This window comes from Rhodococcus sp. UNC23MFCrub1.1, from assembly GCF_000686025.1.
Classification (GTDB): Bacteria; Actinomycetota; Actinomycetes; order Mycobacteriales; family Mycobacteriaceae; genus Rhodococcoides.
In genome coordinates, this window is the sequence record NZ_JMLQ01000012.1 from 1 (window position 1) to 57076 (window position 57076).

Consider the following 57076-nt stretch of genomic DNA (forward strand, 5'->3'; position numbering starts at 1 on the left):
TTGCGTCAGGGCGACGAGCATCGGGTGCGCCTGGAGAAGGGTGTGGATCTGCTGATCGGGTTGGAGGCGATCTCGGAGCCGGACGAGGCGGGGATGCGGACGGTGATGTGCATCCTCAACGGACAGTTGCGGCCGGTGTCGGTGCGGGACAGGTCGATCTCGGCGGATGCGCCGACGACGGAGAAGGCGGATCGGGACGATCCGTCGCATCTGGCGGCGCCGTTCGCGGGTGTGGTGACGTTGACCGCGGAGGTGGGGCAGTCGGTGTCGGCGGGGGAGACCGTCGCGACGATCGAGGCGATGAAGATGGAAGCAGCCGTCACCGCGCCGCGGGCGGGCACCGTCACCCGTCTGGCTCTGTCCGGTGTCGCGCAGGTCGAGGGCGGGGACCTGATCTGCGTCATCGCCGTCGGCGACACCACCGACCGCTCCTGACCCGCATCGATCCTGTACCGGTCGGTGTTTTCGGTCTGCACGGTGCGCTAACAGCGCATCGTGTGCTCAGGCCATCGAGCGCATCGAGCGCATCGTGACGTCGCTGATCGAGGCGAGATCGCGAATGGGCGTTCCGTCCGGGCTCTGGACCAGGGCGATCAGCGCAACGGGTGTCTCGGCTGTGAAGCCGATGTCTTCGCCCGCGCCCGAAGGTGGCGACACGGACGGATTCCGACGCTCCCCGCCGCATCACCGGCGGCCCGAGACTCTCGCAGACCCATCCGAGGTCGACAAGAACCGCAAACGGGTGGTGGATGAGAAACTTCTGGCTCATCAGCATGGGCTCGAGCGCCGACTCCGCCGGCAACCGCGCCACCGTCACACCCATTGTCCGGCACTACCGTTGAAGACGTCAGCACACGAATACGAAAGGCGCTGAGCAGCAAAGATAGGTGGGCGCTACGCCGTTCGTTCGAGAACCGGTCGATCGGCGCCGCGATGGAGGATGTGCCGCCATCGCGATCGTGCTTCCTCGACCGCGGTGTGTTCGGTCCCGTTCGGCGTGGCGCTCTGGGCCAACAGGGTGAGGGCCCGTGAGGTGGAGATCAGCCCCACCTTGTGTCGGTGCGAGAACGCGGTGAGTTCCGTGAATGCCTGCTCGGGTGTGTACCCGCAGAGCCCGACGAGGATCCCGACGCCGATATCGATCTGGGTGCGGTCTGGAGTCGCGTGGTCGGACATCGCCGGCGCCCTTTCTCTGGTGCTGGGTGGTGCTCGCGTGCGGTGATCGTCCCTCGATGCGAGCACCGTTGCCCACCATTGGAATCGGTGCGATTCGTGGTTCGTCGGTGCGATTGGTGATTCGTCGGTGCGCTGTACCGGGCCGTCACGCGGACGCGGCGCGCTCGGGCCCTCGCAGTCGGCGGTCGGCTCCCTTGGGGGACCGTGGGACCGTCTGCTTACCGGCGAGCGTTGCGAGGTAGCGACGTACGACTCGATCGGCGAGTTCGCTGCCCTCGGCGTCCGGCGTCACCGTGTCCTCGGTCTCGGTTCGCCATTGCGCCAGTCGAGTGGCCAGGTCTTCTTCGATGTCCGCGAACTCCGGCAGCCCGGCCAGATTGGTGGTCTCGTCGGGGTCGGTGGTCAGGTCGTACAACTCCCGTGCCGGTCGAGGAGCCAGATGATCGGAGCCCAGTGCGCGCCCGGACGGGCTGTCGGCGATGTCGAGGGGAAGCTCGAGCTTGTGCCGCGACGCGAGATTCTCCAGGTAGCTCCAGTTCTCGGTGCGCACCGCCCGAATCGGGTCGTAGGAGTCGTGGTAGTTCTTCTGCGTGAACACCTCGTCGCGGACCGCATCCTTGGACTCGCCCGCGAGGATCTCGGCGTGTGAGACACCTTCGACGTCGCCGGGGATCGGCAGACCGAGAACGTCGAGCAGAGTGGGAACCAGATCGACGCCACTGAAGAGACCGTCGTGCACGGCGGGCGCGACCGCGCGACGCCGCGGCGGACGCACTATGAACGCAATTCCGGTTCCGCGGGCGTACAGCGTGGATTTGGCTCCGGGGAAGGCTTCGCCGTGATCGGTGAAGAACACCACCCAGGTGTCGTCGGCGAAGCCGGTGGTGTCGAGTGCGTCCAGCAGGCGGCCCACCGCGGCGTCGGCCACCGTGATCGAACCGTGGAACGCGGCCAGATCCTCACGCACTGCGGCGGTATCGGGAAGGTAGGACGGAACGACGATCGTGTGGGGATCGGCACGCGGATACCGTTCGACGGGATATGGCCGGTGCACCTCGAAGAAGCCGGCGTTCAACAGGAACGGGCCGTCCTGCCCGCGAGCGGACTCGAGGTACGCGGTGGCCTGATCGACCACGTGGTCGCAATCCGAGTCGTCGACGTCGAAGGTGCTGTAGCCCAGCCGTTCCGGGGTGGACGACTCGTGCTGCATGCCGAACAGGGCGCTGCGGTAACCGTGCTCGCCGAGTAGCTGGGGGAGGGTGCGAACCGAGTCCTTGTACTCCCAACCGTGGTGCGCGAGACCGACGATGCCGTTGCTGTGCGGATACCGCCCGGTGAGCAGGCTGCCCCTCGACGGCGAACACAGCGGGGCAGTGGCGTGCGCGCGGGTGAACAGCACGCCTTCGGAGGCCAGACGATCGAGCGCGGGAGACGTGGCACCGGTGGCGCCGTACAACTCGAGGTGCCGACCGAGATCGTGCCAGTGGACCAGCAGGACGTTCTCGTCGGTGCCGACCGGCTGCGCCCTCATGCGGTCTCCATCTTCTCGGTGCGACTCCTGTTCGAGTGGTGCTCGGTCAGCCGACGGTAGTGGCCGCCGGGTTGGGCGTCAGCGGTTCGGCTCAGCGTGAGCGGAAGTGCCCACGCCCGACCGGGTCATCCGGCGCTCCGCATGCTTCGCTGGTGGTGACCACCCGAAACCCGGTGTGTCCACTCGAGGTGTCGGATGTGGACCCCGACCGAGCCGAAACGCGGTACCGACGGCAGTAGCTCGCGTGGCACAGGTACGACCCGCCGCGGGTCACCGCTCTGGTGTCCCCGCGGGCATCGTCGAACCCGCCGGTCGTCCATTCCCAGACGTTTCCGGTCATCTCGTGCACGCCGAAGGCGTTGGGTGCGTAGGACCGGACAGGGGCGGTTCCGGCATGCCCGTCGGCCGCGGTGTTGGACTGAGGGAAATCACCCTGCCACACATTCATTCGGTGAGTGCCTCCCGGTTCGAGGTCGGGCCCCCAGGGAAACGGCTGTTGTTCGAGGCCGCCGCGCGCGGCGTACTCCCACTGGGCCTCGGTGGGTAGTGCAGTGTCGGACCACGCGCAGAACGCCTCGGCGTCCCGGCGCGAGACATGGGTGACGGGATGGGCCGCTCGATCCCGTGTCGCGTCGACATCGACGTCGGGTCCCGACGGATACCTCCACGTCGCCCCCTCGACCACGTGCCACCACGGGGTCGCGGCCACCGTCGGCCATCGGTGCGCCGTGGGTCCGAGGTCTCCGACGAACACCAGCGAGTCCCCGAACACCTCGGCATCCGTCCGGAACCCTGTCGCGCCGACGAAATCAGCGAACTGGGCGACCGTCACCGGCGTCACCGTGATGTCGAACGCGGCGACCGTGACCGGGCGGACCGGACCCTCGAGGTCGGCGGCGTAGGCCCACGCGTCGTCGGCCCCCATGAGGAAGATCCCGCCGGGCAGCGACACCCACTCGAGGTTCGGACCCACCCCGCTCGACGTACCTGCCGATGCGCGGTTGCTCGTCGGTTCGACCGGGCGTCGATCCGGGGTGCAGCACGACGACGAGGACACCTGGTTCAGTTTACGTGGCCGCGGCTGGGATGATGTCCCGCTGCACGAGCACGCGCAGAACCTGCTCCACGAGATCGTCCAGGTCGGCCCCGGTGGTGTCGACCACCAGGTCCGGGTTCTCCGGAGCTTCGTACGGGGCGTCGATTCCGGTCAATCCCAGCAGTTCGCCGGCGCGTGCCCGCGCGTACAGGCGTTTGGGGTCGCGTCGCTCGCACTCCGCGAGCGGAGTGGCGACGTGGATCTCGACGAAGGGTAGGTCGGCCGCCGCGTTGAGCACCCGCGCGATCTCACGATCGGAGGCGAGCGGGGACACCAACGACGCGATCGCGATGGTCCCCGAATCGGCGAACAATCGTGTCAGGTGCCCGACGCGACGCACGTTCTCCGCGCGGTCGCCGGCGGAGAAACCGAGGTCGTCGGACAGCCCGTGACGCACGTTGTCCCCGTCCAGCAGGTACGCGACGCGACCGGATTCCACCAACGCCCGTTCCACTGCGACGGCGAGCGTCGACTTGCCCGACGCGGGAAGCCCGGTGAGCCAGACGGTGGCGCCGCGCTGTCCGACGGCCGACCACCGATGTCCCCGTTCGAGTGCCGACGGGTGCCACTTGACGTCGTTGCGCACGCGGCCGGCCGGTTTGGCTGCTCGCGCGAGGGTGACGGTTCCGGCGCCCACTGTGTCGTTGGTGTTCTCGTCGATGAGAACGAAGGCGCCGCCGTCGCGGATGTCGGCATACGGGTCGGCGAGAACGGGGGAGCTGGTCCGCAGGGTGACCGAGCCGATGTCGTTGATGGCCAGGGCGACCGGGTTGCGATCCTCGTCGAGGGTCTCGGGGTCGAGTCGGCCGTGTAGTTCGGAAACAGTCGCGCGCACAGTACGGGTGGTGTGTTTGAGAGCGAGGCGATCTCCGGCGCGCAGCGGGGTGTCGGCGAACCAGCACACCGTCGCGTCGAGCTCGCGCGCCACGACCGGCGACTGTCCGTCCTCCCGGCCGGAGACCACGACGTCGCCGCGGGCCACGTCGATGTCGTCCGCGAGTTCGATGGCCACGGACAGCGGCGCCACGGCGACCGTGCGCGCTGCATCCAGGGTGTCCAGCGCGGTGACGGTGCTGCGCGAGCCCGACGGCAGGACCAGGATCGGGTCGCCCACCTGCAGGGTGCCGGCGGCGAGACGGCCCGTGTACCGGCGTCGCTCGGTCGGGTCGGTCGGACGAGACACCCACTGCACCGGCATGCGGAGCTTGTCCGGGGTGGGTGCCGGTGCCTCGAGTTCGACGGTCTCGAGGAACTTGAGCAGGGTGGGGCCGTCGTACCAGGGTGTGTCGGCCGAGCGGGTGACGACGTTGTCTCCGCTCAGTGCTGCGATGGGGACCACCGTCGGTTCGGCGACGCCCAACCGGTCGGTCAGCAGGCGTATCTCGCCGACCACCTCGGCGAAACGGCTTTCGCTGAAGTCCACCAGATCGATTTTGTTCACCACGGCGACCAGATGCTCCACGCCGAGCAAGGAGGCGATGCGGGCGTGGCGGCGCGTCTGGCGGAGTACGCCCGCCCTGGCGTCGACCAGCAACAGTGCCACGTGGGCGTTGGAGGCGCCGGTGAACATGTTGCGGGTGTACCGCTCGTGGCCGGGGGTGTCGGCCAGGATGTAGTTGCGGTCGGCGGTCGAGAAGAACCGGTACGCCACGTCGATCGTGATGCCTTGCTCGCGCTCGGCCCGGAGCCCGTCCGAGAGCGCGGCCAGGTCGGGGACCCCGTCGTCGCCCATTACGGCTTGGAGGTGATCGAGTGGCAGGCTGTCGGTGTCGTGGAGCAAGCGGCCGATGAGCGTGGACTTGCCGTCGTCGACGGAGCCGGCGGTCGCGATGCGGAGCAGTTGACGGGGACGGGTGGAGCCGGTGGCGTCGTCGACGCGGCCGGGCGCGGCGGTGGTCATCAGAAGTAGCCTTCTCGCTTGCGGTCTTCCATGGCCGCGACCGAGGTACGGTCGTCAGCTCTCGTCTCGCCGCGCTCGGAGACGGTGGCCGCCGAGATCTCGGCGATGACGCCGTCGATGTCGGTCGCGGAGGATCGCACCGCGCCGGTGATCGTGAGATCGCCGACGGTGCGGTAGCGAACCTGCTCCACCGTGGCGCTCTCGTGTGGGCCGGGACGGACGAACGCGCTGGTCGACAGCAGGATTCCGTCCCGCTCGAACACCTCGCGTCGGTGCGCGAAGTAGATCGGTGGAAGTTCGAGACCTTCGAGGGCGATGTAGCGCCAGATGTCGAGTTCGGTCCAGTTGCTCAAGGGGAAGACGCGGACCTGTTCGCCGCGCTTGATGCGGCCGTTGTAGAGCGTCCACGGTTCCGCTCGTTGAGCGCGTGGGTCCCACTGGCCGAACTCGTCGCGGAAGCTCAGGACGCGTTCCTTGGCTCTGGCTCGTTCCTCATCGCGTCGGGCACCTCCGAAGGCCGCGTCGAAACCACCGGCCTCGAGCGCGTCGAGCAGTGTGCGGGTCTGCAGTCGGTTGCGGGACGCGTCCGGGCCGCCGACCTCGGTGACCCGGCCGGAATCGATGGTCTCCTGCACCGACGCGACGATCAGCCGGTGTCCGCCCTCGGCCAGGCGTCTGTCCCGAAAATCGATCACTTCCGGAAAATTGTGACCGGTGTCGACGTGCAGGACCGGGAACGGGATGCGCGAGGCCACGTCGGGCGGCTGCGACGTCGGCCGGAACGCTTTCTCAGCCAACCGGAGCAGGACGATGGAGTCCTTTCCGGCGGAGAACAGGAGAACGGGCCGCTCCAGTTCGGCGGTCACCTCGCGGATGATGTGGACCGCTTCGGCTTCCAATGCGCGAAGTTCGTCGACGTGGGTCACATCGAGACCGGTCACGGTCATGAGGGGAGTCCCAACTGGACCGCGTCGGCCCGATAGCGCGTGATCCAGTCGTCGGACCGAGCGTCCGACTGCTTCCGCAGCGCGGGCGCCGGTGCGAGCGACGGGTCGAGCCCGAGGTGATCGAGCACGGACGCCGTCACCGCAGCGGTATCCGTGGTCAGCTCGTCGAAATCGACCTCGAACGGGGTAATGCCGGTGGCATCGAACCACGAACGCCATCCCTTCTCCTGACCCTCGAGGATGCTCAGAAGATGGGCGATGCCGGCCGGGTGGTACTGCGCCGCCGCATCGACGGCAGGGTCGGCGCGACCGCGCCACACCCTGGTCTGCACCGCACGCCAGAACGACACGGCTTGGGGAACCAGGTCGCGTCGGGTCACCTTGATGAAGGCGACGTCTCCAAGCACGACGTCGACGGCCGCGCGCAGCGCATCGCCCGCAGGTGGTGTTCGGCCGGTGAGGGACTCAGCTCGGCGGATCAACAACGGTGTCTGGTTCCACATGAGCTTGCCCGCCCACACCCCGTTCGGGGTGCGTCCCTCACGCAGGATGCGAAAGCGCCACTCCTCGGCGTTCTCAGACCAGGGCGTGCCGGGCTCGAGCGGGGCGAGCAGCGACGTCACCGTGGTGTCGGAGACCGAGTCGAACCACTCGCGCGGTTGTGGGGGGAGCGAGGTGTTCGGCAGGTACTGGAAGAACTCCTGCGGTTCGCCGGCCTGGCGAGTGGCACGGAGGGTTTCCACGAGCAGGGTGCTGCCACTGCGTTGCGAGGCCAGCACCAGATACGAACGGGGCGAGGTCACTGGGGCCTTTCGACGGTAGTTCTCATGGGCGCGGCGGGGAGCTTGGGTCAGGACGCGACGGGCTGCTTCTCCGTGGCCACGCGAGCATGTGCGGCGATGGCATCCGCCGATTCGGCCTGTCGGTCTTTCGACCACTCCCGTAGCGACCAGCCGAAAGCGTCGGCCCAGACAGCGATCACCACCACATACCCCACCGCAGCCGCGGCCCCGGAAATCTCCAACCAGTCACTGCGAAAAAGGGTGCGCACGTTGGTGAAGACGATGAGGCCGCCCACCGCAGAACCCAACAGCCGCGGCGGTATGTGCCGCACGAGCCATGCGGCGATGGGTGCAGCGATCAGTCCCCCGAGCAGAATGGCGACGACCCACCCGAACTCGATGCCCGCGGTCCCGAGTCCCACGAGAAATCCCAGGCTGGCAGCGACGGCGATGACGAATTCACTGGTGTCGATGGACCCGATCACCTTGCGGGGTTCGAGGCGACCACTGGCGAGGATGGCGGGCGTGCCCACCGGACCCCATCCGCCGCCTCCGGTCGCATCGACGAAGCCGCCCACGAAGCCCAGCGGCCCGAGAAACCGGCGCCGCAACGGCTGGCCGAGTCGATCACGAGGGACGCCGCGAACGGTGAATCGGATCAACACGTACAAACCCAGGATCAGCAGGACGGTGGACATCACCGGCGCGGCGACCTCGGTCGACAACGAGGAGAGCACAGTAGCCCCGAGGAAGGCGCCGACCGCTCCGGGCAACGCGATACGACGCACCACCTGCCACTCGACGTTGCCGAACTTCCAATGCGACACCCCGGACATCAGGGTGGTGCCGATCTCGGCCAGGTGAACCGTCGCCGAGGCGGCGGCGGGATTGGTTCCGACCGCAAGCAACAACGTCGTGGTGGTCACGCCATAGGCCATGCCCAGGCTGCCATCGACGAGCTGGGCTGCGAACCCCACCAAGCCGAGCAAAACCAACGTTCTCATACGGCTCCCCGATCGACGGACACGACAATGGTTCCATCACAACGCGTGACGAAGAATCGGTCACTGGTTCGAATCGACGAGATCACAATCGACCCGCATCGGCTCGGCGATGCGAAGTGATGACGGTCCCGCCGAACGTCATCCGAGTGACGGTCGACCTCACCCGCATCGCATGCGGGCGTGAATCGAGGAGCGGTTTCGCGGTCTGCTCGATCTGACAGCTGAGGGAAACCGCTGGCTTCACCGGTTGCCTGCACCCGTGGACGTTGTCCGGTCAGTTCTCGCGGGCTGCGCTTTTGACGGCGTGGCCGATCTCCGCTCGCAGCGCCGCGTACTCGGAGGTCCCACGTAGTTCGTCGGGGTCGATGCCGGTCCTGGGCAGGTCCGAGGAGATGTCGAGGGCGACGCGGCCGGGGCGGGCGGACAGCACGACGATGCGGGAGCCGAGGAAGGCTGCTTCGTCGGCGCTGTGGGTGACGAAGATGGCTGTGCGCCCGCTCTCGTGACTGACCCGCCGGACGTCTTCCTGCAGCCGTTCGCGGGTGAGTGCGTCGAGTGCAGCGAACGGCTCGTCGAGCAGGAGCAACGAGTTCTCCGCAGCGAGTGCCCGGGCGATGGCGACCCGTTGTTGTTGTCCGCCGGAGATCTCCCAGATCTTGCGGTCCTCGGTGCCGGTGAGCCCGACCCGTTCGAGCAACGCCTCACGGGCGATGCGGCGTTCGGACTTCTTTGTGCCGGCGTAGGTGAGGGCCAGGTCGATGTTCCCGCCCACCGTCTTCCACGGAAACAGCCGTGGCTGCTGGAAGACCACACCGGCGCCGACGCCGGGTGTGGGCGGCCGCCCGGAGACGTGCACGGTGCCGTCGGTGGGTTCGTCGAATCCCGCGACCAGCCGCAGCAGAGTGCTCTTGCCGCACCCCGACGCGCCGACCAGCACCAGGAATTCCCCCGCTGCGATGTCGAGGCTGACGGGGCCGAGGGCGACGACGGAGTCGCGTCCGGACCCGTAGACGTGGGTGACGGCGTCGATGGTCACCGACCCGTCGACGCGGGTGTCGCCGGTGACGTCAGTCGTCGAGGACATCGGGCAGTCCCTTCGTGTAGATCGCGGACTCGAACACCGACAGGTCGGGGGCGGCGGGGATCTGCTGCTGTTCGGCGAGGAATTGCGCTGCGCTGTGCAGGTTCTGGGCCAGGTTGCCAGGTTGCCCGTCGGTGCCCAGCCACTCGCTCGACGTCAGTTCGGCGGGGGTCAGGAACACTCCTTGGGAGAGCTGGTTCGCCGCGTCCTGTTCGGTGATGCCGATCTCCGACGCTACGGCCTTCGCGGCGGCGGCGGGGTCGTCGGCGATGACTCCGAGAGCGCGCGCCTCGGCTTTGCGCCAGGCGTCGACGACCTCGGGCTTCGACTGGGCCACCTCGCTCGACACGACACCCAGGTCGAGGGTGGGCTTGCCTGCGGTCGCGAGCTCGCGGCTCGCGATCAACGTCTTCCCGCTGGCGCGTAGTTGGTCTAGTGTCGGCAGCCAGGTGTAGACGGCGTCGACGTCGCCGCGCTCCCACGCGGCCAGCGAGGCCTGGGGTTGCAGGTCGATCAACTGCACGTCCGACGCGCCGAGCCCGGCCTGGTTCAGCGCGGCGAGCAGGCTGTAGTGCGCGGTGGAGGCGAACGCCGTGGCCACCCGCTTGCCGCGAAGGTCCGCGACCGACTCGATGCCGGTGCCGTTCCGCGCGACCAGCGCCTCGTTGTCTCCGGCGACGTCGAGGACGAACGCCACCTGGTACGGGATGTTCAGTGGTGCGGACAGACCGCGGGCCACCGGGCTAGACCCGATCGCCCCGAAGTCGATCTCGCCGGCGACGAATGCGGTGTTGATGTCGGCGCCGGAGTCGAACTTGGTCCACTCGACGTTGTAGTCCGGCAGTGCCTCTTCGAGCCACCCGTTGTTCTTGACCACGAGGTCACCGCTGGGGAAGGACTGGTAGGCGAAACGCAGCGTGGGTTTGCTGTCGTCGGGGGCGTTCTCCCCGCCGACGGCGCACCCGGTCGCGACGAGCGCTGCTGCGGCCGCGACGGCCGCCGATCGAATGAGACGGTGTGAGATGGTCATATCTTTCCCCTCCACGGAACCGCGCGACGCTCCGCCGCGCGTAGTAGTGCATCGATGAGCAGACCCGAGATCCCGATGGCGAAGATGCCGACGAGAACGACGGGGGTGTTGTTGTAGTTGCTGGCGTCCTTGACCATTCCGCCGATACCGGGCAGGCCGTTGAACAGTTCGGCGGCGACCACGGACGAGTAGGCCATCCCCACGGCCAGACGGATACCGGTGAACGTCTCCGGCAGCGCCGACGGAACCACCACATCGGTGATGACCTGGCGGCGGCTCGCGCCGAGCGCGCGGGCGGCCTCGACGAGACCCGACGGAGCGGCCAGCACCGCTGCGGTGGTGGCGACCGCGGTCGGGGGCAGCGCGGCCAGCGCCAGCAGGGTCACCTTGGGTGCTTCGTCGATGCCGAGCCAGATGACCAGCAGGAAGAAGTACGCCAGCGGCGGCAGCGCGCGCAGGAACGTCAGCCATGGCTCGAGTACTCGGCGGACCCACTGCACGGTGCCCATCGCCAGGCCCAGGACGAGTCCCAACGCGACGCCGACCACCACACCGGCGAGGACTCGCCGCAGCGTCATGTACAGGTGCTCCCACAGCAGAAAGCCCTGATAGCCGCGGGTGCCGTCGTGCGTGGTGGAGACGGTGACGACGGCGTCCCACACGGTGGACGGGTAGGGAACGAACGTCTCGTTCCAGATGCCGGACGACGCGGCGATCTGCCACACGGCCAGGAAGAACACCAGCGACAGTGCAGGCAGCGCCACCGCCGACACCGGGAACCGGGAGGTCCTGCGCGGGGCGCGTTCGGGTGCGGACAGGGGGAGATCGACAGAAGAGGTCACGGGAGACTTTCGGATGCTGGGGACATGCGGCACGACGAGGTGATGGCGCTTCAACGACGACAGCGGGTGCGCATGCCGGAAGTATCACCTCGGAGCGGGGATGGCGCAAATCGGGTGCGCTGCAACCGATCACAAGAAAGCGTGTCCAGATTTTCGCTCACCGTGATCCGAAGGTTCGGCGATGAGCGGCGTGCGCCGACACCGCCACGGCAGCCCCGACTACGGGTGTGGTCGCGACGTGCGCCGGCCGGCGTCGGCGCTGAGCGAGGTTCTCGTGAATCAGCGAGCGGGAGCGGTGATCCCGCGCCGATCGAGGATGGGCCGCACACCCTCGGCGAAGTGGTACGCCTCCTCGAGGTGCGGATACCCGGACAGGATGAACTCGTCGAACCCGGCGTCGTGGTACTCGCCGATGAGGTTCGCGACCTCCTCGTGCGACCCGACCAGTGCGGTGCCGGCGCCGCCGCGGATCAATCCGACACCCGCCCACAGGTTCGGGTAGATCTCCAGCGAGTCCTTGCTCCCGCCGTGCAGCGCGGCCATTCGTCGCTGACCCTCGGACTGCGACGACGCGTGGAGGCGGTGCGCGTTCTCCACCGCGTCGTCAGGCAGCTCGTCGAGCAGGCGCTGCGCCACGGCCCAGGCCTCTTCGGAGGTGTCCCTGCTGATGGTGTGCAGACGGATACCGTAGGTGAGCTTGCGGCCCTGTGCATCGGCGAGAGACCGGACCCGGTCGATTTTCGCGCGGGCATCGGCGGGCGGCTCACCCCACGTCAGGTACGTCTGTACGCGCGTGGCGGCAACCGCCAGCGCCGGATCGGAGGATCCGCCGAACCAGAACTCCGGCACCGGGTCCGGCGCCTCGGACACGCGGGCGTCCTCGACTCGGTAGAACTCGCCGTCGTGATCGACGGACTCCTCGGTCCAGATGCGGTGCACCACGTCCAGGAACTCGTCGGTGCGGGCGTACCGACGGTCGTGGTCCACCCAGTCGCCGAACCGGCGCTGCTCGGCGTCGTCGCCACCGGTGACGATGTTGAACAGCACGCGGCCTTCCGAGAAGCGTTGCAGGGTCGCCGCTTGCTGCGCCGCCAACGTCGGCGGGGTCAGACCCGGGCGGAACGCGACCAGAAACTTCAGCCGCCGAGTCGCCTGCAGCAGTGCTGCCGTGGTCAGCCAGGCGTCCTCGCACCACGTTCCCGTCGGGGTGAGCACCCCCTCGTAATCGAGACGATCGGCGGCCTGCGCGACCTCGGTGAGATATCGCAAGGACGGGCGACGGAAGCCGGCGGGCTCGACGCGGTGCGCCGAGGCGTGCGATGCCCCGACGATGGATCGGCCGTCACCTGCGGTGGGTAGGAACCAGAAGATGCGTGCGGTCACGAGTGGGGTGCTCCTGCGATCAGTTGGTGGCGACGGTCGCGTCGGCGATCGCGTCGTTGTAGCGGGTGTCGACGAAGTCCGCGACCGGGTTGCCCGCGGGGATGGCGCCACTATCGGCGAACACGTCGAACAACGTCTGCTCGGACTCGATCACGCTGTTGTCCAACGCGATCGCCGGACGCTGACTGCGGCCCTGCGCCAGCTCACCGGCTTTCGGATCGATGCCGACGGCGGCGGAGTACGCGCCCGCCCACTCGGCGGGGTTGGCGTCGGCCCACGCGGATGCCTTCGCCAGGCGCACCACGAAGTCCTGCAACGCGGTGTTGGTCGCCGGGTCGTCCAAGGCCTGCTGCGAGGCGATACCGAACCCGTAGCCGTTGGCGGTTCCTTCGGCGGTGATCAGGGTCTTCGAGCCGTTCTGCACCTGCGCGATGGCGGTGTACGGATCCCAGATGGCCCACGCGTCGACGTTCCCCGACGCGAATGCCGTCGAGGCGTCGGCCGGCTGGAGGAAGACGAGCTCGACGTCGTCCTCGGTGAGTCCGGCCTTCTGCAGTTGCAGCAGGACGTGTCCGTGCGCGGAAGAGCCCTTGCCGACGGCGATCTTCTTCCCGCGCAGGTCCGCGAACGTCGTCGCGGTTGAGGCGGGCGGGACCAGGATCTGGTCGCCGCTGGCGTCGTTGGCGTAGGCCGAGACGATCTTGATGCGAGCGTTCGCTGCCACACCGAACAGCGGTGGGGTGTTGCCGGTGACCGCGAAATCGATCTGGCCGGCGGTCGCCGCTTCCACCTGGGGTGGTCCGGAGGTGAAGGTGGAGAACGCGACGTCGTAGGGAGTGCCGTCGAGCTCACCGGACGCGCGCAGGAGCGCCTCGGTGCCGCCCTTCTGGTCGCCGACGTCGAGGGTGACGGCGGCGAGGTCGTCGGTGGAGACCAGCGCGGGTGCCTCCGACGACGAGGAGGCGCTCTCCCGTGACACACAGGCAGTGAGTCCGGCAGCCCCGACAGTGAGGACGGCGAGGGCGGCGAGGACTCGCGCGAGATGGGAGCGGTGGGACGAGGACATGGAGGAAGCTACTTTCCGATGCGAGGGGATCAGTGGACGCCGAGGGCGCCCAGGAGATGGGTGCGGAGACGGGAGAATTCCGAGGTGCCCCGGTCTCGTGGGCGGGGGAGTGGGACGGTGACCGAATCGATCACGGCGCCGTCCTCGAGGACGAGTACCCGGTCGGCGAGCGCGACGGCTTCGTCGACGTCGTGGGTGACCAGCAGGATGCCGAAGCCGTGGCGGGACCAGAGGTCGAGCAGCAGTGATTGCATGGACAGTCGCGTCAGCGCGTCGAGGGCGCCGAAGGGCTCGTCGAGCAGCAGTAGTTCGGGTTCGCCGACCAGGGCGCGCGCGAGTGCTGCTCGCTGCGCCTGCCCGCCGGACAGTGTCAGTGGCCACGCATCGCGTTTGTCCTCCAGGCCCACCTCGGCAAGCGTCGCGTCGGCCGCGGCCAGTGCGGGCTCGCCTGTGACGCCGGCCGTGTTCAGGCCGTAGGAGACGTTCTGACGCAGCGTCTTCCATGGGAACAGGCGGGGTTCCTGGAAGGCGACCGCCGGGTGGCCCGCCACCTCGCGTCGGCCGGTGTGGTCGGTCGACAGGCCCGCGAGTACGCGCAGGATCGTGGACTTGCCGGAGCCGGACCGTCCTACCAGGGCGACGATCTCGCCGCGGTCGACGGTCAGGTCCACCGACCGCAGGACGTGGGCGTCGCCGTACCACTTGTCGACGTCGGACAGCGCCGCGACGGCCGTGGTGGTCCCGGTCATGCTCACGCCTCCGACCGGTATCGGAGCGAGCGCTTTTCGAGGACCCGGACGACACCGTCGGTGGTGATGCCCATCAGCGCGTAGACGACCAGGCCGAAGATGATGGTGTCCACCCGCAGGAAGTCGCGGGCGTTGTTGATGATGTAGCCGAGACCGGACTCGGCGTTGATCTGCTCCGCGACGATCAGCGACAACCACGCGATCGCGAGGGACTGCCGCAACCCCACGAGCAACTGCGGGGCGATGCTCGGTGCGATGATGACGCTGAACCGTTGCCGCCACGAAAAGCCCAGGACCACAGCGGTGTCGAGGAACTTGCGGTCGATCTGCCGGATCGCCGAGAACGTGTTGAGATACAGCGGGAACGCCACTCCCAATGCCACCAGCAGGATCTTCGGGGTCTCACCGATGCCGAACCACAGGATGAACAGCGGGATCAAACCGAGGTGCGGCAACGCGCGGAGCATCTGCAGGGGCGGATCCACCGTCGCTTCGGCCAGGCGGGACAGCCCGACGAGTGAGCCGAGCAGGACGCCGATCACCCCGCCCAGCACCAATCCCTGGATCACGCGGGTCCCGGACACCAGGAGGGCGTCCGCGAGTTCTCCGTTGCGCGCCAACTCGATTCCGGCGTCGAGGATCAGTGACGGTGCGGGCAGGACCCGCTCGGACAGGACACCCGCTGCGCTCGCGATCTGCCACAGAATCAGAATGGCCACGGGAGAGAGCGCGCGGACCACTGTCCACCGGTGACGCTGCCACCACGACGGTGCACGCACCGGCGTCACCGACTGCGCGGCCACCGATACGTTTCCCGCGGGAACCGCATAGGACTGGACAACCATGGAACGCGCCTTCCGATCGACCGAGTGCAGCTACAGCCCATCACTGTTGGCCCTTGTGCGGCGCTGCGCCACAGTTGAACTCACTGCGAATCAATTGCCCCACCGCAGAGGGGAGCTCCGCTGCCGGTAGCGGGCGGTGACCCGCCTTCCGGCGGACATCGCGACGGGTGACGGAGGACGACCCGACCATTGTTCCTGCTCCGCAACGGATCGAACGGGAACCTGTCACCGCCTGCGTTCGGCCGGTTCAGTCCACCGGCACCTCTTTCGCATGCCTCAACGAGTGCTGAGCCTCGACCCGGGCTGCGGACACCGCCGCGTTTCGTCAGCTCGGTCGACCGCACCGTAAGAGCCGACGACAACGACCCAGAGCTGCTGACCGGGACATATGGCCGGCCGAGTAGCTCGGCTGACCAGCGAGACCTCCCGGGACATCTCGAGCCGATGCGTCATCAGCAGCTATCGGCCCATCGTCACCGTCGTCTCGGCTGCGATGACGATCGCCAGGACTACGAAGACACTGCCGGCGATGTAGTGCAGGGCGGTGGCGCCGCGGGGAGCGTGGCTGAACCGCGATTGAAGACCCCCCGCCATCACCCCGATGCCGCCGTACAGGACGATCTCGCTCGAGATGTTCACCGCACTCAGCATGGTGAACTGCGCGAGAGTGTTCCGTGCTTCACCGACGAACCCGGGGAGTACCGCGAGGAAGAACAGCATGATCTTCGGGTTGGTCACTGTGACCAGTACACCGCGCGTGTACCACCGGCCGGCAGTGACGGCGCTGGGCTCTGGGGCGTCCCTCGCGCGGCGCACCGTGGTCACGCCCAACCACAACAGATATCCCGCACCGAGCAGCGTGACGGCGTCGAGCAGATGTGGGTGGTCGCGGGCGAGCGTTCCGACCCCCAGGACGACGGCAGTTGCGTACAGCGCCATTCCGGTTCCGATTCCCAGGATCGCGCGGACAGCCGCCCGACGACCACCTTCGAGACCCACCGCGATCATGTACGCCATGTCCGGGCCCGGTGGCAGGAGAAACAGCACGATCACTGCCACGTACCCGGGGAGGACCGCGACGTCGACCGTCATACCGCTTCGGCCCCCGTGCCGATGTACACGAGCGCGGGCCGACGACCACGCCTGAATTCGGCACCGCAGCAACTGCTGCCGGCGGGCGCCCCATCGGCATCAAGACTGGCGCGGCGCGGAGCACTGCCGGTCTCGGTCGACGTCATGGATCGATCGTGCGCCGTCGCGGACCGCGCTGACAGTGGCGATAATGACTACATGCGCTCGGAAACTGCCAGCCCGGATGTTCGATCGAGGCACGTCGCCGTCCTGGCGTACGACGGACTGTCGATGTTCGAGTTCGCGGTAGCAGTTGAGATCTTCGGGCCCCATGAAGTGCCGCAACTCGGAGGAGACTGGTACGCGATGTCGGTGTGCGGCGACACCGCCCACGTGAGAATGGACAACGGTCTCTCGATGCAGGTTCCGTGCCGACTCGATGCCGTCTCCCGAGCCGGTACCGTCATCGTCCCACCGTGCGCCGACGCATCGACGGTGCCGGAAGCCGTGCTGTCCGCCCTTCGGCATGCACACCAGCGCGGTGCCCGGATCGTCTCGCTGTGCACCGGAGCCTTCGTGCTCGCCCGCGCCGGACTGCTCGACGGTCGCCGAGCCGTCACCCACTGGGCAGACTGCGACGCTTTCGCCGAGGCGTATCCGCAGGTCACCGTCGATCCGTCCGTGTTGTACGTCGACGAGGGCGACATCCTGACCTCGGCGGGCAGCGCCGCGAGCATCGACCTGTGCCTGCACATCGTGCGACTCGATCACGGAGCGGACATGGCCGGTCGACTCGCACGGTCACTGGTGGTGCAACCGCACCGCCGCGGTGGACAAGCCCAGTTCATCGAGACACCGATGCCCGTGACCGGCCATGTCGACCCGCTGACGACCACGATGACATGGATGCTCGAACACCTCGATGAGCCGATGACCGTCGCGAGCCTCGCCCGCCGAGCCCACACGAGCCCACGCAGCTTCATGCGGCACTTCGCCGCCACCACCGGATCCACACCACATCAATGGCTGCAACGCCAACGCATCCACCTGGCCCAACAACTTCTCGAGACAAGTGATTTCAGCGTCGATGTCGTGGCCGAACGATCCGGGCTGGGGAGCGCCACGAATCTGCGCAAACTCTTCCGGCGTCATGTCGACACCAGTCCGAGCCTTTACCGCGAAACGTTCTCGCACAACAAGAATGTGCTGTAGATGCCATCTGTGACGTTGTTCTCGACCCACGTCGAGCCGGACGACAGGCTGCATCGGCGGGGCGGGGCGACGGCGTCGAAGATCCACAGTGCCGACAGTGCGGTGTTGTCGAGCTAGTTGCGCGCAGTGGTCGGAAGGAGACTTGCCTTGTCGACCTTGCGGTGGAACCGCATTCCTGCGAGGCCGCCGAGGAGCGCGCCGACGAGGCTCGCCAGTGCTGCTGCGCCCAGGGCGATGGCGCCGGCCGTTCCGATGTTGCCGTCCACCGGGATGCGCGGGAATGCATCCAAATTGCCGAGATGTCGTACTGGCTGCCGGCGACGGACGGCGGCGACGACGGCGATGACGATCGTCCAGATCCACACCGCGAGGCCCTGGCGGATGCCGTTGAACCGAGCCATCCGGCCTGCGACGTAACCACCGCAGTAGTACGCGATCAGCAGGACTACGAGCACGGCTATTCCGCCGACCAGGCCCACTGTCTGCGTCGTGTTCGCATCTTGTGTGGCGATGTCGGCTGCCTCGTCGAGAGATGTCTGCGTCCCACCCTGACAGCAGTTCCTGCGGCGGTCAGCGCCGCGACGAGCAACACCGTCAACCCTGTCGCGGTGAGCCACCCGAAGAACGCTGAACCGAACTTCATCCCTCCGAACTGCTCCTTCTGCCGCGCCACCACCTCGCGGTGATCGACGATCTGCTGGGACGTCAGTGGATCCGCCACCGACCTGTCGTCCGTTCCCCGAGGAGCCCCGCTGCCGTCGTCACGGAAATGCGGTCGGTCCGGTTGTGTGCTCATCTCGGTGGTCCTTCATCGTCGAAGAAGTTGCGTTGTCGACCGTCCCGTGCCTGCTGGGGGCTCGGTCAACCCCCGCGTCGGACGCAGGGTGCTCGCGGCGTCGTTCGCGGTCTGCGTACTCGGCACCATCGCCCAGGACGAACACACCACCGCCGGTGACGACATGCAGAACGATGACGCCGCGATGAGTGGGGGTGACGCGGGGCCGACGTCCACCTGCCATCACGCCGCCCACAGGACGAGGTGGTCGGGCGAAGGTCACCGAGCGGACACCACCGGCCCCGTGTCGTCCACGACAGACCATCTCGTTTCGGGCGGCGGACTTCCCTGCGGCGGTGTCGTCGACTGCTGCCGCGGGTACAGGGCAGAATCGAGCACGCGACGCCGCAGAGGAGGGGACGATGGACGACGACACCGACGATGCCCGCGGCGGGCAGCGGCCACCGCACCCGTTGGCCGGCCTGGGGGACCTGTTCCAGTGGGTGGAGGTGTGCACCGACCTGATGGCAGCAGACGGTGCCGCGGTGGTGTTCGGTGCTCCCCGCGAGCCGGACACCCACCACTTGCTGTGCGCCACCGACACCACCGCGGAGAAGATCGCGGATCTGTTCTACGTCCACGGGTCCGGACCCCACCGGGACGCGATGGTCACCGACGCTGCGCACACCGTGACGGTCACCGACCCCCGCCACCAACGGAGATGGCCACTGCTGGTGACCGAGCTGGACGCGTTGGGGGTCGGGTGGGTGCAGGCGCACCCGGTGGGACCGTCGGGGTCCGTGGTGGGCACGGTGCAGCTCTACCGTCGACATGTGCCCAGCGCGGTCCGGGGGACGGATGCGGGCACGCAGTTCGTGACCGCGCTGGCCCGCGCCCTGGGGACCGGAGAGGCCGCTGGCGATGCCCTGACGGTGCCGCCGGATTCGGTCGGGGACGGCGCCACCGTGAACATCGCGATCGGCATCCTCGCCGCCCGCCACGCACTGACCGTGGGGGCAGCGTCGGCGATGCTCGTGACCGGGGCCGACGACCTCGACACGCTGGACGGTCTCGTCCATCGAGTGCTCGCTGCCGCTCGTGAACCTGTCGTCATCGACGACGTCACCGCATTCGTCTCCGCCTCGATCGGAGTCGCCGTGCAGCCGGTCGACGGGACCACCGTCGACGACCTGCTCCACAACGCCGACGTCGCGATGTACTCGGCGAAACAGAACGGTCGAGATCGGGCGGTCTACTTCACGGCCGAGATGGACCACGACGCCGATGTCAGAGCGACCATCCGCCACCAGCTCGCATCCGCGGTCAGAGCGCACGAATTCGAACTGCACTATCAACCCATCCGGTCCATCTCCACGGGTGCGACAGTGATGGTCGAGGCCCTCATGCGGTGGCGGCGAGACGGTGAACTGGTCACCGCGAGCGAGTTCATCACCCTTGCGACCGAGACCGGTCAACTGCGCGCCCTCGGGCACCTCGCGCTCGACTGTCTCATCGACGACGTCGCGGCCCTGTACCGGCAATTCGGTGTCGACCACCCGCGAGTCGCGTTCAATCTCTCCGTCACCGAGCTCCGAGAACGCGAGCTGATGGACAGGCTGCTGTCCTGGCACCCGGACGCCGGCTTCGACAGGATCGTCATCGAGGTCACCGAGCACGTGACCCTGATACCCGGTGATCGCGCTTTCGGTGCGCTGACGTTGCTGCAGAGACTCGGAGCGACGATCAGCATCGACGACTTCGGTACCGGGTACTCGAACCTGGAGCTGCTCGGGCGACTGAGACCAGGAATCATCAAGATCGACCGCACCCTCACCGAACGTGCCGCCGAAGACGTTCGCGGCGAGCGGATCCTCGACGCAGCCGTGCGGCTCGCCCATGCACTCGAGGCCACCGCGGTCATCGAGGGCGTTGGTGATGCGAGGCTGTCCGCCGTCGCCGCCGCGACCGGTGCCGAGCTGGCGCAGGGGTACTACCACGGTCACCCCATGCCCTTGCTGGACCTGATCGAGACGATCCGTGACGGCGGATGAAAGATCGCATACAGCAGTCGCTTTCGGTCCAGCCGCATGTAGCACCAGCGATGCGTCAGCCGGCCGTGTGACACCGGGGACTCAGAGGTCGTCGAGTGCTGCTCAGGTGGGTGCTGGGCGCCCGACCGCGTGCTGCCGCATCCACCGCGGCGTTACGGTGGTCGGCGACATCCTCTATTTGCACGTCACCGAGTCGAGCCAATGGGCGAAGCGTGATGCGCAGGAGTACGGCTCGGCTTTCGGACGAGACGTATTAGGCACCCGCGTGACGAACGTGTCGGGACCCGTGGAGGTTGCGGCGGTGAACGACGAGACGATCTGGGCACAGTCGAAGGTACTGCCGATACCACCCGCGCGGGACCGGCCGATCGTGTGATCGTCCCCGCGTCAGCCCATTGACTCGGCGGATGCCGGGCCCCACGACGCCAACATCGGAAGTGCCCGAGCAGTGGACGACTCGGGCTCGACGGTGTAGATGATCAAGCGTTGCTCCGGATCGAGGGGCGACACAAGAGATTCGATGCCGAACGCGAGTCGGCCTACCACGGGGTGAGCGATCATCTTGTCGACGGACGTGCGATCCGCTACGCCGTGATCATTCCACCACCGGGCGAAGTCTCCACTTGCCAGACGTAATTCGTCGATGAGAACCGTCAATCGGGCGTCCGCGACGTGGCGTCCGACTTCGTAACGCATCGCACCCACCGCGGCCGACGCGTAATCGGACCAGTTGACGATTCGTTCCCTCGCACGCTGATCCAAGAAGAGCCAGCGCACCAACACGGCGCCCGCGTCTATCTCTGCCCCCAGGACTGCCCGCGCCAGCGTGTTGCACGCCAGGATCTCCGAGCGGCGCCCTAGGACGAGCGCAGGAACGTGGTCCATGATGGTCAGCACCCGGAGAAGACCAGGATCGGGACGCTGCGCAGACTCCCACGCACTCGAGCGTTTCCGGCGAAGCGGAGCGGCGAGATTCCGGAGGTGTGCGTCCTCGATCTCGTCGAGGCGCAAGGCCCGGCTCAAGGCGTCGACGATGTCGTCGGTGACCGTGTGCTGGCGACCCTGCTCCAACCGGCTGTAGTGGTCGCGAGCACCGCGAGCACCGCGAGCTCCTCCTTGCGCAGGCCCGGAACGCGCCGCGGTCCGGGGAACGGCGCAATCCCCGCCGTTGCCGGCGTGAGTGCGTCACGTCGGGACCGGAGGAATGCCCCGAGTGCGGATCTGTCTGCTGGCACCCTGCCGAGACTACGGAGACTTCCCGGACACTGCCTGGTCACGGCGTGACCAGGCAGTGCTCGCCCTGGTGCGTTTTGTGATCGCACTGTGGACTGGTCGTCATGAGCAACCCAACGAATCTGTCCGACCGCACCGCCGTCGTCACCGGATCGACAAGCGGAATAGGCGCCGCTACCGCCCGCGAACTCGCGGCCCGTGGCGCCCGCGTCGTGATCACCGGGCGCGACGCCGATCGTGGTGCGCATCTGGTCGCCGAGATCGAAGGCGCCGGCGGATCCGCCGCGTTCGTGAACGGCGATCTCGCCGCGTCACCTGCCGACCTGCGTGCGCTGGCCGCCGCGTGGACCACCGCTCTCGACGGGCGGGTCGACATCCTGGTGCACAACGCGGCACTCTGCCCCGCCGTCGACACCGTGTCCCTCACCGACGCCGATCTGGAAGCGACACTTGCCGTCAACGTCCGGGCACCGCATGTTCTCACCGCAGCCCTGGCGCCGGCAATGGCCGAACGAGGCACCGGCGCGATCGTGGTCATCGGATCGTGGATGGCCACGGTGGGCCATGCATTCGTCGGCCTGTATTCCGCCACGAAAGCGGCCGAAGCTCAGCTCGCTCGAAGCTGGGCCGCCGAGTTCGGACCGCAAGGGGTGCGAGTGAACACTGTTGCGCCGGGCGCCACGCGCACTCCGATCAACGACTCGAGTAGCGGCGTCATCAGTCAGATGACGGCCGGCATTCCGGCCCAACGTCCGGGTAGGCCGGAAGAGATCGCGTCGGCCATCGCGTGGGTGGTCTCGGATGAGGCGGCGTACCTGCACGGGGCGACGATTCCGGTGGACGGTGGCATCACCGCAACCCGTTAGGCGGCGGTGGCTGAGGTTCTCGTGGAGTGCACCTTTGCAGTTCGCCGAGTGACCCGCCGCGCACGGCTACTGTCGGACCGGTGACCTCGACGTGGACGACCGCAGACATCCCGGATCAGACGGGGCGGCGTTTCGTCGTGACCGGCGCCAACAGTGGCTTGGGTGCGGCCACGGCCCGAGCCCTGGGTGCTCGTGGGGCGGAGGTGGTACTCGCGTGTCGCAATACCGACAGGGGAGAGGATGTCGCCCGCGAGATCGGGCCGACTGCGACCGTTCGCGAGCTCGATCTCGCCGATCTGGCCTCCGTGAGACGCTTCGCCGACGCAACCGAGCCCTTCGACGTCCTGGTCAACAACGCCGGTGTGATGGCGCTGCCGCAGAAGAAGACGGCCGACGGTTTCGAGATGCAGTTCGGGACCAATCACCTCGGCCATTTCGCGTTGACCGGACTGCTCGTCGACCGCATCTCCGACCGGATCGTCACGCTCTCCAGTCTCGCGCACACGAGCGGACACATCTCGATCGACGACCCCAACTTCGAGCACCGCCGCTACAGTCGCTGGGCTGCCTACGGCCAGTCCAAGTTGGCGAATCTGTTGTTCGCGTACAAGCTTCAGCGGCGCCTGTCGGAAGCGCGCTCCTCGGTCGTCTCCGTCGCGGCGCATCCCGGTATCTCGTCCACGAACCTGGCGTCCCATACCGAATCCGCCCTGGACAAGATTTTCTCGTTGGGAGCGGGCGTCATCGGTCAGAGCTCGAACATGGGAGCATTGCCGCAGCTGTACGCGGCGACGGTCGCCGGCGTCGAGGGAGGCTCGTACATCGGACCCGACGGGTTCCGGGAGATGCGCGGCCATCCGACAGTCGTCTCGTCCAGTAAGCGTTCGCGCGACTTGAAGCTCGCGACCGCCCTGTGGAATCTGTCCGAGCAGCTGACCGGGGTGAGCTACACGAGCCTGCGCCGGGACCCGCCGATTGTCTGAGGGTTCCCTGCCCGGGGGCAGCACGCTGCCGAGATGCTGGTCACCATCTGTCGCGTCACAGCGGAGACCGGCTTTGAATCGGACTCGTGAACCGCGTGGTTCCGGCGGACCAGCCAGCACTCCGTGCAGGTCCGCCACGGTCCAGGGGAGTCCAGGCACCTGCGACAACTGCCGAAATGCCGCTCGATGTCACGAGTTGTCACAACGTGTTCGTCACTCGTTCGATGGACTCGGGTGGTCATGGGTGGACTGTGCGCATGAATATCCACGACGGTCGGTGGACCTCCGGAGACTTCTGTGGACGGACACCGCTCGCTTCATGTCGACGTCGGAGGCGTGGAGCGTGCTGACTGCGCCCCGCACAGTGCACCGCTCGCTTCGGAATTCTCACCTGTTCACTCTTTCTGCGTGTTGTCGTGTCGTTGGCGTTGTCTGGTTCCGTAGGCGGCTTCCTTGACTGCGTCGTCGTCCTCGAGGCCGGATCCGAGGGCGCCGCCGATGGTGGCGATGGAGGCGAGGAGCCAGCTGAGTTCGAGGTAGTCGGCGACGGTCGCGCTGTGCCCGAGGGTGGAGGACAGGACGTGCGCTCGGAGGGAGAGCCAGGCGGTGAAGAGCAGCAGACCGAACAGGGCGATGTGGAGGACGGCGACGCCGGTGGTGAGGGTGATGACGGTCGCGGTGTTGTAGAGCCTGGAGCGTTCGCGTTCCTCGTCGGATTCGGGCCGTTCCCACAGTTCGTGGTCGATGACGAGCCAGAGGATGAGCGCCACCGTCGACAGGATCGTCGCCGCACAGAGGCGCCATCCGCCCATGGTGTCGGCGAACGACCAGATGGTGCTGGTGGACAATGCGAATGCGCCGGTGGCGAAGGCGCCGACGAGCACCTTGGACAGGCCGGTGACCAGCCGCCAGGGCCGGTTGGCTCGCACCATTCCGGAGACCAGTCGGAGCGTGCGCAGTCCCTTCGGTGCGAGGTACCGGGTGCTGGTCTCGTGCTGTTCGGAGGGGAATCGTCTCGCGGCGCTCGTCGGTGCGAGTTCGGGTTCGCCGAGGATGCGTGCGAGGGCGAGTTCGACGACGGTGGTGACGCGTCGAGTGAGGTCGATGCCGCCGACGGCGGCGATGGAGATCAGTGCGAACTTGTGATCGGCGCTGACCTCGCCGATGACGGGGACGGTGTTGTCGCGGCGGGGGAGGTCGGTGAGGTAGACGACGATGTCCTCGTGGTCGGAGTCGGTGTCGACGGTGTCGATCACGTCGTCGAGTGAGGCGTGTTCGTCGGATACGAGGGGTTGTCGGCGCACGGTGGTGGTCCATCGGCGGGGCGGTGATCCTCGTTCGGTGAGGCGTTGGGGTAGGTGGTCGGAGAGGTGCTCGGCGAGGTCTGCGGGTTTGCCGGGGTCGGCGATGAGCAGTACCGATACGCCGTCTCCCGCTGGACGGGTGGGTCCTTTTTCGGTGTGGGTCGTGGTCTGTCATCGCCCGGTGCTACCCGGTCGAGACAAGTCGAAACGTCCGAAAGACGAGCAGACCGTCAGCTGTCCGACCTTCGCCAGGGAGCTGACCGACGACGTGTGCGATCACCCGCGGGCGACCCGACTGCAGTGACGCCGATCGTCAGCTGACCCCAGGGTCGCAGAGGCTTCGGGGCGGCGAGAACATTCACTACAGGGGGGTGGTTCCGTGGGCGGCGGGGGCGGGACGCCCGAGGTGATACCCCTGCAGGAGATGGGCGCCGAGACGGCGGACGGTGCGCAGTTCGGCATCGGACTCGACGCCCTCGAACACCACGGTCATGCCGAATTGCTCGGCAAGGGTCACGGTGCCGGCAGCGATGGCTGCACGCAAAGGATCGGTGTCGATGTCGTGGGTGACGAACGCGTCGATCTTGATCATCTCGGGTCGGACGGTGATCACCTGCCGGAGCCCGGACTGCCCGGCGCCGACGTCGTCGAGGGCGATGACCACACCGGCGCCGCGTAGGTCGTTGACCCGTGTGAGGACGGTGTCGATCTCGTGGATGTGGGTGCGTTCGGAGACCTCGAGGATGATGCGACGATGTCGGGCGGCGTGGCGCAGCGGCTCGGCGAGCAAAGGGTCGTCGGTGAGCGCGGCGGGGGAGAGGTTCACCGCGAGGAACATTCCCGGCGGGAACGATGCCGCTTCGTTCAGAGCGGAGAGCAGCGCGGCGCCTTCGAGTGCCCCGGACAGTCCGCTCTGCGCTGCGGTGTCGAACCACTCCGCGGGGCACGCGGTTCCGGTGGGGAACCGCGAGAGCGCTTCGTAGCCGACGACGTTCAGGTCTGCGGCGTCGACGATGGGTTGGAACACCATGGTGGGTCCGCCGCGACGTACAAGGTCGCAGATGTCATCAGCGGTGACCGGCCGCTGCTGGGCGCGGCCGGAGCGGCTTCCGTCCCCGTCGAAATCAGTCACCGGGAACGCTTGCTCGCACACGGCGCCGCACCGGCGGGCGGAACGAGCTCACGTGGACTGCAGCCTGCGGCGCATCGTGTCGGGTCTGAGAGATGAGGACGTGGTACCCCCCATTCGCAGAACGGATGCACCACCCCTGAAAGGGTGACAAGCACAAACTCTGCTGGCCATGCCCGCCGTAGGAATGACGTCCCGTCACGCCGAAAGCGGCACGCCGGAACCGGCTACGCACCGGGACGGTGGGGACACGCGTGGTGATTGCCGAGGACGGCTCGGGAACTGACACCCTCCGAGTAGCACCGACGATGCGGCCCTGCTCACGATGCCCATTCCCGGGCAGCGTCGCGGCGACCTCGCCGCCGAGGACCGGGGCGATATATTCGGCCGGCCCCGATTCGTTCAACATGTCAGCAGTGAAGCAGGCACCCGCGCCAGGCAATGCGTCGGGTCACGACCACTCCTGAGCCTCATGCCCGATTGCACGAAGATCGTCGACTCGCTCAGTTCGGGGAAATGCCGGAGGCGTGCTCGTGCGCCACCTGTGAAGTCACCGGACGAGAGGAATGGCGGCCCTCCGGCCCTGCCCGCACGCCGCCTCCGATCTGATGTGCGGGCAGGGCCGGATCCCCCGGTAGGACGCGCCGCGACCCTCCCGCGACACCGGGACAGTCGTCACCACGCAGCGGGTTCGCCGGGGGCCGGTCGAGGTCGCCGGCGAATGGTGACCCGCGATCGACATGCACTGGTCGGACCTTTGAGAATCATCCTCTCTCGGTGCGGTCGAGAATCAATCGAGTGGCTTCTCGAGGTGCGTCCCACTGCGGAAAGTGACCGCATCGCTCGAACCAGTGCAGAACGGCATCGGGGAACAGCTCCGAAGCGCGCGCCGCTTGCTTCGGCACTGTCACCAGATCTCGTCGTCCCCAACCGATCGTGACCCGCCCGGGCACTGTGCCGGGCGAGGCGCCTTCCTGCTTCGGCCCATGGATGAGGGCATCGAGAGCGGCCCCGGTCGACGGGGAGTCGGCGAGCCCTCGCACGTCGGGCAACACGGTGTCGCGCGGGAGCGCCCATGGCCGCGCGGACAATTGAGCGAGCAGCAGGGTCCTTCCCGCAGGGTTGCCCAGAAGTGCAGGCAGGAAACGCCGCAACAATTTGACAAGGGCTATCGACGGCCGGAGTGTGGCGCCGAAGACAGCACGTTCGCGGTCGCTCCAGAAACCGCCGGGGTCGAGTGCCACGGTGTCGCCGCCGACTCCCCGTCGAGCAAGTTCGAGGACGATTCGACCGCCCATCGACTGACCGGCGGTGGAAATGCCACCCAGATCGTGTTCGCGAATGAAGTCCGCGACGGAGTCGGCGAGAGCAGCGATCGATACTTCGCCCGTCAACGGCGGCGTGTCGCCGAACCCCGGTAGGTCGACCGCGATGACGTCACGGTGTTCCGCCAGTTCGTCGATGATCGGGGACCAGGATCGCCATCCGACGCCCAAGCCGTGCACCAGCAACAGCGGGCTGCCATGTCCGAATCTGACATAATTTAGCGTCATATACTTGACGGTACGCGAATGCCCGGTCGACGCACGGGTTCCGGAAGACCGATGGCACCCGCTCACCCAGCGTTCGAGTCGGCCACTCTTCGCCGGGTACGACTGTTCGGGACCACGTCCCCGGCGTGGCGATTCGCGTTCGCTGATGATCTCGAGATGCCCCGGAGGCGACAGCGCGTCTTCGCGTTCCGGCTCGTCCCGCGGTGAGAACGCAGGTACCTGTCCGGGTCGTCGAGGCCGCGTGCGCGAGGCAGCCGGTCGGCTTCCGGCGAGGTTCAGACGAGAGTCGTCCGGCCCATCACGTCGACGTCCCCGACCGGCCCCGAAATTCGACCACCGTGGACCCCCACCCGAGGCTTCCGACACGTGCGTCGGCCCCGACGGACTCGGCAATCAGCTCGCGCACTTCGGCTTCGGTGCGTCGCCCGGATCCGTACAGGCACAGTCGGACCAAGTCGTCTTCGGTGTCGTGATCGTCGGTGGTCGCCGGGTCGAGCACGTCGGTGACGAGGACGACCCTGCGCGCGGACGTGGCAAGCATCGACAGCAGCAGGAGGGCGTCAGCGTCCGGGAAAGCGTCGATGAGGTCGACGGCGATCGCGAGGTCTACGAGGGATCCCGACGGGGTGATATCGGTGGAGTCGATGCAGTGCACCGCACCGCGCCGCTCGTCGGCCACGTCTGCCAGGTTCCGGCGGTTGCGGTCGGGATGTCCGACGAGCGTGATCTCGAGGTCGGGACGTTCCCGTACGAGGGTGTCGGCGTAGACGCCTGCCCCGTCGCCGTGGAGTGCGACCGTCCGGACTCCGTCGAGATCGACCGCGTCGGGCAGTGCGGGAGCGCGGTAGACAGCGGAGAACGCCGCTTCCTCGTGGAACTCGTCCGCGACACCGGGCTCGGCCATCTTGTCGGCGAAACGATGTGTCGCAGCGGGTGTCCCGGTCCGGATCGTCTCGGTGAGTCCGAGGAGCGACAGTTCGAGTCGGGTGTGGATCCTGTCGTCGTGCAGCGATTGGTTGAGAAACGCGTCCGGGTCGGCGAGCAGGGACCCCATCTCGGTGAGGGCGCAACGCTGACCGTCGGTGGTGAGAAAGTCGAGCAGCACGAGGTGCCGCACCAGCTTCGCCGTGGCGCCGGGGTGAGTGCTGCATGCTGCGGCGATCGCGTCGACGGTGTCGGCGCCGCCGTCGACAGCAGCGAACACCCCGAGCGTCACCGCGGTCCTGATCACCAGCGGGGTTGCCAGGTCCGCCATCTCGTGCAGGCGCGCCGCGGCGTCCCTCGCCTGGCCGCTCTCGGCCGGGGACGCGTCCGTTCGTTCCTCGCGTCTACGCCAGTACCCGGCGATCTCGACGAACTTCTTGTCGATCTGCTTGTCCTGCCTCGCCCATCGACGTAGTGGCGTGATGGTCTGTGCTTCGCCGGCCACCCACAGGTACGGCTGCCCGGGTCGCCACGGCGCCGTTCGGACCGCGTCGACGAGCCGGGAGTCGCCTCCGGCTTCGGACCGGTACAGCCAGGTGATGTCGACGTCGGCAGCCGAGCGCAGCTCCTGCCGGTGCGAGCGCTCGGCCACTTCGACGACCACCGTCGCCGGCAGATCAGCGGGCAGCATCTCGAGGCAGTGCGCGATGGCGGGCAGGGCGGTCTCGTCGCCGGCGACGAGCATCCACTCCACCTCGCGCGGCAGGCTCGCGGAGTGTTTCGGTCCGGCGATCAGCACCGTGTCGCCGGGCTCCACCGTCCGGGACCACGTCGCGGCGAGTCCGCCCTCGTGGGCTGCGAAGTCCAGCACCATCTCTCGCTCGGCCTCGTCGAACCGGCGCACGGTGTACGTCCGTGCGTACGGGAACGATCCAGAGGGCCAGTCGACGGTGCCGTCGTCCTGATTCCTGGGAACCGGGAACGGCAGGGTCCCGGTGACCGGGTCGACCGGAAGAATCTTGACGTCGTCGTCGAATCCGGTGGTCCGCACCGGAGGCAGCTCGACACCGTCGCGCACGTGCCGGTCCATCGACGGCCCACCCACCACGACCCGTCGCATCCCGGGGGTCACGTCCTCCACCCGCAGGACATCGAATTCTCGCATGCAGATCCGAAAGACCTGAACGTCGCGCACTGTGCCCGCCATAGGAATCCCTACCTCCTGATCCGTTCTCACCGGGTGGCACTGCTACGCGGCGAACGTCTGCTGGATCTGGTCCAGCGTGGCCATGACGCCGTCGTAATCGGGTCGGTAGCTCGTCGCCGGCAGCTCGTAGACCGTGTCGGCAGCGAAGGCCGGCAACACCGCGTAGGCCGGATCCTGCGTCAGCTGCTCGAGGGTGCGCCCGGCAACCGGGACGACGAACATCACCGGGGCGGTGGCGACGGAACCGAGAAGTTCCGGGCTGACGATGAACGAGTCCCCGGAACCGTACAACTCCGGATTCCCGGCCTTCGTGAGAATGTCGTCGGCTTCGAAACCGACCTCCGACAACAACGTCGGCAATGCCGCGGTCTGCGGAATGAAGGAGGGTTCATTGGTGCTCAGCGACAGGAAATAGGCGACGGGAGACCCGGGAACGGTGATGGAATCCCTGACATCGGCGACCTTGTCCTCGTATGCCTGCAGTAGAGAGTCGACCTTGTCGCTTTCCCCGGCGGCGTCGGCGACTGCCGCGAGTTCGCCTTGCCAGGTGGTGACCGTGGACGGGATCAGCACGGTGGGTGCGATCGCGGCGAGCTGATCGTAGGCATCATTGGCCAGGACGGAGGAGTAGCCCTGCCCGCCACCGATGATGAGATCAGGTTCGGCCTGCGCAATGGCTTCGATGTTCAGCGATTCCCCCGCCGGCAGTTCCACTGTGCCCCGGGCGGAAGCCTTGTCGGCCCACTGTGGAGGGAAGCCGCCGTCGAGGTTGGTCACACCGAGCAGTCGGGTGTCGGTGATGGCGACGGGCGCGTCGAGTGTGTAGAGGTATCCGGCGAATCCGGCCGAGAGGACCGCGATGCGCTGGGGGTCGGCGGGCACGGTCACCTCTCCTTTGTCGGTGGCGATCACGCGGGTCTCGCTCGGTGTCGGCTCGACAGTTGCAGCGGTGTCATCGGCGGTCGAACTGCACGCGGACGCGCCGAGGACGACGAGCGCCATCGACGCAGCGGCGACGAAGCGGACGCCTCGCCGGCGAAGGGGGGAGTGCACCATGGCGAATCCTTTCGAGAGCACTGTCGTGCGTGTCATGGTTGTGTCGAGGCCGCGATACGCACCTCGTTCCCAGGGCGGGCGTAGATGGCGGTCCGCGCGCCGTCGATGTCGTGGACGCGCACCCGGGTATCGAACACGTCGCTCAGGATGTCGTCGTGCATGATCGCGCCGGCGGGCCCGCTGACGACGATCCGGCCGTCCCGCATCGCGACGATGTCGTCCGACCAGGCCGCTGCGAAGTTGATGTCGTGCACCACGAGCACGATCGTGCGCCCCAATTCGTCGGCCGCGCGTCGGAGATGGCCCATCATCGCCACCGAGTGCTTCATGTCCAGATTGTTCAGCGGCTCGTCGAGCAGGACGTACGGAGTGTCCTGCGCGAGAACCATGGCGACGAACGCCCGCTGGCGTTGACCACCCGATACCTGGTCAAGGTGGCGCCCGGCGAGGGTGTCGAGGTGCAGGAAGTCGAGCGCACGGTCGACGTGTTCGTGGTCGTGTGCGCGGAGTCGGCCGCCGCAGTGCGGGAACCGGCCGAACGAGACGAGCTCGCGGATGGTGAGCCGCGCGGTCAGGTGGTTGTCCTGGCGCAGCACCGAGACGATGCGGGCCAAGTCTCTCGTGGCCGTGTGCTGCACAACGGCGTCTCCGATGGTCACGGTTCCGGTGGTCGGCTCGAGCAGTCTGCCCATGATCGAGAGCAGGGTCGACTTGCCCGCTCCGTTGGGCCCGACGACCGAGGTGATGCCACCCTCTGCGATGGTGCCGCTGACCGGTCCGAGCACCGTCTCGCTCTGGTAGGTCTTCGAGACGTCCGAGAACGTGATCACAGTCTGCCTTTCCGGAGGACGACGATGAGGAAGAGCAGTCCACCCGCGAATTCGATGACGACCGTGAGGAAACCGGCCGCGTAGAAGATGTGCTGCATGACGAACTGTCCGACGACGAGCGTGAGCATGCCGAGCACGAATGCCATCGGCAGCACGTACTGGTGCTTGTAGCTGCCGGTCACCTGATAGGCCATCGTCGCGACGATGAAGCCGAAGAAGGTCATCGGCCCTGCCAGCGCGGTGGAGAACGACACCAGCAACGCCACCAGAACGAGCACGAGCGTCAGTTCACGCTTGTGGTCGACGCCGATGGTCGTCGCGGAGTCACGGCCGAGCAGCAGAGCATCGAGCCGGAAGCGTCTGCGCCACAACACCACTCCCACCGCGACGCACACCGTGAACGCGAGGGGAAGCATGCCCGGATCCACCCCGCTGAGGCGACCGAACAGGCGAACGGACAGCAGGTCGTACTCGGTGGGGGAGAGCAGACGCTGCAGGAACGTCGAGAGGCTGTCGAAGGCCAGCCCCAGGACGACGCCGACGAGCAGCATCGTGAAGAGACTGCCGAGGCGACCGGAGAAGAGCCAGCGATAAAGGATCGTGGCGAACAGGACCATGGTGAGGGTCTGTGCGATCACCTTCGGGGTGCCGTCGGTCCGTGCGATGACGGAGCCGCCGAAGACGAACACCATGACGGTCTGCATCAGCACGTACAGCGAGTCGAAACCGACGATGGACGGAGTGAGCAATCGGTTGTCTGTGACGGTGTGGAAGACGACGGTGCCGAGCCCGTGGGCGAAGGCCGCGACGGCCATGGCGCCCAGCATCGTGGCGCGACGTTCCACCGCGAACTCGAAGGAACCCCGGACGAACAGGAGAAGGAAGCAGGCGATCGCCCCCGCCAGCACCGCGGAGGCCACGAGAAGTCGTCGTCGCGGACGTGGTCGCGAGTCGGTGCGCACCGGCGTCGGCATCGAGGGTGATTCACGCAAGAACATGACGTTGCTGCCTCACCACGAGAAGGACGAAGACCGCGGCGCCGAGCGCGCCGAGAATCACCGAGGCCGGAATCTCCATGGGCGCGACCACCGTGCGCCCGATCAGGTCGCAGGCCAGCAGCAGTCCGACGCCCAGCACCGCCACCCACGGAAGGTTCCTCCGTACGTCGTCTCCCAGGACCATGGACACGATGTTCGGCACGATGAGGCCCAGGAACGGGATGAAGCCGACCACCACGCTGGTGACACCGGTGCACACCGCCACCATCGCGACGCCGAGCACGACGGTCGCGTCGTAGTTCAGTCCGACCGTGGTGGCGAGGTCCTTCCCGAGGCCGGCGACGGTGAAGCGGTGCGCGAGCAGGTAGACGAGCACGGCGATGACGACGACGGCCCACAAGGGTTCGTAGAAACCGCGCACGATGCCGCTGAATCCGCCGGACCGCCACGCGGACATGGACTGCAGCAGGTCGAATGTGCCGGCGAGGAAGGTGGTGATCGCGCCGACGACGGCGCCCAGCATGATGCCGACCAGGGGGACCACCAGTTGTTGTTCCAACGAGATTCGACGCAGGACGCCGACGAACAACATGGTGCCGACGAAGGCGAACGCGGTGGCGATCAGCATCTTCGGCATCGGCCCGAGATTCGGCGCCAGCAACAGGGCCGCGAGAATGCCCAGCCCCGCCCACTGGCTCGTGCCGGCGGTGGTGGGCTCGACGAACTTGTTCTGAGTGATCATCTGCATGACCACACCGGACACCGCCATCGCGACGCCGGCGAAGATCAATGAGAGGGTCCGCGGGACGCGGGAGATGAGGAACATCTCCCGCGCCACCGGGTCGGTGAGCAGTGTGCCGAGCGAGATGTCGAACTCGCCGACGAGCAGCGACGCCGCGACCAGGGCGGCGGTGACCACCGCCGTGCCCAGAAGTGCTGTCCTACGATGCATTCGAGAAGGCATCCGCGAGCTGCTCGTACGTCTCGGCGTGCGCCTGGATGCTCTCGCGCGTGTAGAAGTAGGGATCGAGGTAGACGATCTGGTCCTCGGACGCGAACGTGGTGCGGGCGAACGCTTCCTGCGCATCGATCACCGACTTCGCCGGAGCTGCACCGGGTTCGCCGGCCGCGGCGTCGCGGTCCAGCACGATCATCCACTCCGGGTTCGCCGCGGCGACGGCCTCCGGCGCAAGGCCGGAGTCGCCGTGCACGTCGCCGGCCTCACCGGCGAAGACGTCGCGCAGGTTCAGCGGTTCGATGATCCGACCGATCCGTCCGGCACCGTTGTCGATCTTGCCGCCCGAGACGACGGACAGGAACACCGACTGGCCGGTGGTCCGCTCCGCCGCGTTCTCCTCCGCGGCGTCGAGAGCCGCGATGATCTCGGCCGCCTGCTCCTCGCGGTCGAAAACGACGCCGAGAGAGGCGGTCTGGCGCTTCAGCGACTCGACGTAACCACCCTCGGCATCGTCGGACGGCGCGATGTCCAGCGTCGGGGCGATGCGACCGAGTTCGTCGGTGTACTCCGAGAAACGGTAGCCGCCGACGATGAGATCGGGTTCCGCCTCGTTCACGATCTCCAGGTTCGGCTCCCTGTGCGTACCCACGTCGAGGATGGCGTCGTCGTCTATCCAGTCCTCGAACCCTTCGTACGGCATGATCGGCTTGGGCAGCGCCACCGGTTCGACGCCGAACGCGCGCAGGGTCTCCAGCGAGGTGTTGTCGAGGGCGACGACACGCTGCGGGTTCTGGGGGACCTCGACAGGTCCGGTGGCGGTGTCGATGGAGACGGTGGTGGCGGAGTCCGCGGACGTGGTGTCGTCGGTGCTGCAACTCGCGAGCGCGCTCACCGTGATCACGGTGGCGAGCAGGGCGAGGATCGTGGTCTTCGGGTTCTTCACGAGTCTCCAGGGGTGAGTTCTTGACCGAACCTTTACCCGCTGGAGAATAGCTACTTAGGTAAGGCTACGCAAACCTATCCTGCTGGCTGTGACGGTCTCAGCGGCCCGCGCGTGAATCGGCGTCCTGTCTGAGCCACCAACATGTCACCCCGTACAACGCTCCGAGCCACACGGCTGCCACCGTCAGCATGCCGCTGAGGCTTTTGCTGCCGGAGAACATCGCGACGGCGATAGCGACGATCAGCACGGCATAGCTGGTGGCCACGACTATCACTCGGAATCCGGACCGGCCCACTGCGGTGCGGCGGTCGGCGAGGGAGGCGCTGAGAACGGAACTGCTCATGATCAAGGCATACTCTTCCGTCCGAACCGGGGAGCGTTCGACGCGCTCGCAAGGGGGCGCACCACGCGCAGTTCAGATCAACGGGTCCACCACCCCATGCCTGGACGGTGCGCCGCTCGCTTCGAGGATCTCACCTCTCACTCCTTCTGCGTGTTGTCGTGTCGTTGGCGCTGTCTGGTTCCGTAGGCGGCTCCCTTGACTGCGTCGTCGTCTTCGAGGCCGGATCCGAGGGCGCCGCCGATGGTGGCGATCGAGGCGAGGAGCCAGCTGAGTTCGAGGTAGTCGGCGACGGTCGCGCCGTGCCCGAGTGTCGAGGACAGGACGTGCGCTCGGAGGGAGAGCCAGGCAGTGAAGAGCAGCAAACCGAACAGGGCGATGTGGAGGACGATGACACCGATGGTCAGGGTGATGAGAGTCGCGGTGTTGTAGAGCCTCGAGCGTTCGCGTTCCTCGTCGGACTCGGGCCGCTCCCACAGTTCGTGGTCGATGACGAGCCAGAGGATGAGCGCCACCGTCGACAGGATCGTCGCCGCACAGAGGCGCCATCCGCCCATGGTGTCGGCGAACCACCAAATGGTGCTGGTGGACAATGCGAATGCGCCGGTGGCGAAGGCGCCGACGAGCACTTTGGACAGGCCGGTGACCAGCCGCCAGGGCCGGTTGGCTCGCACCATTCCCGAGAGCAGCCGGAGCCTGCGCAGTCCCTTCGGTGCGAGGTACAGGGTGCTGTTCTCGTGCTGTTCGGAGGGGAATCGTTTCGCGGCGCTCGTCGGTGCGAGTTCGGGTTCACCGAGGATGCGTGCGAGGGCGAGTTCGACGACGGTGGTGACGCGTCGAGCGAGGTCGATGCCGCCGACGGCGGCGATGGAGATCAGTGCGAACTTGTGATCGGCGCTGACCTCACCGATCACGGGGACGGTGTTGTCGCGGCGGGGGAGGTCGGTGAGGTAGACGACGATGTCCTCGTGGTCGGAGTCGGAGTCGGTGTCGACGGCGTCGATCACGTCGGTGAGCGAGGCGTGTTCGTCGGAGACGAGGGGTTGTCGGCGCACGGTGGTTGTCCATCGGCGGGGCGGTGATCCTCGTTCGCTGAGGCGTCGGGGTAGGTGGTCGGCGAGGTGGTCGGCGAGGTCTGCGGGTTTTCCGGGGTCGGCGATGAGCAGTACCGATACGCAGTCTCCCGGTGGACGGGTGGGTCCTTCTCGGTGTGGGTCGTGGTCTGTCATCGCCCGGTGCTACCCGGTCGATCGACCGACAAACGTGACGACTGGCCGCCCGTGATGGCTTTTCGCCAAGGCAGAGGTGCACGCGCAGATATCGAGCGGGCGGAGAACGCCGACACGGTCGACCTTGGGTGAGAACGCAGATTTCCGGCGCCGGGGATCTCGGAGCGCCCGAGGTGACACTGCGCGTCACAGTTGTCGTTCACGATGCGACCCTGTGGTCGAGGGCTGCCCGATCGCGAGATGCGCGGCGTGCAGTGCCGCCATCACCACCGTCTCGTGCGGGCCGACCGAGGGGATGCTCGGGAACATCGACGAGTCCATCACGTGGAGGCCGTCGATTCCGTGCACGGCGCAGTGGTCGTCGACCACGGAGAGCGGATCGGTGCCCATGCGGGCACTGCAGCACATGTGCGCCGACGTTCCGAGCCTGTCCACCAAGCGCTCCGAGCGAGCACTCTCGACCACGCCGAGCGACGACGCGAGCGTTCGAGCGAGGGTGACGCCGTCCAGCAGTCCAGCTCTGTCTCGTTGTGAAGTGAGGTAGCGGTATTCGATCCGCGGCGCGGCGAAAGGGTCGGCCGACACCGGCGAGATGCGTCCGCGCGAATCGGGTCGCATGAGAGCAACACCCAGCACCGGATTCATCGGCGGCAGCCCGGGTATCAGCTGGTCGAAAGATGCTGTGTAAGGGCGGATCTCCACATCGCCGACGTGCAGGACGACGTCGAGAGCGCGGGTTCGTACCTCGGACGGAGGTCGAAGCGGAACGTACGGCACCGTCACCTCCGGGTGATCACGAAACCCCACTCCCACGCCGGGCAGCGCATGGTGCACGTCCACGCCCACGCTTCTGAGCAGTGCAGGGTCGCCGATGCCTGAATGCATCAGAAGCAGTGGTGTTCTCACCGCGCCCGCGGTCAGGATGATCGTGTCCGCCCGGAGGACGAAGTCCCCGTCGTCGTCGATGCCCGTGACGCCGACCGCGCGTGTCCCCTCGAGAACTACCCGCGCGACACGGGTGCGCGGTCGCACGTCGACGAGATGGCGTACCGGCGCCAGATACGCGTGTGCCGTGGTGACGCGGTAACCGTCCCGAACATTCGAGGGCACGGCCATCCAGGCATCGGTGCCTCTTTCGGCTCGGCTGACGCACGAGAACCCGGCCGACGAGCATGCCCGGGCGAAGGCTCGGCCGATCTCCGAGTCGATACTCGCCGTGGGCACCATGTGCCGCTCGACGTCGTCGTAACGGCTCCGGACAGCGGGCCAGGACCATGTCGTCCGCGGCCAGGCGTCGAAGTCGGCAGAGGGGGCGCGGAGAAAGTACGCACCGTTGACGGCGCCGCTTCCCCCGAGGACTCGGCCTCTGGCCATGAATCCTGTCCGGCCGGCGGAGAGCTCGACCTCGAACGTGTCCACCCGCTCCGATCGGGGCCCGATAGGCAGCTGCGTCGCAGAGCGCAGATCCTCGGCGTCGATGTCGGACTTTCCGGCTTCGAGAAGTGCGACGGTGGCCCCCGCCGCAGCGACTGTCGCTGCGACAACGCATCCCGCACTACCGCCCCCGACGACGACGACGTCGAACGAGTCACCGGTGGTCACAGTCGGCCGTGCGTGTCGGGAGCCCACGATCGAACGGCTGCGGCGAGGGAGTCCCCCATGGATGCCACGAGCGAAGCGCCCTCGGCGGCGCTCGCACCCCGAGGGTCGCCCAGAACACCGTTGCTGGTGATCGCGCTCATCCCCAGGGTGCGTAGGCGCGGAAGCAACGAGGCGATCGGGGCGGTGATTCCCACCTCCACAGCAGACTCGTCCACCAGGTTCGGTGCGAGATGCATCATGAGGGACGTTTCCGTACGACCGGCGTGGGCATCGCCGCCGGCGACCGCGCAGGGAAACCATGCGACATCTCGGCCCTCGTATCGCAGGAGACCGACCGCGGAGACGAGGGACGACAGGTTGCCACCGTGGCCATTGACGAACACCACTCGATCGGCCCATCGGCAGATGGATCGGCCGTACTCGACGAGGACAGCGGTCAGTGCTTCGGCTCCGAGAGAGACCGTGCCGGCGAAGCCCTCATGTTCGCCGCTGGCCCCATAGGCCAGGGCAGGGGCGAGAAAGGCGTCATCGAGAGACCCCGCGACTGCTGCGGCGACGCGGGTGTCGGTGTCCAAGGGGAGATGCGGGCCGTGTTGCTCCAGCGACCCCACCGGCACCGCCACCAACCGAGCCCCGACTGTCTCGCGCGAGCGCATCGCTCCCAGGTTCGAGGACTGAGCGGGCCTCGACGACGACACGCTGAACCGCCCTACCGTCAGGACGACCGACGTGCGGAGGTCAGCACGGTGGTGGCAGCATCGGACACTGTCGGCGAGGGCACGCTCTCGCCCAGCCGGCGAGTGAACCCGTCCGGAACGACGATGTCCTGCGGGGTCAGGTCGTGGATCGAACTCTTGCCCATGCCGAGCAGCGCGCTGTCTGTGCCCATACGCAGTACATCCAGAACGTTCTCCACACCGGCCTGCCCGTTCGCGGCGAGCCCCCACAGATAGGCGCGGCCGATCATCACTGCGCGGGCACCGAGGGCGACGGCTTTGACGACATCGCTGCCGCGGCGGATTCCGCCGTCGAGTAGTACCTCGATCTCGTCGCCCACGGCCTCGGCGACGGCGGGCAGCATACGGATGGTGGCCGGTGTGCCGTCGAGGTTGTTGCCGCCGTGGTTGGAGACGGAGATGGCGGAGAAACCGGCGTCGACGGCTCGGTGGGCGTCGTCGATGCGGGAGATGCCCTTGAGCATGAACGGGCCGTCCCACTGCGCACGGAGCCAGGCGATGTCGTCCCAGGACGGCGGTGGAGTCTGCTGCCACATGCCGTACGCGCCGAAGAACGTGGGTAGCTGAGGTGCGCCGGCGGGCAGGATGTTCGGCGTCGTCAGGTCTGGCACTCTGCCGGTTCGTGCGAACTTGTACAGCCAGGCGGGACGGAGAATGCCCTCGGGTGCGAACTTGACCATGGCCGCGAGATTCATCTTCTCCGGAATGGCGGGGCTGCCCCAGTCGCGCCCGTAGGAGAACGACCAGTCGAGGGTGAGGATCATCCCCACCGCCCCGGCAGCTTTCGCCCGTTCCATGCGGGCGACCATCTCATCGCGGGTGCCGAGCCAGTAGACCTGGAAGAGTGTCTGCGGGTTGGCCGCCGCCACGTCCTCGACCGACTTCGATGCGAACGAGGACAGGCCGATGGCGGTGCCACGTGCCGCCGCCGCACGAGCCACGGCAACCTCACCGTCGGGGTCGACCGCCTGAACTCCCGTCGGCGAGATGATGACGGGCATGGAGATGTGCTGCCCCATCACCGTTGTCGACTGATCACGCTCGTGACAATGTCCGGCGACACTGGGTGCGAATCCGAGTTCGCCGAAGGCCGCGAGATTGTCGTCGTAGGTCGTGCCACGTTCGGAGCCGGCGATCAGTGCGGAGTACACCGATGCCGGGAGTCGCTTCTTCGCTCGTCTCTGAGCTTCGGCGACAGTCTCCATCCAGGCGGGTCGTGACCAGGGGGTGCGCATGGTGTCAGTCCTTCTCTCGGGGCATTCCCGCAAGGGGGCTCTCGTCACACAGTTTCGATGCCGGCGGCCGGCCTCCGGCCTTCCCGAGGGCCGGCCGGCCTCCGGCCTCCACGAGGGCGGGTGCGCCGTCGCGGCGGGTGAGCAGCGTCAAGGGGATCGACGCTTTCGGGGTGGAACGCTTGCCGGTGCGGGAGTGGTCGACACTCGACTTCGGCACGGTGCCGCGGTCGGCGGCGAGGGCAGATTCGCCGTAACCCTGCACGCATTCGGGGTCGGGGCCGTCCATGGGAAGGCCGGTGAAGAACTTCGCGGCCATGCATCCGCCGCGGCAGGCGTCGAAGTGCGCGCACTTCGTGCACGCGCCGGACGTCTGCGGTGAGCGCAGTTCCTGGAACAGTTCCGAGGTCTGCCAGACGGCCTGGAAGCCGCCCATGGTGGGGGTGGCGTCGCGGACGATATTGCCGGCGAGGAACTGTTCGTGAATGGCGAAGGGGCAGGCATAGACGTCGCCGATCGGGTCGATCAGGCACACCACTCGTCCTGCGCCGCACAGATTCAGACCCGGTAGGGCGTCGCCGAAGGCGGAGAGGTGGAAGAACGAGTCGCCGGTGAGCACACCCTCGCCGTTGGCGACGAGCCAATCGTAGAGCTCGCGCTGCTGTCCCGCGGTGGGATGCAGGTCGTCCCACACGTCCGCGCCGCGACCGGACGGACGCAGGCGGGTGATGCGCAGGGTGGCGTCGTAGGCGTCGGCGAGGGCCTTGAACTCGTCGAGCTGAGAGACATTGTGCCGGGTGACGACGACGGAGATCTTCGCATCGCGGAACCCGGCGTCTTTCAGGTTCTTCAGGGCGCGGACGGCCATGTCGAACGAGCCGGGGCCGCGGACGGCGTCGTTGACCTCGGCGGTGGCGCCGTCGATGGAGATCTGCACGTCGACGTAGTCGGACGCGGCGAGCCTGGCGGCGACCTTCTCGTCGATCTTGACGCCGTTGGTGGAGAACTTGACGCCCACCTGGTGGGCGGTGGCGTAGTCGACGAGCTCCCAGAAGTCCGATCGCACAGTCGGTTCGCCGCCGCCGATGTTGACGTAGAACACCTGCATCTTCTGCAGTTCGTCGATGATCGACTTGCACTGCTCGGTCGACAGCTCCCTCGGGTCGCGCCGCCCGGAGGAGGACAGGCAGTGCACGCAGGAGAGATTGCAGGCGTAGGTGAGCTCCCAGGTCAGGCAGATGGGGGCGTCGAGGCCGAGTTCGAACTGGTCGACCAGGCGGCCGACCGGTTGCTCGGGGCGGGCGAGGGTGGAGGTCATGCCGGGCCTTCCTTCACGGGAGTGGGAACGATCATCGTCGAGTCCGCGAGAGCGGCGAGTGCCTGCGCGTAGCGCGGTATCGCCAATTCCTCGATTCCCATGGCCGACATCGCGGATCGTGCATCCGGATGCGACGACAGCGAGGTGACCAGTGACACGATGACGGCGTTCTTGAGGAACGAGAGCTTGCGGGTCCCGAAGTGATACAGCAACGCCCCGAACGGTTCCGGGCGCAACGCGACCTGAGGATTGAGCTGCCACGCCAGGGCCAGGTCCACCGTTCGGGGCGATGCAGCGAGCACGTCGGTCACGGCCGACTCAGTAGACGCCGCACATACCGTCGATGGAGACTTCCTCCACCAACGACTCCTGGACCAACGGTTCCTGCTGCGACGTGTCTGTCGTCTCGGTGGGATCGCTGTGAGTCATGACGTACCTCCGGTCTCGGGTTTCTCGAACGCGCATTCTCGTGTGAGGTGCGTGAATTCACTGTAGGACCGAGAGAGGTTCAGGTGTCCGATGTTCCTCTGTGACAGGCCTGTTGGCGCCCGAGGACTGCCCGATCGGGCAGGTGCGGAACCGGCCGTCACGTTGCGGCGTTCGGCCCTAGGATCGATGCTGTCCCCGACAGATGTGGGAGAGGCCTGTGACCGCGACACTCCAACCATTCGATTCCCTCGCACCGTGTGCGCCCGGTGTATGGAGGCACGGCAACGTGACCGTCACCCGTTCCGACGATCGGATCGCCGGTGACATCCATATCGGGCGCAGCGGAGGCGTGCTGGAGGTGCGACACTCCCTGACCGCGGACCGTCTGAGCGATGCGCTGGTCGGAGAAGTCACCGACCGAGTGACAACCGCCGGCTCGAGCAGATCGGAGTTCGAAGCGATCATGGTCGGCCTCGTGCGGTCCACCGTCCCCGGTGCGGTCGCAGCGTGGGCCACGTACTATCGTAATTCTTTGGCAGAGTTGACATCCGGTACGTCCGCCTTTGCGCCGATTCATGCCTGCGCTGACGATCTGGTCGACGGCGACAGCGTGCTCGACCTCGGTTCGTGCTTCGGGTTCTTCCCCCTGCGGCTCGCTTCTCGCGGCGTGAACGTGATCGCCACCGATCTTCACGAGGGAACCGTGCGTCTGCTCGACGCCATGAGTACTGCACTGGGCCTCGACGTCGCCACCCTGGTGTGCGATGCCGCCTCCGTGCCTGTGCCCGACGGTCACGTCGACACCGTGACGGCGTTGCACCTCCTCGAACACGTCGACGTGAGATCGGGTGACGCGATCGTGCAGGAGGCGCTGCGCGTCGCACGCCGGCGAGTGGTGATCGCGGTGCCGTTCGAAGAGGAAGCCGAACGCTGTCACGGCCATGTCCGTACCTTCGATCTCGCCGCACTGGCATCCGCGGTCTCGCGCAGTGGCGCGCCCTTCGACGTGTTCGAGCACCACGGTGGCTGGGCCGTGCTCGACGCACGCTAGATCAAGCCGCCCTTGCTCGCAGCGTAGACGGCCTCTGCACGGCGACTGACGCCCAATTTGCGCATGATATTGCTGACGTGGAACTTGACTGTGGTGGCCGAGATGAACAGTTCGGTACCGATCCTGGTGTTGGACATGCCGTTCGCGAGCAGGCGCAGGACTTCGAGTTCGCGCTCGGTCAGTCTCCCGTCGGGTTCACCTCCTCGGTTCAGTGACCGCACCACGGCGGATGCACTGCGGGCGTCGAACGCGGACTCGCCGCGAGACACTGCACGGATGGCTCGCACGAGTTCGGTGGTGTCGACATCCTTGACCACGTAGCCGCGTGCGCCCGCATGAACGGCTTCGACGACGAGTCGTTCGTCGAGGAATGTGGTGAGCACGAGCAGGCCCATGGACGGATGCGACTTCGACAATTTCTTGCACAGGGTCAGACCCTCGTAATCCGAACTGGCGGAGAGCTTGAGATCCATCAGAACCACGTCAGGGGTGAGGTGAGCCGCCGTCGTGGTGGCTTCGTCGAGTGATGCCGCCTCGCCGACGATTCTCAGGTCGGGCTCACGTTCGAGGACGGAACGCAGACCCTGGCGCAGGATCGCGTGGTCGTCGACGAGAAGGATGGAGGTCATCATGCTCCGATCGGAATCGTTGCGGCGATGCGTATCCCGCCCAGGCGCGAACGTCTGACGTCGAAGGTGCCGTCGAACTCTCGTACGCGCGCCGCCATGTTCACGAGACCGCGGTGTGAGCCGCCGAGGTCGTTGGTCTCCGCGAGTCGCATCACGACGCGGAGATCGCGGGGATCGCCGTCGCCGTCGTCGTCGACTGTCAGCAACACCGAGTGGTCGCGATACGTGAGGCGGAGTGCCGCGCGGGAGGCGTTCGAATGCACCGCCGAATTGAACAACGCTTCACCGGCGATACGAAGGACCGCGTGCTCGAGGTCGCTCGACAACTCGACAGCGTTACCGACGGTGTTCACTTTGACCTGCAATTCGTCCGGCATGTGCACGACAGCGAGTTGATCGAGCATCTCCGGGAGTGTGGACCGATCAGAGTCACCCGCGTGGTTCAGCGCGTAGATCGCTGATCGCAATTGTTCGACTGCACGCTTGGTCAGGTCTTTCGCCAGATCGAGGCGATCTCGGCGTTCCGCGTCGGGGATCTCGCTGCGGCACACCTCGATCTGCATACCGGCGGACAGCACTGCCTGGGTGACACTGTCGTGTAGTTCACGGGCGATGCGGTGCCGCTCCTCGTCCACTACCTGGTGGCGCTGGACCGCGCCGAGCTGTCGCTGCGTGGTCTCCAGTTCAGCGTTACGCACCGCGAGGTCCGCCGCGGTGCGGCGGGCATTCTGGAACAGGGCCGAGTTCTGCAGCGCCACCGCAGTTTGCGAGGCGAGGATGCTCAGGACGGCCCCGTCGGTGGCATCGAGAGTCCGATGCTCACCGGTCCACGCGGCGAACGCCCCCACAGCGCCGCCCACCGAATCGATGGGGACGAACGCGTAGTGGGGTTCTATGACAATGCCACCCTGCACCCGCGCTCGGCGGATGTCGTCGAGGCACTTGACCACGTCGTCGGGCAGGGGAGGGCCCTCGACGTCGCCCACGAGAAACGGTGTCGCGTCGGGGCCCAGGACCAGGCGGCGAGGGCCGGCGTCCGGAAGTGCGCCGTCCGTGAGGGCGAAGACGACCCAGCGGGCGCCGAGGTGCGCGCGAGCGGCCTCGGCCACTGCACAGATCAGGGTCTCGGGCCCCTCGACCGTGCGGACGAGTGCACGCGACACCAGATCGAGGGCGTGGAAGATCCGTTCGGCCCGTTCGGCGGCTCCCCGGTATTGCGGGTAGTAGGTGCTCTTCGACGATCGCAGGCCGGTGAGGCGGGACAGGTCCGTCACCGGTTCGCGCTGAGTCACAGTGCTTTCCGGAACAGTGCTGCGATATCGCTCTGAGTGGCCGGCCGCGGATTGGTGGCCATGCAGGCGTCGCGGAGCGAGAACTCCGCGAGGCGCTCGACATCGGCGTCGGTGACGCCGATGTTCCCGAGTGTGCGGGGAACCCCGACGGCCCGCGCCAGAGTCTCGACACGATCCGCGACCGCGAACGCTGCCTCCGCGGCCGATCCGCGGGCCTCGGGGAGCCCGAGACTCGCGGCGACGGGCACGTACGGCCGGCCGTCGGCGCCTGCGTTGAAGCGGATGACATGCGGCAGAAGTATTCCGTTGATGACGCCGTGGGGGAGGTCGAGAAGACCACCCACCTGGTGACTCATCGCGTGCGCGGCTCCGAGGATGGCATTGGTGAACGCGAGTCCGCCCTCGAGGCTGGCCTGGGCCATCACGGTGCGCGCAGGAAGTCCGTCGGGGTCTGCGATCGTGTGGGCGAGAGTCTCGATGACGAGAGTGACCGCCCGGAGGGCATGGTGGTCCGTGAGGGGATTGTGGGCGAGCGAGACGAAAGCCTCGATCCCGTGCGTCAGGGCGTCCAGGCCGGTGGCCGCACTGAGCCATTCCGGCATGGTGGTGAGCAGTCGCGGATCGATGATCGTGATGTCCGGGACCAGTGCACGGCCGAGGATGGTGATCTTGGTGCCACGGTCGGTGTCCGTGACGATGCAGAACTGAGAGACATCGGCGCCGGTGCCGGCGGTGCTGGGGACCATCACGACAGGCGGGATGGGTGATTCGACCGTGTCGACGCCCTCGTAGTCGAGGATGCGACCGCCGTTCGACGCGAGGATGGCCACGCCCTTCGCCGCGTCCATGACGCTACCGCCACCGATTGCGACGAGGACGTCGCATCCGCGGTCGCGATAGACGACGTGGCCGGCCGCGATCTCGTGGTCTTTCGGGTTCGGGGTCGGGTCCGCCCACACCACCGGTGCCATGCCGTGCTCTCGTAATTCCTTCTCGATCGCCGCGACCCACCCTGCCTCGAGCAGTCCCACGTCGGTCACCAGGAACGGGCGCACTCCTCCCAGTCTCGCGACCGCGTGCGCGACCTCGCCGGTGGAACCCACCCCGAAGACGATCTCGGGGGCGTGGAACTTGACGACCCGGCCGACGGCGTTGACGTCACCGAGCGGAACGTCCAGGCCGGGAACAGTCGGGTCCGCCGAATGCGCCGAGGACGGTGCAGAGAATCCGGACATGTGATCCAGCTTACGGCGCAACGGCCTGTCGATACCTGCCCGATCGGGCAGGACCGTCACCGCAGAGCGTTGCCGAGTTCGGGTGCTCGGTCGATGAGTTGCCGAGCATCGCGGGCCACCACGACGCCGTCGCACACGTCTGCGTACTCGCGCATGGAGCACGATGCCTGGTCCCAGTACCGCTCAGATTCCGGGGTGATCCATGCCAGTCGGTGAACCCGGCGTGAGATCTCCTGAAGCCTGTCCACTCCCGCGGGGAGACCGTTGCATCGGCCGTCGCCGACGACGATGACGGACGTCCGTGAGGTGATGAACGAGCCGTGGTGGGTGAGTACCTCGTCGAGCACGCGTCCGTAGTCGCTGCTGGCTTCGAGGTCCAGTTCCGGACTGGACAGCACCGTGGCGAGAGCGTCGTCGCCTGTGCTTCGAGCCAACTCGTCCGTGACGTCGACCGGTCGGTCGACGAAGGCCAACACCGTGCATCTGTTGACCCGGTGGCGCATGCTCTGCGCGAGTCGCAGGGTGAATGCGGTGATGGGCCGAACGGACAAGGAGACGTCGGCGAGTACGAGCAGTCGAACCTGTTCCGGAACGGGGGTGCGCACGATCAGATGGAACGGCACCCCATCGGTCCGCATCCCGGCGCGCACGGTCCTGCGCATGTCGAGTCTGCCGCGACCGTGTTCACGAGGTCGAGGTCTGGGCGCCCCCCTCATCCGGCGGAGTATCTCCCGGCACGCCCCGTCCACGTCGACGCGAGACAGGGCGTTCGGATCGGCCTCCGTCGCGGGTGTCGTACCCCCCGCGCTGCGCGCCAGCGCATCGACGAAGGCCTCGATGGCCTCCGCGAGTCGATCGAGCTGGGTCCGAGTCATCTCCCCCGCGTCGAGTGCGTCGCCGTAGACCGCCGCGGGATCGTAGGCGTCCAGCCAGCCCAGAATCCCGTTCGGGTCGTCCCACCGAAGAGTTCCCCGCGACACGACCGCGTCATCGGACGACAACTCACCGACCGTCGCGCTGTCGGCACGGTCCACGTCCACGGTGAACGTGACTCCGCGGCGACCCGACGCGGAATCAGCGTCCACGGACACCTGAGAGTCGCTGCTCGTGAGGCTCAGATCGTCGTCGTCCTTGTGCGGATTGAACCCCTGCTCGGCATCGGGCGTGTCGAAGTGTTCGCCCACGTCGGCGGCGCGCTCGTTGAAGTCCGCGTAGCGGGCGGTGGTGTGCTCGTCGCCGGAGACCTCCAAGTCCGTGGGCAATCCGCCGGCCACCGCCGCCGCGCTCGCTGTGCGTCCTGGCTCGTCGATCGGGAGAACGGGATCGAAGAGCGCCGAGAACGCCAGGTCGAAGCCCTCCTGCTCGTGTGGGTACTTCGCGCACGTCGCGCGCAGTGCCGAGCGCAGAAGCGGTGTGTCGGAGGCGCCGATCAGGCCCAGAACCCGCCTCACCTCGATCACCTCGGCGGGCGACGCCGCGACACCGAATCGGCGGAGGAGCCGGCCGAACACGGCCGACAGAACGTCGAGTACCCGTGCCGGAGTGGCGGACGTGGTTGTCACGTCACGCCTTCTTCCCGACTCCGCCACGGTCACGTCCGCCGTGTCCGCGGAAAGCAGCGGTGGTGCTGTTGGGTGGTCGACTGGTGATGCTGGGCGGTGGACCCGAACGGTCGGCAGTGTCGTGCGGTGCAGAGGGCTCTCGTTGTCGCCGAACGAGTTCGACGTCGCTCACGTATTTCAGCAGTGCGGAGGACAGCAACTCCCTCGTGCGCTCGGTGTCGTGCTCCTTCAGGATCATCGCGGCTCGGGCTGCGTCGATGACCTCGGAGACCGACGGGCTCTTGCGCAGGGGCAGTTCCCGCATCGACCGAGCAAGGTCGACGACGTCAGCGACCACGGACTCCTCCACCTCCGGAGCGCGGGAGGAGACGATCTCGCGCTCGACCTCCGCGCTCGGGAAATCGACCGCGAAGTGCAGGCAGCGCCGCTTGAGCGCGGCGGACAGTTCACGAGTGTCGTTGGATGTCAGGATCACCCACGGATCGGTTCGCGCCCGGAAGGTACCGACTTCGGGAATGGTGATCTGCTTCTCAGCCAATACCTCGAGGAGCAGTGCTTCCATCGCTTCCTCTGTGCGGTCGACCTCGTCGATGAGCAGCACCACCGGCTGCTCCGAGAGGATCGCATCGAGGAGGGGTCTGACAGCGAGAAAGCCCTCGGAGTAGAGACCGAAATCCGTGTCGGACAGTAGGGCGGACGCTGCGGCGAGATCCGGTGCATCGGCGAGTTCGGCCCCCATGCGGTCCCGCAACATCTGGACGTGCAGCAGTTGCTTCGCGTAGTCCCACTCGTACAGCGCGCGATTGTCGTCGAGACCCTCGTAGCACTGCAGGCGGACCAGCCGACGCCCTCCCGCGAGGGCGAGCGCCTTGGCCAGTTCCGTCTTACCGACGCCGGCCGGACCTTCGAGCAACAACGGTCGATCCAGCGCGATGGCGAGATGCACCACCACCGACAGGTCGTCGGTCGCGATGTATCCGGTCTCCCGGAGCGATGCGCGCACGTCCGCGGGCGTCGCCAGATCCGAAGTGGTGTCCTGTTGTCGAACGAAGGGTCCGGCCGTGGTCATACTCGTGGTCCTTTCCGTGATCTCTCGAGTGTCAGTACGACTCGTTGATGGAGTGACCGACGACCGGAATCATCGACTCGACCGTGACCTCGCGGGGATTGCCCGGCGTGCACCAGTCGTCCTGGATGTGCTCGGAAATGGCGAGGACGGTCTTCTCGTCTCCGGTGATGACGTCTCCGCGGCCGGTGTACTTGCCCGTGTTCATCCGGTTCTTGTCGTACAGGCGGGTGTTCACCTCCCCGAAGTTGTCCGGGATGCCGACGTCCTTCGACAGTCGAATGGCCGCCTCGACAGCAGCGTCCGCCGCTTGCACGGTGGTGAGGTTGCGGGTGTCGACTCCCAGGGCGCCGGCCAGCTGCGCGTACCTCTCGTACCGGCTCGGCAGGTTGTACTCCCAGACCCGCGGAAGAGCGATGGCGTTGTTGAGTCCGTGGTGGCTGTCGAAGAAGGCGCTCACGGCATGCGAGATGGAGTGCACAATGCCGAGGCCGCCGGAGTTGAAGGCCTGCCCGGCGATGTACTGCGCGTTCATCATTCCTTCTCGAGCTTTCAAGTTCCGAGGTTCGTACACCGCTTCGCGAAGGTTCTTCGCGACCAGTTCGACGGAATACAACGCATTGCCCAGCGACGGCGCGAAGTCCAGCCGGGAGACGAAGGGCTCGCTTCCGTGGGCAAGCACGTCGAATCCGCAGTACGCGGTGAAGTGCTGCGGGCAGGTGTAGTAGAGCAACGGGTCGTCGATCGCGACGGTGACGATGGAGGCCTCGTCGAACGCCACCCACTTGTGGGGCTTGTCCATGTCGGAGGTGTCGGTGATGACGTAGGCCCACGAGGTCTCCGAGCCCGTACCCGCCGTCGTCGAGACGGCGATGTGCGGTGGGTTCTCTTTGTTGGTCGACTTGGAGAAACCCTCGAACTCGTTGATGTTGCGTCCGTCGTGCGCGATGACGACACGTGCACCCTTGGCTGCATCGTGACTCGAGCCGCCACCGACGGAGATGATGCTGTCGCACTTCTCCTTCTGGTAGAGCGCGGCGGCGTCCATGACGTTGTAGTCCTTGGGGTTGGACTCCACCTTGTCGAACAACACGACCTCGACGCCCTGGTACTCGATCTTCCCGATCAGTTCCTCGATGATCCCCGAACCCCGGAGGCCCGTCGTGACCAGAAGTGATCGCTTGAAGCCCAGGTTCTTGGCCTCGACGCCGATGATGTCGTGTGCGCCGACCCCGAGAAGGGCGCGAGGAAAGGGGTGGAACTCCTTGATCGGGAAGTCCCAGATCTGATTGAGCTCGATGGCCATGGTCGTCTCCTGTGGTCGGCAACGGTTCGACAGTCGATGTGACTGCCATCACCATCCCTGGGGAGTTCGACGGACGGCGGACTTCCCGCTCGAACTGACCTGTTGCGCACCGAGACTGTCCTTTCGGAGAGGTCTCGATGCTGGCCGAAACGAGTGCGCACGACCAATGAAGGCCCTTGCGACGCTCCGCGTGCGCGCTGATGTGCGCTGTGGCAGCAGGACCAGGGTGTGGTAGCAGCGAATGCTACCCCTGACTGTGTGACTGAGATGCTGTGCAAGACAGCGCATTGCGACATCGCGAGTGCTCGCCCCAGCCGCTCCGCGTCGAAAGAATGTCACGCGTCACTCGTGCATGTTCCCCACAGGGTCGACATCGGGGGCGTGACGGCGCGGACGGTCACGTCGAGTAGAACGACGTGAGAGTGTCGACCAGTTCGCGCAGTCCGATCGGCGGTTCATGTCTCCACCACGCGAGATGGACCGGGATGCTCGGTCCGTCCGTGATCGGTCGGTAGGTGACCCCGGATCGGGGATGGTGCAGGGCGGTGGCTTCGGCGGTGGAGCCCACTCCTCGGCCCGCCGCGATGGTGTCGAGCCACTCGTCGACGTCGGTGGTCTCGATGAGATCCGGTACGGGGTCGGTGCCGTCGTGGGTCCAGAGCGCGGGAGTCGTCGTACCCACTCGAGGGTCGACGACGAGCGTGCGACGGCCCACCTCGGCCATGGTCAGTGTCCGCCTGCGGCGCCAGAGTGCGTCGTCGGTCGCGAACGCGGCCAGTCGTCTCTCGAGTCCGACGACGACGGTGTCGAATCGAGAGGTGTTCACCGGTGTGCGGACGACGGCGACGTCACAGAAACCTTCCGCGAGTCCGGCAGTGGGGGAGTTGTGGCGTACGAGTTGCAGTTCGATTGTCGGATGCTCGGCGGGCCACGAACGCAGGAGTGGTGTGGTGTGACGACCGACCGCGGCCCACGCGTAGCCCAGACGTAACCGTCGGCGCCTGGTGCGAGCGATGTCGTCGAGCACGTCGAGTTCGGACAGGATGCGGCGCGCCTGTGGCAGGAGTTGCAGTCCGAGAGCGGTCGGTTCGCAGCCATGAGGTGTGCGACGCAGAAGTCTTTCGCCGAGCCGGTTCTCGGTGGCGGCGATGGCGCGAGAGACGGCCGCTTGGGACACGCCGAGTTCGATGGCCGCATCCGTGAACGACCCACAGCCGGCGACAGCGACGAAGTAGACCACTTCGCGAGACGACCACGTCATAACCGCAGAGCATACCCGGAGCGTTGTATGCATTTCAGTTCTGGCTGGAGCTGCTCCTACGGTTCTCGTCATGGTGCTCAGGCAACGTCCGTCGCAGGGTTCGCGAGTTCACATGGCCGGTGCCCGGCCGGAGAACGGCAGGCGCCGATCGGTGGGCGTGACGGCCGCGCTTGCTGGATCTGCGGCCAACCAGTCCGGCGCAGCGGCGGGCGCTCTGGCTTTTCCCGCGATGGGTCCCGTGGGCGTGGTCGCCGTGCGCCAGTTGGTCACGGCGCTGGTCATGGTGTTCGTGGCGCGGCCGCGCTTCCGTTCGATGACGAGCACTCAAGTGGTGGCGGTGATGGCGCTGGCTGCGGTGTTCGGCGTCATGAATCTGAGCCTGTACCTCGCCGTCGAGCGCATCGGTCTGGGTCTGGCGGTGACGTTGGAGTTTCTCGGTCCGTTGGCTGTCGCGGTCGCCGGGTCGCGCCGCGCCCTCGACGTGCTGTGCGCCGGACTGGCCGCCGTCGGTGTCATCGTTCTCGTCGGACCGAGCGGGACCTCCGACATCGCTGGTGTCGTCGCGGCTCTCGTCGCCGCAGCGGGGTGGGCGGGCTACATCCTGCTCAATCAGCGCGTGGGAGCGCTCTTCTCGGGCTTTCGCGGAACCTCGGCTGCGGCGATTCTGTCGGCAGTCGTGTGGGCTCCGGTGGCGGTGGCGTTGTTCACGGTGAATCCGCCGTCGCCGCGATTCGTGTTGTTGGCAGCGCTGTGCGGTGTGCTCGCCTCTGTGGTGCCGTTCGCGGTGGACATGGTGAGTCTGCGGCATCTCGACGCCGGCGCCTTCGGAACGCTGGCGAGTGTGAATCCCGTCTGGGCCGCGGTAGGTGGGTGGATCGTCCTCGGGCAGGTGCTGTCTCCCTGGCAGATGCTGGCTCTGGTGCTCATCGTCGCGGCCAATGTCATCGTCTCGACCACCCGGTGATCTCCGCGCTGGTTCGTACTCGGGGCGGGCCGGATGCGTTGTGAAGGCACGTCGCGCGGTCCGCTCCCCGTGACGCGACGTGCGCCCCGATGTGACCTCAGACTGCGATCACATGTCGGGACAACCCGTCCAGTGTCTCCCGTAGCCGCTTCTCGAACGTTCCCCGCAGAGCTTTGCCCACCGGGCCGACCAGCAGCGGGCTCGTGACGTCGAGGTCGATGGTGACGGTGGTCGTGTCACCGGACGCGTCCAACCCCAGGCGCATGTGGATCTTCGAGCCGGTCGAACCCTTGCCGCGGAAGACGACCTCGCTCGGCGGCCGGAACGATTCCACCTCGAAGGTGATGGTGTCGACCAGGGCGGCCACCTTGATCTTCTCCACCATCGTCGCGCCGACCTCGATCGTGCTCGGCGGCAGCTCTTCCCAGCCGGCGTGCAGAGCGTGCCAGTGCTCGAAGGTGGTCACGTCGGAGACGGTTTCCCAGACCTTCTGCTGGGGCGCGGCGATGTTCCGGCTCACGGATGTGGGGCTCATTCGGATTCCTTTCGGATGCGGTCGACGAGGCAATCAGGCCATGTCGTTGACTCGATGTCAATATTGACACGAAGTCAACGAAACCCTACGTTCGGTGTCACAGATCGCATCTCCGCTCCTCAGGGGCCCGACCGAGAGTGACACCATGACGACACTGACCGAGTCCTCCGCACCGACCACGGGCATCGACACCGGTGCCGAGGTAGTACGACAGCTACGCGACCTGCTGCCGCAGCTGAAGTCCGGTGCCGCGGCGAACGAGCAGGCGCGCAGGTTGTCCGAGGACACGGTCGACGCCCTCCGCCGTTCCGGCGCGTTCCGGATCGCAGCGCCGGCCCGTTTCGGAGGGCTGGAGACGAACTTGCGGACGATGCTCGAGGTGTCTGCCACCATTGCCGAGGGTGACGGCGGCGCAGCGTGGGTCACCACGCTCTCCAACATCAATCACTGGGCACTCGGAATGTTCACCGAGCAAGCGCAGTCCGAGGTGTACGCGGACGGGCCGGACGTCATCATCTCCGGCGTCGTGTCGCCCACTGCCACCGCGCGACCGGTACCCGGCGGTTACCGCGTCAGCGGCCAGTGGCCGTACGCCTCGGCCAGTCTGCACGCCACGTGGTGCACCGGAGGCGTGGTGATCCTGGACGAGGACGAGACGGTGATGGATCAGGGAATGGCGCTGATCCCCCGAACCGATTACCACGTCGACGACACCTGGTACGTGACCGGAATGCGTGCATCCGGCAGCAACACCGTCGTCGCAGACGACGTGTTCGTCCCCCACCATCGGATGCTCTCGATGATGGGTGCCTTCAGCGGTTCCTATGTCTCCGAGCGCACCGATTCCGCGTTCGCCAGGTCCGCGTTCGGCCCCATGCTGGTCATGGTCCTTGTCGGACCGCAGCTCGGAATGGGTCGAGCTGCACTGGAACTGGTGCGCACCAAGGCTGCGGGAAAGTCTCTCGCCTACACCGTGTTCGAGCGCCAGGCAGACTCGGTGGCGTTTCAGATGCTCGTGGCCGAGGCGGCTCTGAAGATCGACACCGCCCACCTGCACGCTTTCCGCGCAGCCGACGATGTCGAGCGGTGGGCGGACGCGGGGGAGTATCCGGACCTCCTCTCGCGGGCCCGTGTCCGCGGCGATGCTGCGACCGCGCTGCGCAGCATCAACGAGGCGCTCAACACGTTGCTCGATGCCACCGGCGCCGGCGCCTTCGCGGAGGTGAATGCGCTGCAGCGGATCTGGCGCGACTCGAACGTCGGTGCGCGCCACGCGGTGATGCTGCCCCGAGTGTCGATCGAGACGTACGGAAAGGCTCTGCTGGGGGTCGAGCTGCACGATCACATCACCCCGATCATCTGACGATCGCGGCCGTCACCTACTCACCTCGGGTCGGCTGTTCCCGATACAGTGACGTCGTGTCGCGCCCGCCTGCCAAGATGACCGCCCGGTCCGCCCGGGCGGCGGAGACCCGCCAGCGACTCATCGACACCGCCATCACGCTCTTCGCCGAGAACGACTACGACAAGGTCGGCGTCGGTGAGATCTCCAAGACGGCCGACGTCGCGCACGGGCTGTTGTTCCACTACTTCGGCACCAAGCGAGGCATCTACCTCGAGGCCATGCGATCGACCGCCGAGGCGATGGCGCGCGCGTTCGACGGCATCCCCGACGCAACCCCGGACAAGCAGATCCGGGCAGCGCTGACCGCACACCTGACATATCTGCGTGAACACCGTGGCCTGGCGCTGCGGATGGTTCTGGGCGGTCGAGGCGCCGATCCCGAGGCGTGGCAGGTATTCGAGAATGCCCGCACAGCAGCGCTCGTCGCCGCCGCTGCCATGCTCGGCATCGATCCCCACAACGACGCGATCAGGTTGGTCGGACGGACAGCCGTTGCCGCTGTGGACGAGACGAGTGCTCGGTGGCTGGAAGTGGAGAGTCGGTTCGACGTCGATGTCGTCGTCGACATGCTCGTCCACCTCATCGCCGGGTGCCTGAGATCTGTCCCGTTCCTCGATTCCACGGTCGACGTGGATCACGCGGTGTCCGTGCTACTCGGCGACTCCGCACCCGCGTAGCTCAGGTGGCATGGCCTGTGAGTGGCAGGATTGCCGGCGCCCCTCGACCGAACAGTGCCTCGCTTCCACATCGAAGCCGATCGCGCGTGCTCAGCTCGAAGGGTCGTCGAAGATTCCGGCTGACGCACGGTGGTGTGGTGGCTCCTGCTCCACGGCCGCGAGCACGCCGTGTGTGCCGGCCCGGTCGAGTGCGGTGACGACACCGTCGGCGAAGATGCCGTGCAACGCCGACGAGGGATGAAATCCGTCAGCGGCGAACATTCGATGTGACGGTTCGAAAGCCACGTCCGACAATAGAATTCGCGGACGCACGGCGATGAGTTCGCCGGCGATGGCATTGAACTCGTCGGCTCGGCGGCCGAGCACGGTTTTCAGCGGCGCGGGCAGGGCCGGGAACTCTGCAAGTGGGGCGAGCGGGATGAACAGGATTGCCGCCTGAGGGGAGGCCTCGATGACGCGGTCGAGCAGTGCGGACAACTGAGCCCGCCAGGTCGCCCGTGAGTGCAGATTCTTCGTGTCGTTCACACCGACCGAGACGACCACGATGTCGGCAGCTCCGAGCACCGCGTCGTCGACGAGAGCCGACACCTCGCGTGCGGTCGCTCCCGATCTGCCGATGATCGTCCACTCGACGGGTCTGCTCGTTCGAGTACTGATCCGTGTCGCGAGATGTCCACCGAGAGCATCGGCATGCTGGTCGACTCCCACGGCAGCGGCGAGGCTGTCGCCCAACACTACGAGCTGCACAGCCCGCCCATCGGTCTCGCCGATCCGGCCTTTCAGGCCGAGTGCCGCGGGCAGGCGGGGAGTGGAGCGCCGCACTCGGATGCCCTGGGCGAGGACGATCGCAGCTCGATGCCTGCTGAGCCATGCGAGGAGCAGAACGCCGGAGAGGGTCACCGTGCGCTTCGCTCGGCGGCGTCGGCCTTGATCTGTTCGAAGCGAGAGCCCATGGCAGCCGAGAGGGCCTCGGCCGCGCGAAGTGGTCGCACCATCACCATGAAGTCGACGATCCGACCCTCGTCGTCGTACCGAAGGAAATCGCACCCGGTCACGGTCAGTCCGTTCACTGTCGCCTCGAAGACGAACGCGTGGTCTCGACCGTGTACGTCGTGGATCTCCCGGCTGTAGTGAAAACCTTCGAACACCTGAAGGACTGTCCGGAGGATCGCGGAGACGATGGCCTTCCCTTGATAAGGGGCGAAGGCCACGGGGCTTCGGAACACGACGTCGTCCGCCAACATGTCGTCGACGGCATCGAGATCTCGCGCATCGATCGCCTGGCGGAAGGTCGTCATGACAGCCCCTAGTCAACTTGTTGAGTACGTCAGGGCGAGGCTACTGCGATGCACGCACCGTGTCCAGGCTCGGCCCAGCTCGGCCCGACAGAATGTCGCGCACGTAGTCGCACCATCTGATGTTCTCCTCCTCGAAAGCAATTCCGCGTGCGAGGGTGAGGAAGTGCCCGATTCTCGTTGTGTCCGCCAGGTACTCGGCCTCTGTCTGTCCGTCGAGCAATACTTCTCGAGATTGTTTGTACTGCAGCAGTTTGCGGGTCGAGGCGGCCCCCCTTGTGTCAAGGTGCGCCATGATCGCGTGGACGTCACCCACGTCCACTGCCTCGATCTGCACCAGTAGTTCGTCACGTACGGCTGTGGGCTTGGGTTCGCGAACGATGAACTGCTGCAGCGCGGCTCGTCCTTCGGAGGTGAGGCTGAACAGTCGCTTGTTCGGCCGTCGTTGCTGCTCGACCAGGCGTGCTTCGACGAGGCCGTCGGCCTCCAACTTGTCGAGTTCGCGATAGAGCTGTTGCGAGGTGCAACTCCAGAAATTCGCCACCGCGACGTCGAAGCTCTTCGTCATGTCGTAACCGGAGGACTCACCGTCGAGGAGTGCGGCGAGGATCGCGTTCCGTAGAGCCATTGCGCGATGCTACATCGGGGTAGGTGTCGAATTGAGTACTCAGCGGCATCCTGGGCGCGACGTACCGTCGCGGTCGATGTGTGAAGGCTGCCCGGCGCAGACCACCCGAGCGATGAGCGTTTCGAACCTCCCGGTCCGATCGATGGCACGATGAGAAACAGAGGCGGCTCGGAACGGGGGCATCGGCGTGAACGACGGCGCCGACGGTGCCGCGGTGATCGTCACCTCCGCCGAGAATTCGGATGCACGTTCGCTCATGCACGCGACGAGCGCATCGGCGACGGCGGTGGCGGATGTGCTGTACGTGCACGGGTGCGGTCCCGATCGGGCTGCGATCGACGACAACGCGGTGTGCACGATCACGTCGGGTGATCCGTTGGATCGCTTGCGGTGGCCGGCGCTCGTCGAGCAATGTCGTCGCTGGGCGTGGGGTGGGTGCAGATCTATCCGATCGGTTCCGGTGATCGTGCATCGGGGACGATGCAGATGCATCGATGCACCCCGCCGACGCGTCGATGGCCCGGGGAAGTCGACGTCTTCGTTTCCAAGCTGGCCCGCGTGTTGGGTGATGACCTGGTCGGCCACGTCGGGATCGACGGTCTCATGCGTCACCATGTCGATCTGCAGTCTGCGAACATCGCGATCGGCATGCTGATGGCACGTCATGATCTGGCGGCAGACGATGCCTCGGCTCTGCTGCGGGCCCGCGTTTATGCGTTGTCGATCTCGTTGGTCGAGGTGGCCCGGTGGGTCATCGA

Annotated in this window: 58 protein-coding genes (1 of these 58 cut by a window edge); 11 read left to right on the forward strand and 47 right to left on the reverse strand. The window is 66.9% G+C overall.

What is annotated here, in order from left to right; all coding sequences use genetic code 11:
- The coding region (locus BR07_RS25770; protein WP_331280459.1) for a biotin/lipoyl-containing protein at window positions 1-435 on the forward strand (435 nt) is incomplete at its 5' end.
- 66 nt (window positions 436-501) lie between these two features.
- Here BR07_RS25770 and BR07_RS27145 read toward each other — a convergent pair.
- The 16 genes from BR07_RS27145 to BR07_RS0120810 all read right to left on the reverse strand — a co-directional run bounded on the left by BR07_RS27145 (window position 502) and on the right by BR07_RS0120810 (window position 16524).
- Window positions 502-657: a hypothetical protein gene (locus BR07_RS27145; RefSeq protein WP_155957128.1), complete on the reverse strand. Its 156-nt coding sequence runs from the start codon at window positions 655-657 to the stop codon at window positions 502-504.
- 237 nt (window positions 658-894) lie between these two features.
- Window positions 895-1176: an ANTAR domain-containing protein gene (locus BR07_RS25775; RefSeq protein ID WP_037187149.1), complete on the reverse strand. Its 282-nt coding sequence runs from the start codon at window positions 1174-1176 to the stop codon at window positions 895-897.
- A gap of 145 nt (window positions 1177-1321) precedes the next feature.
- The gene (locus BR07_RS0120735) at window positions 1322-2707 is read right to left on the reverse strand and encodes a sulfatase family protein (protein WP_027507056.1); all 1386 of its coding nucleotides are present in this window, start codon (window positions 2705-2707) and stop codon (window positions 1322-1324) included.
- A 91-nt stretch (window positions 2708-2798) separates the two neighbouring features.
- Complete coding sequence (locus tag BR07_RS25780; protein WP_231476465.1) at window positions 2799-3764, reverse strand: formylglycine-generating enzyme family protein; 966 nt, start codon at window positions 3762-3764, stop codon at window positions 2799-2801.
- Between the two features lie 10 nt (window positions 3765-3774).
- The gene (gene cysC, locus BR07_RS0120745) at window positions 3775-5703 is read right to left on the reverse strand and encodes an adenylyl-sulfate kinase (RefSeq protein WP_051613656.1); all 1929 of its coding nucleotides are present in this window, start codon (window positions 5701-5703) and stop codon (window positions 3775-3777) included.
- Entirely contained in the window at window positions 5703-6650 is a 948-nt protein-coding gene (cysD, locus tag BR07_RS0120750) for a sulfate adenylyltransferase subunit CysD (protein WP_027507058.1), read from the reverse strand. Before cysD ends, cysC begins: the two co-directional genes overlap by 1 nt.
- Complete coding sequence (gene stf0, locus BR07_RS0120755) at window positions 6647-7453, reverse strand: trehalose 2-sulfotransferase (protein ID WP_037187152.1); 807 nt, start codon at window positions 7451-7453, stop codon at window positions 6647-6649. The genes cysD and stf0 overlap by 4 nt, the downstream gene beginning before the upstream one ends.
- 47 nt (window positions 7454-7500) lie before the next feature.
- Window positions 7501-8436, reverse strand: coding sequence for a sulfite exporter TauE/SafE family protein (locus BR07_RS0120760; protein ID WP_027507060.1), 936 nt, complete (start codon window positions 8434-8436; stop codon window positions 7501-7503).
- A gap of 274 nt (window positions 8437-8710) precedes the next feature.
- Complete coding sequence (locus BR07_RS0120775) at window positions 8711-9520, reverse strand: ABC transporter ATP-binding protein (protein WP_027507061.1); 810 nt, start codon at window positions 9518-9520, stop codon at window positions 8711-8713.
- The gene (locus BR07_RS0120780) at window positions 9504-10547 is read right to left on the reverse strand and encodes a taurine ABC transporter substrate-binding protein (RefSeq protein ID WP_027507062.1); all 1044 of its coding nucleotides are present in this window, start codon (window positions 10545-10547) and stop codon (window positions 9504-9506) included. Before BR07_RS0120780 ends, BR07_RS0120775 begins: the two co-directional genes overlap by 17 nt.
- Window positions 10544-11320, reverse strand: coding sequence for an ABC transporter permease (locus BR07_RS0120785; protein ID WP_442970387.1), 777 nt, complete (start codon window positions 11318-11320; stop codon window positions 10544-10546). Before BR07_RS0120785 ends, BR07_RS0120780 begins: the two co-directional genes overlap by 4 nt.
- 348 nt (window positions 11321-11668) lie before the next feature.
- Window positions 11669-12772 carry an LLM class flavin-dependent oxidoreductase gene (locus BR07_RS0120790; RefSeq protein WP_027507064.1) on the reverse strand — a complete coding sequence of 368 codons (1104 nt, stop codon included), beginning with the start codon at window positions 12770-12772 and terminating at the stop codon, window positions 11669-11671.
- Window positions 12773-12791: 19 nt separating this feature from the next.
- Window positions 12792-13838, reverse strand: a complete 1047-nt coding sequence (locus BR07_RS0120795) for an ABC transporter substrate-binding protein (protein WP_027507065.1) — start codon at window positions 13836-13838, stop codon at window positions 12792-12794.
- Between the two features lie 29 nt (window positions 13839-13867).
- Complete coding sequence (locus BR07_RS0120800; protein WP_027507066.1) at window positions 13868-14587, reverse strand: ABC transporter ATP-binding protein; 720 nt, start codon at window positions 14585-14587, stop codon at window positions 13868-13870.
- 2 nt (window positions 14588-14589) lie between these two features.
- Window positions 14590-15432, reverse strand: coding sequence for an ABC transporter permease (locus tag BR07_RS0120805; RefSeq protein WP_081821453.1), 843 nt, complete (start codon window positions 15430-15432; stop codon window positions 14590-14592).
- Window positions 15433-15891: 459 nt separating this feature from the next.
- Window positions 15892-16524: a LysE family translocator gene (locus BR07_RS0120810; protein ID WP_027507068.1), complete on the reverse strand. Its 633-nt coding sequence runs from the start codon at window positions 16522-16524 to the stop codon at window positions 15892-15894.
- A 198-nt stretch (window positions 16525-16722) separates the two neighbouring features.
- Here BR07_RS0120810 and BR07_RS0120815 point away from each other — a divergent pair, with 198 nt between their 5' ends.
- Entirely contained in the window at window positions 16723-17715 is a 993-nt protein-coding gene (locus tag BR07_RS0120815) for a helix-turn-helix domain-containing protein (protein WP_027507069.1), read from the forward strand.
- 113 nt (window positions 17716-17828) lie between these two features.
- Here the strand turns inward: BR07_RS0120815 and BR07_RS27460 are convergent, their stop codons facing one another.
- Window positions 17829-18170: a hypothetical protein gene (locus BR07_RS27460; protein WP_051613657.1), complete on the reverse strand. Its 342-nt coding sequence runs from the start codon at window positions 18168-18170 to the stop codon at window positions 17829-17831.
- Between the two features lie 2 nt (window positions 18171-18172).
- Entirely contained in the window at window positions 18173-18511 is a 339-nt protein-coding gene (locus BR07_RS27465; protein ID WP_051613658.1) for a hypothetical protein, read from the reverse strand.
- Between the two features lie 401 nt (window positions 18512-18912).
- On the opposite strand from BR07_RS27465, the gene BR07_RS0120830 reads away from it, so the two are divergent.
- Together BR07_RS0120830 and BR07_RS0120835 are read left to right on the forward strand one after the other, a co-directional pair.
- The gene (locus BR07_RS0120830; RefSeq protein WP_027507070.1) at window positions 18913-20541 is read left to right on the forward strand and encodes a GGDEF domain-containing phosphodiesterase; all 1629 of its coding nucleotides are present in this window, start codon (window positions 18913-18915) and stop codon (window positions 20539-20541) included.
- Between the two features lie 157 nt (window positions 20542-20698).
- Window positions 20699-20917: a hypothetical protein gene (locus BR07_RS0120835; protein WP_155957129.1), complete on the forward strand. Its 219-nt coding sequence runs from the start codon at window positions 20699-20701 to the stop codon at window positions 20915-20917.
- Window positions 20918-20928: 11 nt separating this feature from the next.
- Here the strand turns inward: BR07_RS0120835 and BR07_RS25790 are convergent, their stop codons facing one another.
- A complete protein-coding gene (locus BR07_RS25790) occupies window positions 20929-21612 on the reverse strand; it encodes an MmyB family transcriptional regulator (protein ID WP_197027858.1) in 684 nt (227 codons plus the stop codon).
- A 266-nt stretch (window positions 21613-21878) separates the two neighbouring features.
- On the opposite strand from BR07_RS25790, the gene BR07_RS0120845 reads away from it, so the two are divergent.
- Both BR07_RS0120845 and BR07_RS0120850 read left to right on the forward strand, forming a co-directional pair.
- Window positions 21879-22640: an SDR family NAD(P)-dependent oxidoreductase gene (locus BR07_RS0120845; protein WP_027507072.1), complete on the forward strand. Its 762-nt coding sequence runs from the start codon at window positions 21879-21881 to the stop codon at window positions 22638-22640.
- 80 nt (window positions 22641-22720) lie between these two features.
- A complete protein-coding gene (locus BR07_RS0120850; protein ID WP_027507073.1) occupies window positions 22721-23623 on the forward strand; it encodes an oxidoreductase in 903 nt (300 codons plus the stop codon).
- A gap of 395 nt (window positions 23624-24018) precedes the next feature.
- Here BR07_RS0120850 and BR07_RS25795 read toward each other — a convergent pair whose 3' ends face one another.
- From BR07_RS25795 to mftA, 17 genes are all read right to left on the reverse strand, one after another.
- Window positions 24019-25038, reverse strand: coding sequence for a hypothetical protein (locus BR07_RS25795; protein ID WP_051613659.1), 1020 nt, complete (start codon window positions 25036-25038; stop codon window positions 24019-24021).
- A gap of 250 nt (window positions 25039-25288) precedes the next feature.
- Complete coding sequence (locus BR07_RS25800; RefSeq protein ID WP_155957130.1) at window positions 25289-26059, reverse strand: EAL domain-containing protein; 771 nt, start codon at window positions 26057-26059, stop codon at window positions 25289-25291.
- Window positions 26060-26820: 761 nt separating this feature from the next.
- The gene (locus tag BR07_RS0120865; protein ID WP_027507074.1) at window positions 26821-27609 is read right to left on the reverse strand and encodes an alpha/beta fold hydrolase; all 789 of its coding nucleotides are present in this window, start codon (window positions 27607-27609) and stop codon (window positions 26821-26823) included.
- A gap of 298 nt (window positions 27610-27907) precedes the next feature.
- On the reverse strand, window positions 27908-29698 hold the full coding sequence (locus BR07_RS0120875; protein ID WP_231476466.1) for a siderophore-interacting protein: 1791 nt from the start codon (window positions 29696-29698) through the stop codon (window positions 27908-27910).
- 84 nt (window positions 29699-29782) lie between these two features.
- Entirely contained in the window at window positions 29783-30796 is a 1014-nt protein-coding gene (locus tag BR07_RS0120880) for an ABC transporter substrate-binding protein (RefSeq protein WP_027507076.1), read from the reverse strand.
- A gap of 32 nt (window positions 30797-30828) precedes the next feature.
- Window positions 30829-31626, reverse strand: a complete 798-nt coding sequence (locus BR07_RS0120885) for an iron ABC transporter ATP-binding protein (RefSeq protein WP_027507077.1) — start codon at window positions 31624-31626, stop codon at window positions 30829-30831.
- Complete coding sequence (locus BR07_RS0120890) at window positions 31623-32624, reverse strand: iron chelate uptake ABC transporter family permease subunit (protein WP_081821454.1); 1002 nt, start codon at window positions 32622-32624, stop codon at window positions 31623-31625. Before BR07_RS0120890 ends, BR07_RS0120885 begins: the two co-directional genes overlap by 4 nt.
- Window positions 32611-33576 (reverse strand): ABC transporter permease, encoded by a 966-nt coding sequence (locus tag BR07_RS0120895; protein WP_027507079.1) that lies wholly within the window; start codon window positions 33574-33576, stop codon window positions 32611-32613. The genes BR07_RS0120890 and BR07_RS0120895 overlap by 14 nt, the downstream gene beginning before the upstream one ends.
- Window positions 33566-34525: a siderophore ABC transporter substrate-binding protein gene (locus BR07_RS0120900; RefSeq protein ID WP_037187156.1), complete on the reverse strand. Its 960-nt coding sequence runs from the start codon at window positions 34523-34525 to the stop codon at window positions 33566-33568. Before BR07_RS0120900 ends, BR07_RS0120895 begins: the two co-directional genes overlap by 11 nt.
- Before the next feature lie 97 nt (window positions 34526-34622).
- Window positions 34623-34868 (reverse strand): hypothetical protein, encoded by a 246-nt coding sequence (locus BR07_RS0120905; protein ID WP_155957131.1) that lies wholly within the window; start codon window positions 34866-34868, stop codon window positions 34623-34625.
- 137 nt (window positions 34869-35005) lie between these two features.
- Window positions 35006-36094 carry a membrane protein gene (locus tag BR07_RS0120910; RefSeq protein ID WP_027507082.1) on the reverse strand — a complete coding sequence of 363 codons (1089 nt, stop codon included), beginning with the start codon at window positions 36092-36094 and terminating at the stop codon, window positions 35006-35008.
- A gap of 186 nt (window positions 36095-36280) precedes the next feature.
- Window positions 36281-37696, reverse strand: coding sequence for a mycofactocin dehydrogenase MftG (gene mftG, locus BR07_RS25805; protein WP_051613662.1), 1416 nt, complete (start codon window positions 37694-37696; stop codon window positions 36281-36283).
- Window positions 37693-38352, reverse strand: coding sequence for a mycofactocin biosynthesis peptidyl-dipeptidase MftE (mftE, locus tag BR07_RS0120920; protein WP_027507083.1), 660 nt, complete (start codon window positions 38350-38352; stop codon window positions 37693-37695). Before mftE ends, mftG begins: the two co-directional genes overlap by 4 nt.
- A gap of 59 nt (window positions 38353-38411) precedes the next feature.
- Window positions 38412-39668 carry a pre-mycofactocin synthase MftD gene (gene mftD / locus BR07_RS25810; RefSeq protein ID WP_051613663.1) on the reverse strand — a complete coding sequence of 419 codons (1257 nt, stop codon included), beginning with the start codon at window positions 39666-39668 and terminating at the stop codon, window positions 38412-38414.
- Window positions 39669-39672: 4 nt separating this feature from the next.
- On the reverse strand, window positions 39673-40983 hold the full coding sequence (gene mftC / locus BR07_RS25815) for a mycofactocin radical SAM maturase (RefSeq protein ID WP_081821455.1): 1311 nt from the start codon (window positions 40981-40983) through the stop codon (window positions 39673-39675).
- The gene (gene mftB / locus BR07_RS0120935) at window positions 40980-41294 is read right to left on the reverse strand and encodes a mycofactocin biosynthesis chaperone MftB (protein WP_027507084.1); all 315 of its coding nucleotides are present in this window, start codon (window positions 41292-41294) and stop codon (window positions 40980-40982) included. The genes mftC and mftB overlap by 4 nt, the downstream gene beginning before the upstream one ends.
- A 7-nt stretch (window positions 41295-41301) precedes the next feature.
- A complete protein-coding gene (mftA, locus tag BR07_RS26785) occupies window positions 41302-41412 on the reverse strand; it encodes a mycofactocin precursor MftA (RefSeq protein WP_155957132.1) in 111 nt (36 codons plus the stop codon).
- A gap of 202 nt (window positions 41413-41614) precedes the next feature.
- Between mftA and mftM the strand changes: the two genes are divergently transcribed.
- Window positions 41615-42463 (forward strand): mycofactocin oligosaccharide methyltransferase MftM, encoded by an 849-nt coding sequence (gene mftM, locus BR07_RS0120945; RefSeq protein WP_051613664.1) that lies wholly within the window; start codon window positions 41615-41617, stop codon window positions 42461-42463.
- Here mftM and BR07_RS0120950 read toward each other — a convergent pair.
- From BR07_RS0120950 to BR07_RS0120980, 7 genes are all read right to left on the reverse strand, one after another.
- Window positions 42460-43092 carry a MadR family response regulator transcription factor gene (locus BR07_RS0120950; RefSeq protein WP_027507086.1) on the reverse strand — a complete coding sequence of 211 codons (633 nt, stop codon included), beginning with the start codon at window positions 43090-43092 and terminating at the stop codon, window positions 42460-42462. The genes mftM and BR07_RS0120950 overlap by 4 nt on opposite strands.
- Window positions 43092-44384, reverse strand: coding sequence for a MadS family sensor histidine kinase (locus tag BR07_RS0120955; RefSeq protein ID WP_027507087.1), 1293 nt, complete (start codon window positions 44382-44384; stop codon window positions 43092-43094). Before BR07_RS0120955 ends, BR07_RS0120950 begins: the two co-directional genes overlap by 1 nt.
- Window positions 44381-45619 (reverse strand): iron-containing alcohol dehydrogenase, encoded by a 1239-nt coding sequence (locus tag BR07_RS0120960; protein ID WP_081821461.1) that lies wholly within the window; start codon window positions 45617-45619, stop codon window positions 44381-44383. The genes BR07_RS0120955 and BR07_RS0120960 overlap by 4 nt, the downstream gene beginning before the upstream one ends.
- 56 nt (window positions 45620-45675) lie before the next feature.
- Window positions 45676-47181, reverse strand: coding sequence for a MadC family VWA domain-containing protein (gene madC / locus BR07_RS0120965; RefSeq protein WP_027507089.1), 1506 nt, complete (start codon window positions 47179-47181; stop codon window positions 45676-45678).
- 1 nt (window position 47182) lies between these two features.
- On the reverse strand, window positions 47183-48250 hold the full coding sequence (locus tag BR07_RS0120970; protein ID WP_027507090.1) for a MadB family AAA-type ATPase: 1068 nt from the start codon (window positions 48248-48250) through the stop codon (window positions 47183-47185).
- Between the two features lie 31 nt (window positions 48251-48281).
- Complete coding sequence (gene mdo / locus BR07_RS0120975) at window positions 48282-49553, reverse strand: NDMA-dependent methanol dehydrogenase (RefSeq protein ID WP_027507091.1); 1272 nt, start codon at window positions 49551-49553, stop codon at window positions 48282-48284.
- 397 nt (window positions 49554-49950) lie between these two features.
- Window positions 49951-50814, reverse strand: coding sequence for a LysR family transcriptional regulator (locus tag BR07_RS0120980; RefSeq protein WP_027507092.1), 864 nt, complete (start codon window positions 50812-50814; stop codon window positions 49951-49953).
- A gap of 70 nt (window positions 50815-50884) precedes the next feature.
- Between BR07_RS0120980 and BR07_RS0120985 the strand changes: the two genes are divergently transcribed.
- Window positions 50885-51778, forward strand: coding sequence for an EamA family transporter (locus BR07_RS0120985; RefSeq protein ID WP_231476468.1), 894 nt, complete (start codon window positions 50885-50887; stop codon window positions 51776-51778).
- 97 nt (window positions 51779-51875) lie between these two features.
- Here the strand turns inward: BR07_RS0120985 and BR07_RS0120990 are convergent, their stop codons facing one another.
- Complete coding sequence (locus BR07_RS0120990; protein ID WP_027507094.1) at window positions 51876-52313, reverse strand: type II toxin-antitoxin system Rv0910 family toxin; 438 nt, start codon at window positions 52311-52313, stop codon at window positions 51876-51878.
- Window positions 52314-52458: 145 nt separating this feature from the next.
- Between BR07_RS0120990 and BR07_RS0120995 the strand changes: the two genes are divergently transcribed.
- Both BR07_RS0120995 and BR07_RS0121000 read left to right on the forward strand, forming a co-directional pair.
- Window positions 52459-53676 carry an oxidoreductase gene (locus BR07_RS0120995; RefSeq protein ID WP_027507095.1) on the forward strand — a complete coding sequence of 406 codons (1218 nt, stop codon included), beginning with the start codon at window positions 52459-52461 and terminating at the stop codon, window positions 53674-53676.
- Between the two features lie 56 nt (window positions 53677-53732).
- Window positions 53733-54395: a TetR/AcrR family transcriptional regulator gene (locus BR07_RS0121000; protein WP_155957133.1), complete on the forward strand. Its 663-nt coding sequence runs from the start codon at window positions 53733-53735 to the stop codon at window positions 54393-54395.
- Window positions 54396-54485: 90 nt separating this feature from the next.
- Here BR07_RS0121000 and BR07_RS25820 read toward each other — a convergent pair whose 3' ends face one another.
- From BR07_RS25820 to BR07_RS0121015, 3 genes are read right to left on the reverse strand one after another with little or no spacing between them, the layout of a single operon-like run.
- Window positions 54486-55295 carry an SGNH/GDSL hydrolase family protein gene (locus BR07_RS25820; RefSeq protein WP_051613665.1) on the reverse strand — a complete coding sequence of 270 codons (810 nt, stop codon included), beginning with the start codon at window positions 55293-55295 and terminating at the stop codon, window positions 54486-54488.
- The gene (locus BR07_RS0121010; protein WP_027507097.1) at window positions 55292-55693 is read right to left on the reverse strand and encodes a nuclear transport factor 2 family protein; all 402 of its coding nucleotides are present in this window, start codon (window positions 55691-55693) and stop codon (window positions 55292-55294) included. Before BR07_RS0121010 ends, BR07_RS25820 begins: the two co-directional genes overlap by 4 nt.
- Window positions 55694-55733: 40 nt before the next feature.
- Window positions 55734-56318 (reverse strand): PadR family transcriptional regulator, encoded by a 585-nt coding sequence (locus BR07_RS0121015; protein WP_027507098.1) that lies wholly within the window; start codon window positions 56316-56318, stop codon window positions 55734-55736.
- Between the two features lie 558 nt (window positions 56319-56876).
- On the opposite strand from BR07_RS0121015, the gene BR07_RS27150 reads away from it, so the two are divergent.
- Window positions 56877-57076, forward strand: partial view of an ANTAR domain-containing protein gene (locus tag BR07_RS27150; RefSeq protein WP_155957134.1) — the 5' portion only. It continues 31 nt past the right edge of the window; the window shows 200 of its 231 coding nt (coding positions 1-200); it begins with the start codon at window positions 56877-56879; the stop codon falls past the right edge of the window.

Coding starts and splice junctions, on each gene's coding strand:
- BR07_RS0120960 (WP_081821461.1), bottom strand. CDS start 45,619: ATGTCCGGATTCTCTGCACCGTCCTCGGCGCATTCGGCGGACCCGACT.
- BR07_RS0120980 (WP_027507092.1), bottom strand. CDS start 50,814: ATGACGTGGTCGTCTCGCGAAGTGGTCTACTTCGTCGCTGTCGCCGGC.
- BR07_RS0121010 (WP_027507097.1), bottom strand. CDS start 55,693: ATGACGACCTTCCGCCAGGCGATCGATGCGCGAGATCTCGATGCCGTC.
- BR07_RS0120760 (WP_027507060.1), bottom strand. CDS start 8,436: ATGAGAACGTTGGTTTTGCTCGGCTTGGTGGGGTTCGCAGCCCAGCTC.
- mdo (WP_027507091.1), bottom strand. CDS start 49,553: ATGGCCATCGAGCTCAATCAGATCTGGGACTTCCCGATCAAGGAGTTC.
- BR07_RS0120810 (WP_027507068.1), bottom strand. CDS start 16,524: ATGACGGTCGACGTCGCGGTCCTCCCCGGGTACGTGGCAGTGATCGTG.
- BR07_RS0120890 (WP_081821454.1), bottom strand. CDS start 32,624: ATGTTCTTGCGTGAATCACCCTCGATGCCGACGCCGGTGCGCACCGAC.
- BR07_RS0120985 (WP_231476468.1), top strand. CDS start 50,885: ATGGTGCTCAGGCAACGTCCGTCGCAGGGTTCGCGAGTTCACATGGCC.
- BR07_RS0120905 (WP_155957131.1), bottom strand. CDS start 34,868: ATGAGCAGTTCCGTTCTCAGCGCCTCCCTCGCCGACCGCCGCACCGCA.
- BR07_RS0120895 (WP_027507079.1), bottom strand. CDS start 33,576: ATGCATCGTAGGACAGCACTTCTGGGCACGGCGGTGGTCACCGCCGCC.
- BR07_RS0120845 (WP_027507072.1), top strand. CDS start 21,879: ATGAGCAACCCAACGAATCTGTCCGACCGCACCGCCGTCGTCACCGGA.
- BR07_RS0120795 (WP_027507065.1), bottom strand. CDS start 13,838: ATGTCCTCGTCCCACCGCTCCCATCTCGCGCGAGTCCTCGCCGCCCTC.
- BR07_RS0120735 (WP_027507056.1), bottom strand. CDS start 2,707: ATGAGGGCGCAGCCGGTCGGCACCGACGAGAACGTCCTGCTGGTCCAC.
- BR07_RS0120805 (WP_081821453.1), bottom strand. CDS start 15,432: ATGGTTGTCCAGTCCTATGCGGTTCCCGCGGGAAACGTATCGGTGGCC.
- BR07_RS27465 (WP_051613658.1), bottom strand. CDS start 18,511: ATGAGCACACAACCGGACCGACCGCATTTCCGTGACGACGGCAGCGGG.
- BR07_RS0120950 (WP_027507086.1), bottom strand. CDS start 43,092: ATGACCTCCATCCTTCTCGTCGACGACCACGCGATCCTGCGCCAGGGT.
- BR07_RS25775 (WP_037187149.1), bottom strand. CDS start 1,176: ATGTCCGACCACGCGACTCCAGACCGCACCCAGATCGATATCGGCGTC.
- BR07_RS0120830 (WP_027507070.1), top strand. CDS start 18,913: ATGGACGACGACACCGACGATGCCCGCGGCGGGCAGCGGCCACCGCAC.
- BR07_RS0120815 (WP_027507069.1), top strand. CDS start 16,723: ATGCGCTCGGAAACTGCCAGCCCGGATGTTCGATCGAGGCACGTCGCC.
- mftD (WP_051613663.1), bottom strand. CDS start 39,668: ATGCGCACCCCCTGGTCACGACCCGCCTGGATGGAGACTGTCGCCGAA.
- BR07_RS0120800 (WP_027507066.1), bottom strand. CDS start 14,587: ATGACCGGGACCACCACGGCCGTCGCGGCGCTGTCCGACGTCGACAAG.
- BR07_RS0120775 (WP_027507061.1), bottom strand. CDS start 9,520: ATGTCCTCGACGACTGACGTCACCGGCGACACCCGCGTCGACGGGTCG.
- BR07_RS0120880 (WP_027507076.1), bottom strand. CDS start 30,796: ATGGTGCACTCCCCCCTTCGCCGGCGAGGCGTCCGCTTCGTCGCCGCT.
- BR07_RS0121015 (WP_027507098.1), bottom strand. CDS start 56,318: ATGGCTCTACGGAACGCGATCCTCGCCGCACTCCTCGACGGTGAGTCC.
- mftC (WP_081821455.1), bottom strand. CDS start 40,983: ATGACCTCCACCCTCGCCCGCCCCGAGCAACCGGTCGGCCGCCTGGTC.
- BR07_RS0120910 (WP_027507082.1), bottom strand. CDS start 36,094: ATGACAGACCACGACCCACACCGAGAAGGACCCACCCGTCCACCGGGA.
- BR07_RS0120995 (WP_027507095.1), top strand. CDS start 52,459: ATGACGACACTGACCGAGTCCTCCGCACCGACCACGGGCATCGACACC.
- BR07_RS0120990 (WP_027507094.1), bottom strand. CDS start 52,313: ATGAGCCCCACATCCGTGAGCCGGAACATCGCCGCGCCCCAGCAGAAG.
- mftA (WP_155957132.1), bottom strand. CDS start 41,412: ATGACTCACAGCGATCCCACCGAGACGACAGACACGTCGCAGCAGGAA.
- cysD (WP_027507058.1), bottom strand. CDS start 6,650: ATGACCGTGACCGGTCTCGATGTGACCCACGTCGACGAACTTCGCGCA.
- mftM (WP_051613664.1), top strand. CDS start 41,615: ATGTGGGAGAGGCCTGTGACCGCGACACTCCAACCATTCGATTCCCTC.
- mftE (WP_027507083.1), bottom strand. CDS start 38,352: ATGCGCTCGCGCGAGACAGTCGGGGCTCGGTTGGTGGCGGTGCCGGTG.
- BR07_RS0120865 (WP_027507074.1), bottom strand. CDS start 27,609: ATGACGCTAAATTATGTCAGATTCGGACATGGCAGCCCGCTGTTGCTG.
- cysC (WP_051613656.1), bottom strand. CDS start 5,703: ATGACCACCGCCGCGCCCGGCCGCGTCGACGACGCCACCGGCTCCACC.
- BR07_RS0120875 (WP_231476466.1), bottom strand. CDS start 29,698: ATGCGAGAATTCGATGTCCTGCGGGTGGAGGACGTGACCCCCGGGATG.
- BR07_RS0120970 (WP_027507090.1), bottom strand. CDS start 48,250: ATGACCACGGCCGGACCCTTCGTTCGACAACAGGACACCACTTCGGAT.
- BR07_RS0120780 (WP_027507062.1), bottom strand. CDS start 10,547: ATGACCATCTCACACCGTCTCATTCGATCGGCGGCCGTCGCGGCCGCA.